The sequence below is a fragment of the Microcoleus sp. N3A4 genome, from assembly GCF_036701805.1.
Classification (GTDB): Bacteria; Cyanobacteriota; Cyanobacteriia; order Cyanobacteriales; family Microcoleaceae; genus Microcoleus.
On record NZ_JAUBRJ010000026.1, the window covers coordinates 1 to 57,671 of the forward strand.

At 45.7% G+C, this 57,671-nt stretch carries 22 protein-coding genes and 4 pseudogenes (1 of these 26 running past the window's edge); 10 read left to right on the top strand and 16 right to left on the bottom strand.

Annotation, left to right across the window (positions count from 1 at the left end):
* Nucleotides 1-49 precede the first annotated feature (49 nt).
* Complete coding sequence (locus tag QUA56_RS16505) at nt 50-1,132, top strand: IS1634 family transposase (RefSeq protein WP_333359414.1); 1,083 nt, start codon at nt 50-52, stop codon at nt 1,130-1,132.
* A gap of 439 nt (nt 1,133-1,571) precedes the next feature.
* On the opposite strand, the pseudogene QUA56_RS16510 reads toward QUA56_RS16505, so the two are convergent.
* Nucleotides 1,572-3,173: pseudogene (locus QUA56_RS16510) on the bottom strand (IS1182 family transposase).
* Between the two features lie 98 nt (nt 3,174-3,271).
* Here QUA56_RS16510 and QUA56_RS16515 point away from each other — a divergent pair.
* Nucleotides 3,272-3,998, top strand: a pseudogene (locus QUA56_RS16515) (transposase); the annotation flags it as partial.
* Nucleotides 3,999-4,049: 51 nt separating this feature from the next.
* A pseudogene (locus QUA56_RS16520) lies at nt 4,050-4,592 on the top strand (IS630 family transposase); the annotation flags it as partial.
* Nucleotides 4,593-4,635: 43 nt separating this feature from the next.
* On the opposite strand, the gene QUA56_RS16525 reads toward QUA56_RS16520, so the two are convergent.
* The 3 genes from QUA56_RS16525 to QUA56_RS16535 form a co-directional block, all read right to left on the bottom strand.
* A complete protein-coding gene (locus QUA56_RS16525; RefSeq protein ID WP_333359416.1) occupies nt 4,636-6,411 on the bottom strand; it encodes a thiamine pyrophosphate-binding protein in 1,776 nt (591 codons plus the stop codon).
* A 176-nt stretch (nt 6,412-6,587) separates the two neighbouring features.
* Entirely contained in the window at nt 6,588-8,318 is a 1,731-nt protein-coding gene (locus QUA56_RS16530) for an NAD(P)/FAD-dependent oxidoreductase (protein WP_333359418.1), read from the bottom strand.
* Nucleotides 8,284-8,670, bottom strand: coding sequence for a sigma factor (locus QUA56_RS16535; protein ID WP_333359420.1), 387 nt, complete (start codon nt 8,668-8,670; stop codon nt 8,284-8,286). The genes QUA56_RS16530 and QUA56_RS16535 overlap by 35 nt, the downstream gene beginning before the upstream one ends.
* A gap of 331 nt (nt 8,671-9,001) precedes the next feature.
* On the opposite strand from QUA56_RS16535, the gene QUA56_RS16540 reads away from it, so the two are divergent.
* The gene (locus tag QUA56_RS16540; RefSeq protein WP_333359422.1) at nt 9,002-10,711 is read left to right on the top strand and encodes an FAD-dependent oxidoreductase; all 1,710 of its coding nucleotides are present in this window, start codon (nt 9,002-9,004) and stop codon (nt 10,709-10,711) included.
* Between the two features lie 97 nt (nt 10,712-10,808).
* Here QUA56_RS16540 and QUA56_RS16545 read toward each other — a convergent pair.
* The 3 genes and pseudogenes from QUA56_RS16545 to QUA56_RS16555 form a co-directional block, all read right to left on the bottom strand.
* Nucleotides 10,809-10,943 (bottom strand): annotated as a pseudogene (locus QUA56_RS16545) (IS701 family transposase); the annotation flags it as partial.
* Between the two features lie 101 nt (nt 10,944-11,044).
* Nucleotides 11,045-14,494, bottom strand: coding sequence for a hypothetical protein (locus QUA56_RS16550; protein ID WP_333359424.1), 3,450 nt, complete (start codon nt 14,492-14,494; stop codon nt 11,045-11,047).
* Nucleotides 14,495-14,561: 67 nt separating this feature from the next.
* The gene (locus QUA56_RS16555; RefSeq protein ID WP_333359426.1) at nt 14,562-16,337 is read right to left on the bottom strand and encodes a hypothetical protein; all 1,776 of its coding nucleotides are present in this window, start codon (nt 16,335-16,337) and stop codon (nt 14,562-14,564) included.
* Between the two features lie 1,709 nt (nt 16,338-18,046).
* Here QUA56_RS16555 and QUA56_RS16560 point away from each other — a divergent pair.
* The 5 genes from QUA56_RS16560 to QUA56_RS16580 all read left to right on the top strand — a co-directional run bounded on the left by QUA56_RS16560 (nt 18,047) and on the right by QUA56_RS16580 (nt 33,199).
* Nucleotides 18,047-25,744: an SDR family NAD(P)-dependent oxidoreductase gene (locus QUA56_RS16560; RefSeq protein ID WP_333359428.1), complete on the top strand. Its 7,698-nt coding sequence runs from the start codon at nt 18,047-18,049 to the stop codon at nt 25,742-25,744.
* Nucleotides 25,745-25,836: 92 nt separating this feature from the next.
* Entirely contained in the window at nt 25,837-30,030 is a 4,194-nt protein-coding gene (locus QUA56_RS16565; protein ID WP_333359430.1) for an amino acid adenylation domain-containing protein, read from the top strand.
* 1 nt (nt 30,031) lies between these two features.
* The gene (locus QUA56_RS16570; protein WP_333359432.1) at nt 30,032-31,339 is read left to right on the top strand and encodes an MFS transporter; all 1,308 of its coding nucleotides are present in this window, start codon (nt 30,032-30,034) and stop codon (nt 31,337-31,339) included.
* Between the two features lie 130 nt (nt 31,340-31,469).
* A complete protein-coding gene (locus QUA56_RS16575) occupies nt 31,470-32,522 on the top strand; it encodes a choloylglycine hydrolase family protein (protein WP_333359434.1) in 1,053 nt (350 codons plus the stop codon).
* A 68-nt stretch (nt 32,523-32,590) separates the two neighbouring features.
* Nucleotides 32,591-33,199 (top strand): hypothetical protein, encoded by a 609-nt coding sequence (locus QUA56_RS16580; RefSeq protein WP_333359436.1) that lies wholly within the window; start codon nt 32,591-32,593, stop codon nt 33,197-33,199.
* Between the two features lie 219 nt (nt 33,200-33,418).
* On the opposite strand, the gene QUA56_RS16585 is transcribed toward QUA56_RS16580, so the two are convergent.
* Nucleotides 33,419-34,183, bottom strand: a complete 765-nt coding sequence (locus tag QUA56_RS16585) for a DUF4058 family protein (protein WP_333359438.1) — start codon at nt 34,181-34,183, stop codon at nt 33,419-33,421.
* Nucleotides 34,184-34,407: 224 nt separating this feature from the next.
* Between QUA56_RS16585 and QUA56_RS16590 the strand changes: the two genes are divergently transcribed.
* Nucleotides 34,408-34,767, top strand: a complete 360-nt coding sequence (locus tag QUA56_RS16590; protein ID WP_333359440.1) for a hypothetical protein — start codon at nt 34,408-34,410, stop codon at nt 34,765-34,767.
* A 248-nt stretch (nt 34,768-35,015) separates the two neighbouring features.
* Here QUA56_RS16590 and QUA56_RS16595 read toward each other — a convergent pair whose 3' ends face one another.
* The 8 genes from QUA56_RS16595 to QUA56_RS16630 form a co-directional block, all read right to left on the bottom strand.
* Nucleotides 35,016-36,737 carry an aconitase/3-isopropylmalate dehydratase large subunit family protein gene (locus QUA56_RS16595; RefSeq protein WP_333359442.1) on the bottom strand — a complete coding sequence of 574 codons (1,722 nt, stop codon included), beginning with the start codon at nt 36,735-36,737 and terminating at the stop codon, nt 35,016-35,018.
* 29 nt (nt 36,738-36,766) lie between these two features.
* Nucleotides 36,767-37,804, bottom strand: a complete 1,038-nt coding sequence (gene leuB, locus QUA56_RS16600; protein ID WP_333359444.1) for a 3-isopropylmalate dehydrogenase — start codon at nt 37,802-37,804, stop codon at nt 36,767-36,769.
* Nucleotides 37,797-38,981, bottom strand: a complete 1,185-nt coding sequence (locus tag QUA56_RS16605) for a 2-isopropylmalate synthase (protein WP_333359446.1) — start codon at nt 38,979-38,981, stop codon at nt 37,797-37,799. Before QUA56_RS16605 ends, leuB begins: the two co-directional genes overlap by 8 nt.
* Nucleotides 38,982-39,039: 58 nt before the next feature.
* On the bottom strand, nt 39,040-40,347 hold the full coding sequence (locus QUA56_RS16610; RefSeq protein ID WP_333359448.1) for an MFS transporter: 1,308 nt from the start codon (nt 40,345-40,347) through the stop codon (nt 39,040-39,042).
* Nucleotides 40,344-48,452 carry an amino acid adenylation domain-containing protein gene (locus QUA56_RS16615; RefSeq protein WP_333359450.1) on the bottom strand — a complete coding sequence of 2,703 codons (8,109 nt, stop codon included), beginning with the start codon at nt 48,450-48,452 and terminating at the stop codon, nt 40,344-40,346. The genes QUA56_RS16610 and QUA56_RS16615 overlap by 4 nt, the downstream gene beginning before the upstream one ends.
* Nucleotides 48,452-55,246, bottom strand: coding sequence for an amino acid adenylation domain-containing protein (locus tag QUA56_RS16620; RefSeq protein WP_445242917.1), 6,795 nt, complete (start codon nt 55,244-55,246; stop codon nt 48,452-48,454). Before QUA56_RS16620 ends, QUA56_RS16615 begins: the two co-directional genes overlap by 1 nt.
* 159 nt (nt 55,247-55,405) lie before the next feature.
* On the bottom strand, nt 55,406-55,654 hold the full coding sequence (locus QUA56_RS16625) for a hypothetical protein (RefSeq protein ID WP_333359454.1): 249 nt from the start codon (nt 55,652-55,654) through the stop codon (nt 55,406-55,408).
* A gap of 89 nt (nt 55,655-55,743) precedes the next feature.
* Nucleotides 55,744-57,671: the 3' portion of a transporter substrate-binding domain-containing protein gene (locus QUA56_RS16630; protein ID WP_333359456.1), read on the bottom strand. The gene runs 289 nt beyond the window's last position; 1,928 of the gene's 2,217 nt are visible here — the last part of the coding sequence; the start codon falls outside the window, past its right edge — the gene reads right to left on this strand; the stop codon is at nt 55,744-55,746.

Sequence of the window (57,671 nt, forward strand, 5' to 3'; positions counted from 1 at the left end):
TTCTAACAATGGTGAATTTATCTTAAAATATACTCATCACTGATGAACAGTGTTCAATAAGATGCGTTCCCCCTGGATGGAGACGTACCATTATTTTTCTTCTTCAGCCGATGGTAATCAAACAGATTCAGCAGTATTCGGACAAATTTTATCCTCATTCAAACAGCAACTGAACCTCGACTCACTCTTTGTCGCAGATAGCGCTTTATATACAGCCAAAAACTTAGAAATTATCAAAAACTTAAAATGGTTGAGCCGAGTACCATTAGGAATAAAACAAGCCAAAAACCTGATAAGTCAGCTAAGTGAAGCAGAATTTGTGGAGAGTAAAATACCAGGATATCGATGGTCGCAACAATACAGCGATTACGCGGGAATTCCACAAAGATGGTTAGTAGTAGAAAGCTCTGTGCGCCGTCAAGCGGATTTGCGTCGAATTGAGAAAGAAATACAAAAATTAGAGCAAGAAGCTCGACAAAAGCTCAGGCAATTATCATTGCAAAAATTTGCGTGTGAACCGGATGCGCTCGAGGCAGCAATACAACTCTCTAGTAAATTTAAGTACCACAAACTAACTCACATTCATGCCACCAGCTTCACCAGTGTGAAAAAAACAGACAAGCCCGGGTATAAACTGCAAGCTAACATCGAAATCGACCACCAGGCAGTAGCGAGAGAAATACAACAATCGGGACGATTTATCTTAGCCACAAATGTACTCGATAGCGACGAATTAGACCCCGACAAAATGCTGAGTACATACAAACAACAACAATCGGCTGAAAGAGGATTTAGTTTTCTGAAAGACCCCTTATTCTTTACAGATAGCGTGTTTCTCAAATCGAGTGAGAGAATAGAATCCCTGGCTTTAATTATGGGTTTATGCCTGTTGGTTTATACCTTAGCACAAAGACATTTACGCTCCCGCCTCGTCCAGTCACAGGCGAAATTGAAAAATCAATTAGGCCAATTAACCGCTCGACCGACCTTGCGGTGGATATTTCAATGCTTTCAAGCAGTTCATTTATTAACGATATCCTCAGTCAAACAAATCTCCAATTTGACTGACGAGCGATTACAGATTCTCAGCTTTTTCCCAAATACCTGTCGCAGTTATTATTTACTAGATTAACAGATATTAACAACGATATTTTGCAGTATTACTTACTTTGAAGAGTATTTTTTTGCTCTCGGCATCGCGATCGCTTCGAGCCTAAGCATACAAATTTGCTCTATTCATCTGTAGGTGAACTCGTCAGCTTGACGGCAGCTCCATTGGTATTTTTGTTCTCAACAGAAATCAAGAAAGTTGCCTGTCGCAATTAGCTGAGGAGCGATGTTTAATACTCCAGCAAAATAAATGAATTATTGTGTCTGGCAGGTCTATTTTTAAGCATTTATACTGTATCGTTCGGCTGGCGCGCTTACCATCGAACCAGAATTTACAGCCCACCCGCACCCCATGTGACAGTTGGGGTGCGGAATGTGGGATTGAACAGCTCGTAGAGTTAGGCGCTGACCTAGGGCGTCGGTTCAGTATTAAGAGTTGACAAGAAAAGAGATGTATGCAATTACCTGGTCAATGAGTTAGACTCTACACCCGGTGTAATTGGCCGAACCTTATCCATTCGAGCAATGACATGAAGATTATGAACAACAGCGACTCGCCGTAGATCGAAAAGATTTTTCCGCAGTCCAATATAGCGAGCACGATTCCCCTGCCAATGGCCAATATGAGCCAGAGAGTGTTCAACTGTAGTACGTTTTCTCAATTCTTGGCGACCAATAGCAGTGGATTGACGTGCTCTCAACTCTTGCATTAAGGCTTCATCAGGATGAATTGATACACTACGTCCTCTTTTACTGTTTGTACAGTCTTTTCTCAGAGGACAAATGGCACATTCACTCAAAGGAAAATGAACAGTTTTTCCGGGTTTAAATGGGATACTTACCTGATTGGGACAGCGAATTAAATGCGTATCCCAGTCAAGAAAAAAAGAATTTTTATCAAACCGTCCAGAATTTTTGACCGGCCACGCCTTACAAAATATCTGTAATTTATCATCCCGTTGTGTCACCCAATGACTGGATAAATAAGCCCGATCGATATGTAACTGGGATAGGTGAATATTTTGAAATTTTAAGTCACGTTCTAGGTCAATTGTAGCAGCAGATTCAGGAGTATTGGCGCGTGTCAACGCCACCGCGCAAACTACACCACTTTCTAAATCTTTAAGAACGTGGCGTTTATATCCATCTATTTTTTTAGACCGGCTTTTACGCCCATGCTGCATATCAGCGTCCTCAATAGAAATGCGACGGTTTTTAGCTACTCCTTTACTTAAACTCGGAACGCCTTGTGAGTCGAAAGTTACATTCTGAGATTCAATCACTCGGGCAACATCCAGAGTCTCTTGGACTACTTCAAATTCATCACAATCAGACTGGCTTTGCATCCATTCTTCCACAGAATCTAAGCTACTTAGGATAATTAAGAGTGCATTTTGACGTTCTCCTGGGTCATCCCAGTTTAAGTCTAAGGCTGTTTTTAAGCTGGAACTATTAAGGATGGGTGCACCTGCTTCCAGGGCAATTTCTGCTGGCTCCCGCCCCTGCACAGCACGGGCGATCGTACTCACCGCCTTACGTAAAGCATGACCCAAGAGATTATATGTATCTTCGACTTTACCAGCTCCCCATAACGGGGAAGAATCTAAAGCTGCTTTGAGTTGAGATGAGCCAAATCCACCATGAGTGTTTGGCAATTTCTACGGTGCGGTCAATTAAGCGTTGGTCTAGTTCTTTTTTAATTAAGCGATTTCTGAATCTCACCAAAGTGGCTTTGCTAAAAGGAGGAGTTTCACAATTGAGACAATCAAGAACTAACTGCCAACGTTGATCCATGAGCATTTCTTCAATTACTTCATCGTCAGAAATGCCTAAGTAGGCTTGCAGAATAATTGCGCTTGGCAATTTGTGCAGGAGGAATTGGGCCCTGACCGACTGTGCTGTCTTTAAAAATTGTAGCAAGTTCTTGTTGAAACTCATCATTAAATATGAATGAACGGTTGAGCCCTTAGAAAGGTGAATAACTTGGCTCGTTTAATGCGTTTGATAATCAACGCTTCTGTTGCTGAGAGTTCAATTGGAGGATGCCATAAGTGAGGGCGCATAAGGTTTCTTACTTCTTTCTGATTCTGAGAATTTAACAGGCTTTTCAATTCACATATCATTTCCAGTTTGTTTTGTCAACTCCTGATACTGAACCGACGCCCTAGGGAGTCTGAATAAAAGGCAATATAAGATGTTGCTAGTCGTGACTGAGGTCTATCGCCAACAACACTGGCTAGCTGAACATAAAAAACAGAGTATTTCAGACAGAATTGTCAGTTTAAGCCAACCACATCTCCGTCCCATTGTGAGAGGAAAAGCAGGAAAACCAGTAGAGTTTGGAGCCAAACTCTCGGCGAGTTACTTTGAGGGATACGTATTTTTAGATCGGCTCAGTTGGGATAACTTTAACGAGTCTGGAGACTTCAAAGCACAAATAGAAGCTTATTATAAATTTACAGGCTCTTATCCTGAATCGGTTCATGTTGACCGCATTTATCGGACAAGAGAGAACCGAGCTTGGTGTAGAGAAAGAGGTATTAGAATCAGCGGACCACCTTTAGGAAGACCCCCTGCAAATGTCAGCAAAGAAAAAAAGAAGCAGGCTCGCTTAAGATGAGAAAATTCGGAGTTCAATTGAGGGAAAGTTTGGAGTCTCGAAACGAAGATTTAGCCTCGCTCGCGTGATGACAAAACTTGCTAATACTTCAGAGACTGCTATTGCTATTACTTTTTTGGTCATGAATCTTTCTACCTGGCTTAGACAGGTTTTTTGTGTCGTTTTTTGCCAAGAATCGAAAACAACACCTGTTTACGGGTTTGTTATTATTAAAAGTTATAAGTTAGCAAATCTCAGACAAGACAAACTTATGTTCGAGCGAGCTTGAATAGATGGTCAATCCCGATCAGACTTTTCCCTTACTTATTCAGCAAGCCCTAGTTTAAGGGTGATAAAGAGGAAGACGTGGGGCAAAAAAGGACATCGCAAAAAAGTGAGAGGAGATAGAAGAAAAGGAAGAGTGAATGTCATGGGAGCAATCAGGTATTCAGACAAAAAGAGATTTGTTGAATTTCTTAGTAAAAGTAACTCTAACAGTTTCTATAAAGTCTTGAAACTATTTTATCAAGATTTAATAAGTGAATGGGTAGAAGCGGGAAACAATCGAGAAGATTTTACAGAAAAAGGGTGTCAAATAGTGATCGTATTAGATAATGCCAGCTTTCACAAGAAACAAGACTATATCCACATAATAATAACAGAAATGCCTAATATTCATCTGGAATACTTACCTAAATATAGCCCAGACTATAACTTGATTGAATTGGTATGGCATTCAGCCAAAGAATATATTGCTAATCGACTTTTTAAATCAATTGAAGAATTAGAAGTTTTGTTGCATAAGCTTTTAAATGAAGGAGGATTGGTTATCAAATGGGGACGAAAACTTAAAAACAAAGGAAATGCTGTTATCACAATTTAAATGCGAAACAGCTTATTTAGGGAGTGTAGGCAAAATCTGATATCTATGCTGCTGGTGTACCGGAGGGTTCGTTCGGGAGTTTGGCATTCAGGCAGCACCGCGCATCCACTACAAAGGGAACGTTGGACGCAAATGCACATTTGAAAGCTTCAGCGAGTTTGTCAGGATACTCGACGACGATACCATCGCCCCCTAAACTGCGAGCAAAATCTACCCAGTTATGAGTGGGCAGCTCGGTTAATTCGAGGGCTTTAGGCCCCTCGTCTTCGACATGGATGTAAACGTTACCCAAACCACTGTTATTGATTACGACCACGATCAGCGGTACCTTATAACGCGCCGCTGTTTGGATTTCTATGCCGTGCATCAGCATACCGCCGTCCCCTACAACAGCTACGCAAGGCTGAAGGGGTCGCGCAAACTTCGCACCGACACCTAGCGCCACGCCGTAGCCCATTGGTCCACTCGTTGTTAAAGTTAAGCATTCATTCGGAGCGTAACTCTTCCAGTAGTGACCCACAAAAAACGTATGCGCTCCCGAATCGGCGACTATAGCAGTATTGCGCGGGGCTGCTTTCCGCAATTCGGCGATGACTTGTGCTGGGTGCATCGGGACTGTATCGCTCGTTTGAGTCTCTAGGTAGTCGTAGTAAGGCGTCTGACGAATGGTCTGGAGCCATTCTTCGCGCTGCGGTTTGCTGGCTTTCAAGTTTGCATCAAACAGATTTTCATGTTTGTGCAGCCAGTGAAATAACTCTTTGACGTCGCCATTAATGAAGGTTTCTTGATAATTCTTGCCGCTGACAATGTTGGGGTTAATATCGACACGAACTAGAGATTGTGAGGGGACGAAGTCCTTGTTCCAAGAGTAAGTATTGTTTTGATTAAGCGTCGCACCCAGCACAAGCAGCACTTCGGCATTAGGTATCTCTATCTTGTTGTTATCAGTTTTCCATCCCATCACCACTTTGTTTGCTTGCAGGCTGCCGCCACTTCCGTAAAATCCAAACGAGAGCGGATGGTCTTCGGAAATAGCGCCTTTGGCCCGCAAGGTTGTCACAATAGGAATGCTGTACTTTTTCGCAAACTTTTGAATCTCCTCGCCAGCACCTGAGCGCACGCAGCCATTACCTGCTAAAATTGTTATCCGCGTGGCCTGCCGGAGAATGTCCGGCAATTGTTTTACGGCTTTTTGATCGAGTATCCTGGCTGGTTCTTGCAACCGTAACGGCTTGTATGCTTTGGCTGGTACTGGCTTTTGCTGTATATCTCTCGGTATCGAGATAAAAGCGGGCCGATTTTCGACGCCTAGCATTGCTCTAATAGCTTTTTGTAAGAAATCTCCTACTTTTTCAGCCAAGGGGACGCGCTCTGCCCAAACAGTAATTGGACGCAAAATTTCGCGCTCGTCTATGCCGGTCGGACTAGCATCCTGAAAAGCACCGTCCCCTTGCCACTCTGACTCAATGACACCGCCTACAACCAGTACGGGCGAGCGATCAAAATAGGCGGCTGAAATAGCAGTTATCATATTGGTTATGCCGGGACCGCCGATGCCCATACAAACGCCAAATCCCCCTCGCGCTCGCGCAAAGCCGTCTGCCATGAACGCAGCACCAGCTTCGTGTGCGGTCACGATCGCCGAAATGCCAGCTTTGGAGAAATTGGGCAAAAAGGGAGCGAGGGTAGTACCAGGCACTAAAAAAATGTGGTCAATTCCTTCTTGCTTCAGTGCTTGAAGAACAAATAGCGTTACATTATTTGGGTCGTTTTGGTTTTGATTTGTATTGTTTTGACCTGAATTTGTGCAGTTGCTCATACAAATTTTGCTTTTTTTCAAAAAAATTAGGGTGGCATTTTTGGCTGGAGTAGCTGCACCTCAAAAGCAGCGAAAGGATTATGAAATAGTTATTTATGGAGAAATATTCCCGCCAATCTATGTTAAATAATCGAATTCATTGACGAGCGGGAATGCTCAACCTCGATTCTTCATTCTCAGCCTTGCGAGAACCAAGAAGGATATCTCATTCGCTTGAGCGGATCGGGAGACCAGGTCTCTGAAACGTCTTTAAGCGGCGGTATTTTCAATTTCTTTGTCAGTACCAATTCTGCTGTTTCCAGCGCTCCTTCTGCCCAACCCTGATCGTTTGAATAAGCTTCACCGCAGATGTACACGTTTTCTTGAGGAACAGGATGCAGCATTCTTGGCATGATATCATTATATTTAAACCCTCCCTTCCACGAATGCCACGCACCGCCAAAGGGATCTTTGCTCCAGTCTTGATAAGCAGCGGCGTAAGGTTTTTCTAGTTCTTTCAGCCCGTGCAATTCTACAATTTGTCGATGCGTCTCATTCACCATTAGTCTGCTTATTCGATGCCCCTCAGGACCGGGCAAAAATTTTGATTCAAACTCGTTATTGGCATCTCCGTTATTGGCATCTCTCTTTGCAATTAGCGCTCGCTTCAAGCCTTTATCTTCTAAGCCTTTCCAAAAAGGTAAGCTTTCGAGGTCACTATAAGAAGCCATGAGCAACGATCTTTTGTTCGATATATTGTCAGACTCACTAAAGTAGAAAGTTTGCCGAATCGGCAGGTCTGTAATCGAACGTCCAGCACCAAAACCCAATCCAGTCCACCAAGCGTATTCATAAGCTAAAAATATTTTTATCGCTCCCTGAATCAAGACCGAATCAAGATTTTGACGCAAGAATTCGTTCTTCTTCCAGCAGTCCCATTCAATCAGTTCGAGTGAACGGCGCGGCATTGCTAAAATTATGTGATCGGTCAGACAAAAATATCTTTCATCTGGCTCGATGTCTTTTGTTTCCCTGTTTGCCGTTGTATGAGTGCGGACAAATTCCAGGTGATAGACTCCATTCTCTTGACGATGTATTCTGGCTAGACGATGGTTTAAAAATGCTGACCGATCTGTTTCTCGCTGAAATTCTTCAACCAGCTTTTTAGGAAGAGCGTCCATACCATCAACCAGCGTCATGTAGTCAACTGTCGAGATGTACTCTCCACCAGTGGGCAACAGCGTGACTGCATTCCCGTTAGAAACATTGGTATCGTAGCCACTTCCGTATTTTAAAAAAGCATAGGTATCCGAATCTAGAACTCGGAATAACAAATTCCAAAAACCGTATTCCCATAGGGGCTTTCCAAATACTTCAACGTTAAACCAATCGTCGAGAGACAGTTCCTTCCAGTTAGGAACCAGTAACTTCATAACCTGGGTTTGAATTTGATCCGGGTTCATGTTCCGGAAGCACCAATTGACGTTAAATGGAATTTTTTTCGAGTCGTTCATTTCCCCTATGCGTAAGTATTTTCCTCGCAAGTAAGCGTAATTTTTCAATCCCGAACGATCCTCTTCTGTTCCCATGGAAAATTTGCGTGTGGCGAGTCCGAGTTTTCCGATTAGGGAAGTTATAAGTGGCTGTATGTTAGGGATAAAACGCATACCTCCTAATTCGGCATTAACATTGGGTATTTCTGGCAGATGGGTGGTTAAAAGTCTTCCACCAATGCGATCGCTGTATTCAAATAGAGCGACATTATCTTTTGGGTTATTCTTTTTAAGACGCCACGCGCAATAAGTGCCAGCTACTCCAGCACCGATAACCGCATACTTGAAATGGGTCAGATTGTCAGACATATTCAGAATGGTTCCTCTAAAAAAAACTGATTTATCTATTATTAGATAGACGATTTCCAAAGTCAATTTGTGAATTATTTAATTGCTCGATAGTCAGAAATGCGTAAACTTCTATATCCTCAACTCTCTGAGCGCCCCGACTGTGTTCTCGATGAATATCCACGCAAAGATTACGAGTCAGCGTCGTCAGCCAAGCCTTCAAATTTGCAATTTCCCCCGCAAACTTTTGCGCCTTTTCCCAAGCTTTCAGAATCGCCCGACTGAGCGCATCTTCCGCATAGGTTGGGTTTCCACCCATCCACTTGACGCAACAACGATAAAGATAATCTTGATACTGTTGCCATTGCTGCCAAAATGTTTGGCTCCTATCTGACGAGCGATCGCAGCCTTCTGAAAAAATAGATGCGTGAGAATTCAATTTTTTATCCTCAACCTGGTAATGATGCAATACCTGCTGACAGAGGCCATACTTTTTCTCAATTAGTTGGGAACCAGCTAACTGTCTTCTATGTTTCGATAGACCAACTCTATTTCTTTAGATAGAGCTTGTCAAGGGGGTTTTACCCCTTTTTTGGGTTATTTATATTAAGAAAATCTACAGACTGTAAACATTTAACCCCTATTCGCAAACAATGCCGTCTGAAGCGAATGAGCGATCGCAAAACTTTTCGGTCTATTGACGATCGCTGTATAGGTATGATATTTTTATTTTGGCATCAAATACTCCTCAATTTTACAGGTTAATCAAAATGGATTGTCAAATGGATTGTCAGGCTTTTAAAACAAAACTTCACAAAAATGCCCCAGATGTTGATGTGATCTGTTATTACGACAAGGCTTATGGTAAAGAGAGCCAGATTAGAAATGCAAGGTTTAGCTATAAACCTTACTGTATTGTTAAGTGTGGAAAAAGCTCCGATGTCGTTCAAGTTGTAAACTTTTGTCGAATTAAAGAAATGTCCGTTCGTATACGTTCGGGTGGGCATCACCACGAAGGGATGTGTTCGGCTGACGACGTTGTGATTATCGATCTTTCTAACATGAAGGAAATCTTGCCCCCTGAGGTCTCAACCTCTGATGGTGCTACAACAATATGCATAGAGCCAGGGGCTAAGTTAGAAGATATAAACCGAGAGCTGGGATCAGACGGCTATATCCTACCTGGTGGAGGCTGCGGCACGGTTAATGTGGGTGGACTCGTTCAAGGTGGAGGTTGGGGTATGCTTGCTAGAAAAGGTGGTCTAACTTGTGATGCTTTGCAAGAAGTTGAACTCGTACTTGCAAACGGGAACATTATTTGTGCCAGTAACGATAACGATAATGAATATCGCGATTTATTCTGGGCTATAAAAGGTGGTGGTGGTGGTAACTTTGGGATTATCACAAAGTATAAATTTAACTTAATGAAGTCCCAAAGTGTATGGCTGGTAGTGCTCCGATATTCCTCAAACGATGAAAGCTTACTGACAGAGTTGCTTGCTTTCTACTTAAACAAGTTAGAAACATTTGACCATAACATTACTTCATTCGCTCGTGTTAGTCACTACGATGATGATAAGAAGGTTGAGCGCCCCACATTCAAAATAACATTTCAATGCCTTGGTAACGATAACAATGCCTATAAGGCTGTAGATGACTTTATACAAGAATTAAAGGATATCGAAAGAAATGGTATCATATTCTTTAAATCAGTTGATTATTCTCCTCAATTAAGCGTACATCAGGCGTTTTCAGTCCTTAACGGCGTTCTTCCTGCGCCCTCTGAGGCTCAACAAAACAATGGAGAAGCTGAATGGAACTCTCGTGACTTAGGAGCGTTCACCTTGCAGCCATTGAACAAAACTATCACACCAGGAAGTTCTAATGCTTTAAACGCTGCTTCATTTTCAACAACCTGTGGAGGTGAATCTTTCCTACATAAAGTTTCTTCTGCCTTTCCCAAAGGAGGTACTGATATTAACAATCTTTCCCAAAAAATTATTGAGTTTATTATTGACAATGATGATTTTCCAAAAGCAGCAGCTTATCTAAGTATTCATAGCTTGGGTGGAGAGATTAAAACAAAGAACCCGTCTTCGTCTTCGTTTTTTTATCGAGACAAAGAATTCATCCTACAGTTTCAAGTATGGTGGCCTGAAGAATCCTCTTCTCAAAAAGATGAATCCATTCAATACATTCAATGGATAGAAAACTTTAGAAGCAATCTTGACCATGCTGGCTTAATTGAGGGAGCATTTATCAACTTTGCTGATCGAGATATTCCTGTACCTCCAACTTCGGAATTAGATAATCGCCAAACTTCGGAATTAGACGATCGCCTTAGCCTATTAAAATACTACTATGGGGAAAATCTAAACCAATTAAGGGAAACCAAGACTAAATACGATCCTCACAATTTTTTCTCGTTCGCTATGAGCATACCGACGCTTCCTGGCGGCTCAAATGCCAAAAGGGAATAGTTTCAGGGGGCGACAACGAGCCTAAAGCGGTTGCTGGATAAGCTTTATAGCTCTCAATTCCCTCTGATAAAATGATTTCTTATTGCGAACCAAATGTATCATATAGCAGTCCTAGATGTAACGGTTTGAAGGCTTCATAATTTCTGACATCCGAAAACAGATGTTGATAGTTTTGGCAATAGTCATCTATGAACTTTACTGTCGGTGTAGCCGGACGAGGTGCTGTAACCATTGGTTTCAAAGGCTTTGGGAGTTTAATCTTTTATTTTACTCTCCCTGTAGTGACAAAAGAGGGATGAATCTGAATTCAACCACCGGACTGGCGCAGCGATCTCAAATTACCGAAACCGCGATCTGCAGTCCACCGCACACCACATCAGCAACAGCCATCACTACAATTGCTGCCACCTTGACCTCTGCCTCGGAATTGACCGCCACAGTATATCCTAACCGGGCGAGGTCGGACATGACGTTGCTGATTTCGTCCACGATGGCGATGCTCCGAGAACGATCAGCAGGTTTCTGAGACAACTCGGAGAAGTGCCAGCAAGAGCAAAATAAGGCTGGTATAACGAGCACACCATCCACGATCGCACCAACGCCTCGCCCATCGACCACACTGAGACGGCTAAGCTTCGGGCTTCCTTTGAACTTGGATTGTGCGGGACCGGAAAAAATGATTTTGGCAAGCACCCGAACCATGACTGTACCGCGGTTGATCCACTGAACAGCGGGCTGCTGGATTGGATCGAAGGGTACGAGTAAGTTGGCTAAACCTTGGCCAGCGGCACCAACAATGGCCACGACCCCCGATGGAAATGCAAATGTATTATCTCCAGTTTCTGCAGCCGCTTCTGCGGAATCCAGAACAGCAGACAGGAGCCCACACATTCCCGATACAGCATGTCCCACCACGAAAACGGCTTGGGAAACACTTGGCGACAGCGCAATTGGTCCGGCTGCTGACGATGATGGTACGCCTAACCTATCAGGCGCACCAGCCACGGATGTCGCTGCCATCGCGAGGGGAGTCGAGCCAGAGAATGCACTCACGACAGACTGGAAATTGGTCACATTGATCAGAAATGACGTTTCATCGTTGTCGGGAAATGGATCTGTGTTGTGCGCGATTTTGTAGCCGAGGGTCACAGGCACCGCTGCGACCCAGCAGGCGACATCGAGAAAAGAAAACTCTGAGATGCCAATTTCGCTCAGGATGTCCGAGATCACCGGAATGTGTATCGGAGTGTCAAACAGTTGGAGAGCGGCCTTAGCGATGTCATAAAGAATGTCAAACAAAGCATCAATAACATTTTTGGCACTTTCCAGCACTACGTCGGCGAGAATCCCGATAAGTGCCTTGAACAGATCGACAACGCTCATGGTGGGGGCTTTCTCAGCAAGAGCCTGCAAAGTAGTTAGGGCGTTGCCGAGTGTATCCCCTTCCTTCTCCAGTGCTTGCATGAGAACATCAATTGGATTTGAAGGTGGTTCTAGAGGCGACGGAGGTTTAAGTTGCGTGGCGTTCTGGGCATTATTTTGAAAGTGGTAGGAGAGCAGCGAAACGGGCGAACTTTGACCTGCCGACGGAGTTGATTTGCTGTTGACCGTTGCAGTCCCGTCAGACCCAAGCCCCGGCAGGTCATCGATGCCCGCCCATCTGTTGATTGCCTGTTGAGCCGAGGCGATCATTGTGTCGAAGTCGCGCTTGATTCCCTCAATCTCATCAACCTGGTGGTCGAGGAATAGCTTCGTCAGGTTCTTCAGCACATTTTTAGTGCGCTTGATATCGTCCCACTCGAACAGAAATTCTAGAAATTTAACTAGATATCCAATGGCAGTTTTAATAGCATTAAACGCCCATTCCACCGCCCCCATAACTGTTTCTACAGTATCTATAACAGCCCGATATACCTTCCCTGCAATGGTCACAATAAAGTGCCAGACACCTGTTGCTGGATCTTCTATAAATTGAATGACGCTTTCGACACCTGATTTCAACCAGTTAAATAAGTCTCCAAAGGCTACCACGATAGCATCCCCAAAGTCGTTAGATACTGAGGCTAATGTAACCTCTGGCACTATCATGGCTGCCACTGAATTTGAAGTTGATGAGGAAACAAGTTTTGAATAAGCATTAAACAAGTTTTTATTGATGTCTGCAACTGCCTGTAAATCACTCTCCTTGATGCTGCCACCAACCAATGGTTTTGTGCTACCGTCAGAGTTAGTAATCTTAGCACTCTTTAAACTATCCACTGTATTTAGTTGTGCTACTTTTTTAAATGGTGTATCCATTGGATTTATGTGAATGGACTCACGGTTGCTTCCCGTTACAATTAATTGTGTACATTGCAGGCTATCAACCCATTCCACAATGGTGATACTTCCAAGTTTATCGGTTTTTATCGGGATGGGAGTAGTATCGAGAATATAGTATGAATGGTTGATATAGAAGCCAGTTCGCGTTTGAGCACTTAAAGAAATAGTTGCATTAGCAATAGGCTGGTTGTCTGCATCTGAAACCTGTATTTGGGTAGTGTATGAACTAAATTTTAGTGCTTTCGTCGTATTCAAAGCTGGAAGAGTAATGTCCTGAAACTTCCAGATAGTTGTTTCTGGAGATTGAACAGCTTTCTTCAATTTATTATCTGCGATACTCGCAAAAAAGGTATTGCCATCATTGATACAGTTTACATAAGGTGTAACTTGTTCAACACCATTTAACAAAGCAAGAGGATAACTCCAAGCGGATAGATTTTGAATATCCGTTTTGTTGCAAGTTGTATAAAAGATTTCCTGCGCCCTGTTCAAGCCCCAAACAATAACTTTTGAAGTGGTTGTATGAACAAATAGCTTTTGGACATCAAGGAAAATATCATTTTCAAAAACCTTGATCCCATTTTTCCCATCTTGTTGTTGATCGTAGGGAAAATAGTAGAGTGCTTTATCCCCAGCAACAAACAGATCGGTAAAGTTTCCATCGGCTGCCCCTCCAACCGCAATAGCAGAAGCAGATGGCGGTGTAACCAACCTGACGGGATTGGCGGGAACACGAGGGTTGAAGGAATTATAGAGAGGTGTATAAATCAGTTCGAGTTTGTTATCTATATTGCCCAAAGTATAGATACCTTCGACTCGTTCCTTCGACCGTTTTCCCAAACAACTTTTGATTTGGTCTGGTTCTAGGTTGGCAGGTAAATCGTGTGCGTTCCAAATCTGCCCTGTGATTTTTTTAGTTGGGTCGATGTAATATCTAAAAACAAATTTTTGACTATCATCTGGATTTTTGATAATGTCAACAACAATATATTCCCCGTTATGGGATTGAGCAATATAAATGTCAACAATGTCAATTTTTGGAAAAGAATGATCTTTATCGTCAAATGGCATAATTAACCAGTTGGCACTTTGACTCCATGAAATATCGGAGTTGGAATTGTTTTGTGCCAGATATAAATAATCTTGTCCTGCTACAGTGATTGCCAAAGCAATGTCAACGTTGTCATTATTGATGCTTTGTGAAACAGCAAATGTTTTGGCAACGACGGGTAAACCGTTATGATATTGAGACAAGCTACTACTTAAATCTGTTTTTTCCCATCCTGTAGGGTGATCTACGCATTCCCTTGTTAAATAAAAGACATTATCTGTTCCGATCGAAAAAAGCAGGGAATGTCCTTCATTGGTTTGCAACGCCTCAAACTGTGCATCTGGTGCAACTACCTCAGCCTGCTTATAATTTGGCATTAACTCTGACGAAAAGGTGATTTTTTCTGACATGATTTTTTCCTCTTTACGGTTTCTTTACGGTTACAATATTTTTTGAATTTGTTGCCCAAAAACTTTGCTACCTAAACAGGAGGGATTGTTCTGGATCTAGATAGGTGACATGGGCAACTAGATCCTGATGATCTGAGAAATAAACATCTTTGAAGGCAAAAGTTTTCCCACCCGGAAATACCCATACAGCCGATCCTCTTAACATTGCTAAGATTGTTGAATCGTGACCTTCAAGATATGTTTTAAACCAACCCTGGAGACTAGATTTTATGGAATTGACTATATCATTAATATCGCCAAGCGAGACAAATTTAGACCATCCACTGGGATCTGGAGTTTCTGAATTGTCAGTAAATTTTGGCGAACCTTTTTGCAAAGAAACGTTCAGCATTCCATAAGCATCAACGCTAATTTGATAGCAATTTTCCGTCTTGTATACAACATAATCTCCTTCTGTAACACCTCCCTGTATATTTATATGAAGACGTAATTTAGCCGTTGTTACACTCCTGATTATATTGCCTTCAAAATAGATATCAGAAGTCATATCATACTTTAAGGAAAGGTTCCCCCAAAGTGGCACAAAGGTATCGCTATCGCTTGCTTCTTTGTGGTAAGAAAATGTTAATACACGTGAGGTGTCATCATTTACAATCTGATAAGTGTAAGAGTTTGGATCGGGATTTAAGCCCCAAGAATATTCGATCTCGACCGGATTAGGTACTTTAACTTTAACGTGGGGAATTTGGCAAATATTTTCTATGGATGGCGACATCAAATTATTAAGAAAAAAGACAAAAATTCCCTTCTTAATTGTTATCGTTCCAGCGTAGTCCCTTTCTTCTGATTTCTCGACCCAATTCCATCCAAACTCAGCATAAGCAGGCATATGGTGATTGTCAGACATCACCAAATAATTCAAGGTGTACAGATCATAATTTTTTGTTGGTACTCCATTCTCATCACGGAACGGAGATACCATGAATGTTAGATCTGTAGGGATGATCGATGAGGTTCTTGTTGATGGTTTTGTGGGCTTAATCGAATATCCTAAGAGAATATTTCCATCGGGGTTAGCAGGATCTTGACTTTGCTGCTTTTGCAACTGTTTAAAATAGGAATTGATAAATACTTTTGTTAGATATATATAGGCATTGCTAGTGGGTTCCAAACCCACTACTGTAGGAGCAGATTCTAGTCCCGCCGTATTCAGATCAAGATATAACTGTTGAACACTAAACGCTGAATCTGGATTTAAGTTTTTAACTTTTCGTTTTACACTCTCTGGTAAATGGTTAAAAGCACTATCACTAGAACTCAAGTCTAATTTCACATTAAACTGAAATACCCAAGGTACAGCTGCGTCTGTCTGGGATAGATTAGTCCAAGAATAGCCACGTCGTTGAGGTTGGGCATTTAAAATCTTGAAGTCTTTGAAAAACAAATTATAAGTGACTAGAACCGAACCTTTATCTAAAACGATTACGTTTGGGATTGATTCAAGAGAAAAATTAGGTAGTCCCATTGTGGCTTTAAAAGCAAACGAAAAATAATTCTCGTAAGCTTTATCAGCAGCAGCTTTCTGAGCAGCCGTTTGATTAGTGGTGGTGGGAATAGAGAATAGATCCATACCCGCTATTTTGGATAATTGATCGTAATCTCCGGGAACATCTGTATTAGTCCCATCACTTTGCTCTTGGGATACATAGCAACTGATAAAGTCTTTGCCCTCAAATTTATCCAAAAATTGTTTCATCGTTGCATTAATGGACTCTTGTGTTGTCGAAACAACCACATCGTATCCATATTGAGACAGAGATAAGTTTGATTGATGTCCGGACATTGTACTTTTCTCCACAAAAATATTAAATACTCAAGTAACAAAACGAAAATGAAGCAGAAAGCAGTGGTACAGCTAAAGATAATGGAGCCGTCATAAACCGACGCTCACGGTCAACAGCATAAGCAATGCACGGTTGGGTTGCCCATTCACTTTATGCAGCAACGATAAAGATAATCGAGGGTAAGTAGGTAAGCGCGATTAAACCGAGCTATGTAACAATATGTAAACAGGGCTAACTTAGCCACGCTTAGCATTTGGATACTTTACAATCCTTAACATAATTGTGTTTTACAGCGCCTACCTACTTACTGCTGCCAGTGGCTAAAATATTTAACCCATATCTGACCGGCGATGCCCCCTGGCGGCGGCTCCGTGATCGCAGCCTTCTGAAAGGATAGATGTGTCAGAATTCAATTTTTTATCCTCAACCTGGTGATGATGCAATACCTGCTGACAGAGGCCATACTTTTTCTCAATTAGTTGGGAACCAGCTAACTGTCTTCTATCTTTCGATAGACCAACTATATTTCTGTTCCGATAGACAAACTCTATTTCTTTAGATAGATGCCTGTCAAGGGGGTCTAACCCTTTTTTTGGTTATTTATATTAAGAAAATCTACAGACTGTAAAAATTTAACGCCTATTCGCAAACACTGCCGTCTGAAGCGAATGAGCGATCGCAATCTAACTCTATAACTGTCACTTTCTTGGAAATTTAACGAGTTTGCGACATTTCAAGCAACGAAAAGTCGAGGTTCGCTCCTTGGAAGACAGCTATAGGGTAATCTGTCATCTCCTTAAAAACCCCCCGTAAGAATGCCCCTCTAGCAATCTTTTCGCTTAGGCGGCTTTACGTTTCATCGTTTAGGGGCACTTTCGCGATCGCTTATTTTCTGAAGTAAAAACGCCAGTTCCAGAATTCGGCGTGCATTTTTCAAGCGCCCTCCTGACGGCCCGCACCCCAACTTTGGCCCTAAACGGGTATCCCTAAATCAGGCTCAAGTCAGGAAATGTTGATTTTTTCTATCGTTTTTCTGGTTCTTCATGCAAACTTTATGTTCTTGCCCTTGACAGGCATTTATCTATACAGGTAGATTAAGTATGTCTTTAGGCAGGTGACAAAAATGAAGCTGTTAAAAACTAGCGACCTACATAGGGAACCAAGGGTGCACAGGTTTACTTGCGAAAAAGACAGCGGCGTTGCTGCATATTGGCTTCGAGAACGGGCGATCGCACATTCGCGATCTATCGCACCTACCATTCGACTGTCGAACGCTTGCTCCCGCCTTTCCAATAGTGGCTTGATTCAGAAATTGGTGTCCTATTATTAGGACGAGTTTGCCCTAAAATATTTGACGCTGAAAAGGCGCTGCAAATTCAATCCAATAAAATTCCCTGCGCTCTGCATCTAAAAAAATCAAAAGACAGGAATTTTGTAGGAATTTCTCTAATGTTCAAGAAAGCGCAAGCGTCCCATTTTTGTAAATACCTTTCGTAGTAAAAGAGCATTCGCATTACAAATCATTGGGTTTGACCAATAGATAATTAGCCAGGACTGAACACTTTTGCCAAGGCGATAGCTTGCCGTGCCTGGATTATAGAGCCTTGACTTTTTTTTATAATTTTTCGGCATCTGCTGCCCCAGAAGCTGATCGCATAACCGCCATTTCTTGTCCTCGATTAACTAACAACATCTTAGGAACACTTTAATGACTCAAAATACATCAGAAAACATGAATACCGTGCAAAAAGAACCGATCGCTATTATCGGTATGGGTTGCCGCTTCCCTGGCGGTGCCAACAGCCCCGAAGCCTTCTGGAAATTACTGCGAGATGGCGTGGACGCTATTACCGAGGTGCCAGAAGATCGCTGGAACTTGGATAATTTTTATGATCCAGAGGGAACAAAACCGGGAAAAATCCGAACCCGGTGGGGCGGCTTCGTAGATAAAATAGACGAATTTGATGCGGAATTTTTCGGGATTTCTCCGCGAGAGGCATCAAGCATGGACCCGCAGCAACGGCTGCTGCTGGAGGTAGCCTGGGAAGCGCTGGAAGATGGGGGGCAGGTGCCGGAAAATCTGGCTGGGTCAAAAACAGGAGTATTTATTGGCATATCGAGCAGCGATTACCACGACATTCAGTTAAGTGTGAGCGATCGCGACTCGATTAACGCTTACACAAATTTAGGCGGCGTTCACTGTGTCACAGCCAATCGCATCTCCTATATTTTGAACTTCAAAGGGCCGAGTATGGCCGTTGACACCGCCTGCTCCTCTGCGCTGGTTGCAGTCCATCTGGCTTGTCAAAGTATCTGGAATGGAGAGTCGGCGCTGGCAATAGCAGGCGGCGTAAATGCCATGCTCAAACCCGAAATAACCATAGGATTCTCGAAGGCATCTATGCTCTCTCCTGATGGGCGTTGCAAAACCTTCGACGAGCGAGCCAACGGTTATGTCCGCGCCGAGGGAGCCGGTGTCGTTCTCTTGAAGCCTTTATCTCAAGCGCTTGCAGACAAAGATCCGATTTATGCGGTTATCAGAGGCAGTGCCGTCAACCAGGACGGTCAAACCAATGGCATCACAGTTCCCAGCGGACAAGCTCAAGAAGCCGCTATCCGGGAAGCCTGCAAGCTGGCAGGCATTTCACCAGAGCAAATACAGTATATCGAGGCTCACGGCACCGGCACGCCTGTGGGCGATCCGATTGAAGCAAACGCGCTGGGAAATGCGATCGGGAAAAATCGGCCTGCTGGAGACTACTGCACTATCGGTTCGGTAAAGAGCAACATCGGACATTTGGAATCAGCGTCAGGTGTTGCTGGATTAATCAAACTAGCCCTAGCTCTAAAGCATCGGCAGATTCCGCCCTCTCTGCATTTTGAGACACCCAATCCAAAAATTCCATTTGAGGAATTGCGGTTGCGCGTACCGACAGCCCTGGAACCTTGGCCTAACGGTAAAGGGCCGCGCCTTGCCGGCATCAATTCCTTTGGATTTGGCGGCACTAATGCCCACATAGTGGTCGCACAAGCCCCTGAAAATACTACAGGCGGAATTAATCCCAAGTCCCAAATTCCAAATTTAAAATCATTCTTATTGCCGCTGTCAGCTCGCTCTCTTGAAGCACTTAAGGCATTAGCAGCAGCTTATAAAGACTTTTTAACAACAGAAGATTTCTCACTCTCCGACATCTGCTACACAGCCAGCCTGCGCCGAGGCCATCACAGCCACCGACTGGCAGTGGCGGGGAATTCCAAAGAAGAACTAACAGAAAACCTGTCAGCGTTTTTAGCAGGAGAAACTCGCACCGGAATGTCGGACGGTCGCTCATTTCCAGACTCCGAGCCCAAACTGGCTTTCGTGTTTTCTGGCATGGGACAGCAATGGTGGGCGATGGGGCGGACGTTGCTGTCAGAAGAACCCGTATTCCGAGAAACTATTCAACGGTGCGACGAATTGCTGCGGCAATATGCTGATTGGTCGCTATTGGAAGAACTGACAGCATCCGAGGAAAACTCTCGCATCAACTCTACCCAAATTGCTCAGTGTGCGATTTTTTCTGTGCAAGTCGCACTCGCTGCTTTATGGCGCAGTTGGGGCATTATCCCTGAAGCGATTGTCGGTCACAGTGTCGGCGAAGTAGCAGCAGCCCACCTTGCCGGGGTTCTGAGTCTAGAAGATGCCGTCCGGGTGATTTTCCACCGCAGCCGGTTGCAGGCCAAAACGGCAGGAACAGGGAAAATGCTAGCGGTGGGGCTGTCGTTAGAGTCAGCTACTCTGGTTCTCGCCGGATATGAAGATCGGGTTTCTGTAGGAGCCGTCAACAGCCCGAGTTCCGTCACCCTATCCGGAGATGGCAGTGCTTTGGAAGAAATTGCCAAATCTTTAGAACTGAAAGAAATTTTCTGCCGGTTCCTGCAGGTGGAAGTGCCTTATCACAGTCCCTTAATGGAGCCTCTAAAGACGGAATTAGCAGAGTGCTTGCAAGGAATTAATCCCCAAGCAGCTACTATTCCTCTATTCTCTACCGTCACTGGCCAGCAGGTTGAAGGACCAGAAATTGATGGGGTCTACTGGGGGCAAAACATGAGGAATCCGGTGCTGTTTGTCACAGCAGTAGAGGAACTATTGCAAGCCGGGTATGACCTATTCCTAGAAATTAGCGCTCATCCAGTCCTGACCAGTTACATCTCTGAGTGCGCTGCCAAACAAGGCAAAACAGCAACGGCACTGCCTTCGCTGCGGCGCAAAGAACCGGAACAGATTGTGATGTTGGGATCGTTTGGCAAGCTCTACACGCTGGGATATCCGGTAGACTGGCACCGATTCTATCCACAAGGTCAGTTCGTTCGCCTGCCTTCCTATCCGTGGCAGCAAGAACGCTACTGGAACGAGTCCGAAGAATCACTGCAATCTCGACTGGGACTTTCTTACCAGAGAACGGTGCTGGGAGTGCCGGTACACCCGCTGCTGGGAAGCCGTCTGGAATCGCCTCAGCCGCAGTGGAATGCAACGATAGACTTGCACCCCCTCACTTATCTGGATGACCATCGCATCCAAGGAGCCGTGGTGTATCCAGGGGCAGCTTATATAGAAATGGCGCTGGCTGCTGCCAAGGAAATTCTCGGTGAAGGGTCTTATGTTTTAGAAGACCTTGAATTTCACAAGGCGCTGTTTTTAGCAGATGAACCGTCAACACTTCAGTTGAGTGTCGATCGCCAGGGTCAAACCTCTTTCGACATCCACAGTCAAGTCAAAGGTGAAGAATCGTTGTGGGTGAGACACGCAACTGGCAACTTGCAAAGGCTACAGAATGGCCACGCCCCCAAGTCGGTTGTATTGGATGAGATTCGCAGCCGATGTACTGGCGAAATTTCCAAGAGCGATCTCTATCAGCAGTTCCAGGAAATGGGACTGGAATATGGCCCGAATTTCCAGGGAATCGAGCAACTCTGGTGTGCTGACTCTGAAGCGATCGCACTCCTCCAACTTCCTGAAGGGCTAGAGAAAGAAGTCAAAGAGTACCAGTTGCATCCGGCTCTTTTGGATGCTTGCTTTCAGGTTCTTATTGGCACCGTATCATCCAAGGGAACCTACCTGCCGATTCAGATAAAACGACTTCGCGTTTACAGTCCTCCCGGAGCTCAAGTGTGGAGTTACGCCCGTCTGGTGGAGCAAAACGAGCGGCAGATTAAGGGAGACATTCAACTGCTGGATGAAACTGGCAACGTGCTGGTAGAAATTCAGGGATTCTGCTGCAAGTCCCTAGGAAACGCGCAGGAGGTTACAGAAAAAGAGGATTATCTCTACAAATACCAATGGGAATTGAAAACACACCCCGGAACCGGGCGAGCTCGCCAGCCTGCTGATTATCTGCCCTCTCCCCGGCTTCTCGCCGACAGTCTGCAAAACGGAGCGGCTCGCTTAAGCCTGCAATTAGGACGAAAGCATTACTACTCGACGGTAGAGCCGCAAATAAATGTTTTGTCTGCCGCTTACATTGTCAAAGCCCTCGGACAGCTCGGCTGGCAGCCACAATTGCTTACTCGCATAAGCGTAGAAACTCTTGCCCAGCAACTGGGCGTAGTATCCCAACATCACCGTTTGCTAGGGCGAATGCTGGAAATTCTGCAAGAAGATGGCGTGCTGCGTCGAGTAGAGAACGAGTGGGAGGTTTGCCAAGTTCCAGAATTCAAAGAACCGCAGGAGATTTGGAAAGCCCTTTTGACTCGATTTCCTGCCTATCAAGCCGAGTTGATGCTGCTCTTGCGGTGCGGCGATAAATTGGCAGAAGTGTTGCGGGGTGAAGTCGATCCGCTGCAACTGATTTTCCCGGAAGGTTCTCTGGCAACATCTGAGCATCTGTACCAAGACTCGCCCACTTTTCGTATCTATAATCTGCTAGTTCAGAAGGCGATACGGGCGGCACTGGAGCGCTTACCGTCAGGACGAAAAGTGCGAATCTTAGAAATTGGTGCGGGGACGGGCTCAATGACATCCTACGTGCTGCCTGTGCTACCAGCAAAACAGAGCGAATATGTCTTTACGGACATTACCCAAGTATTCGCCACCACAGCCCAGCAGAAATTTACCGATTATCCGTTCATTGAGTACCGGGTTTTGGATATTGAAACCGACCCAATTTCTCAGGGATTTGACGCCCATTCCTTCGATTTGATTCTGGCATCAGACGCACTGCACGCTACTCGTGACTTGCATCAGACTCTAGAAAACGTCAAGCAGCTTCTAACATCTGAGGGATTGCTGGTGCTTCTGGAATTGACAAATGCCCCGCGCTGGGTCGATCTGGTTTTCGGAATGCTCAAGGGCTGGTGGCTGTTTTCCGATCTCGACTTGCGCTCAGCACACCCGCTGCTTCCAGAGCCAAAGTGGCAAGATTTGCTCTCCAAGGTCGGGTTTGAGGAAGTGGCTAGCATTTCAGATACAGATGGGACAATTGATTCCGTGCATACAGTGTTTTTGGCTACTGGCCCTCAAGTTCAGCCAGAAACTCAACCTGAGCGAACTGTAACCGCGAAACCCGAACAGCAGGGAAGCTGGCTGATTTTTGCCGATCGCTCTGGGGTTGGGCAGCAGTTGGCAGTCGCACTCAAAGAATGCTCAGAAACTCCCATTCTCATCGAGCCTGGAGATGGCTTCAAGCGCCTTGATGCCAGCTTTTTCCAAATCCGCCCAGAAAATCCAGAGGATATGCAGCAACTCCTAGAGGCTGTTAGTGTCTCTGAGCCTGCCTGTCGTGGAATAGTTCACCTGTGGAGTCTGGACATAACGCCGATGGAGGAAACCACAGTTGCTTCTCTAGAAGATTCGCTCCCACTGGGCTGTCTCAGTGTTTTGCACCTGGTTCAGGCGTTGGAGCGAGTAGGGAGTTCCCCTCGTCTTGTACTGGTAACCAAAGGAGCGCAGGCGGTAGGAGAATCAGTCAAATCCGTTTCGGTGGCTCAGTCTCCCTTGTGGGGTTTAGGTCGGGTGATAAATAATGAATTTCCCAATCTCCAGTGTACGAAGGTGGATATTAGCCCCGTCTGCTCCCCCACAGAGATTCAGTCGCTTTTTGCTCAATTGTGGTCAGATGAAGGGGAAGATGAAATCGCCCTGCGGGGGGAAGCACGGTATGTCCATCGCCTGATCTCGGTGTCGCCTGCCGATATTACCCCAGAAAAGAAAAAGGTTGTAACTGTAGAGTCTCAACCGTTCCGTTTAGAAATCTCCAAACCTGGAATTTTAGACAACCTGACGCTGCGAGCGATTGAACGTCCCAAACCCGGGCAGGGAGAGGTTGAGATTCAGGTTTGTGCAGCGGGTCTCAACTTCAAAGATGTCATGGCAGCAATGGGGATGCTATCAGACGAAGCTTTAGAAGGGGGATACTCAGGGCGATCGCTTGGCTTAGAGTGTGCCGGCATTATTACTGCTATTGGTTCTGGCGTTGAAGGGTTTGAGATCGGCTCCGAAGTGATCGCCTGCGCCCCTCACAGTTTGAGCAGTCATGCGCTCACAGATGCTCGCTTGGTGGTACGCAAGCCCGCACATATCAGTTTTGAAGAAGCGGCTACGATTCCCGCCGTTTTCCTCACAGCTTACTACGCCCTGCACGAATTGGGGCGAATCCGTAAGGGTGAGCGGGTTCTCATTCACGCTGCCGCAGGGGGTGTGGGTCTTGCCGCCATCCAACTGGCCCAAAAAGCTGGCGCAGAGATTTTTGCCACAGCAGGCAGTCCCGAAAAACGGGAATTTCTGCGATCGCTCGGCGTCCATCATGTCATGGATTCCCGCTCCACCGCGTTTGCTGATGAAGTAATGGAACTCACCAGGGGCAAAGGAGTTGATATTGTCCTCAATTCTTTGGCGGGAGAGGCCATTCCTTTAAGCATCTCTGTACTCGCAGCCTACGGACGTTTTATCGAAATCGGCAAGCAGGATATCTACGGAAACAGCAAGCTGGGGCTGCGACCTTTTCGGAATAATCTGTCGTTTTTCGCTGTGGACGTAGACCGTATGTTCCGCGATCGCCCTGATTTTGCCAGGGAGCTATTCCGGGAATTAATGAAATACTTTGAGGAGCAAACTCTCCACCCGCTTCCTCACCGAGTCTTTTCTATCTTTAAAGTGCGAGACGCCTTCCGCTACATGGCGAGGGCATTGCACATTGGCAAAATTGTGCTGTCTTTGCAAGACCCAGATGTAGTGGTAGCTCCCGCAACAGACGCAACACAGGAGAAAGTGACATTTCGCGCTGATGGAACTTATTTGATTACCGGCGGACTCGGTGGGTTTAGTTTAGCCGTGGCTCAGTGGCTGGTGAAAAACGGTGCTAAACACCTAGTATTGATGGGACGCAGCGGTGCCGCCTCACCAGCCGCCCAGTCAGCCGTAAAAACCTTGGAGTCAGCAGGCGCGAACGTGGTAGTTGCCAAAGCAGATGTGAGCCAAGCTCTTCAGGTGACTGATGTTCTGAGTGACATTGAGCAGTCCATGCCGCCGTTACGAGGCATTATCCACGCGGCTTTGGTTTTGGACGATGGTGTCCTGCTGCAACAGAACCAGGAACGATTCCAGAAAGTAATGGCTCCCAAGGCGATCGGGGCCTGGAACTTGCACGCGCAGACATTGAATGCACCTTTGGATTTCTTTATCAATTTCTCCTCGTTTGCTTCAGTAGTGGGAAACCCAGGACAGGGAAATTATGTGGCTGCCAGTGCTTTTCTGGATGCACTGGCGCACCACCGCCGCGCTATGGATCTGCCAGCTCTGACCGTCAACTGGGGAATGATTGCCGATGTTGGTTACGTTGCTCAGAACGCGGAAGTAGGCGAGCATCTAGGCCGGATCGGAGCTAAACCACTGCTGTCGCAGCAAGCGCTCTCCGTTCTAGGAGAATTGCTTCTTCTTGAGGCCGTTCAGACAGGGGTGATATCTATGGACTGGCAGCAGTGGTGTCAGTTTCATTCAGCGGGGGCATTACCGCGATTCTCTCATTTGCTAAGAGAAGAAGCCATTTCTGAAGAACCAGGTTCTTCCAGCAATCAAGGAGATTCGCTCCGCAACGCCCTCATGGCAGCGGAACCGGCAGAGCGCCAGCAGTTATTGGAGTCTCGCCTCTGCGAACAAGTTGCTCGGGTATTGGGAACTTCTGCCGCCAAGCTGGATAGCTCCAAACCGCTGACCAATTTGGGACTTGACTCTTTGATGGCAGTCGAGCTGAGTAACCGCATCAAGAGCGATCTGAGTGTGGACGTGCCCACAATGAAACTCATGCGGGGTCCGAGCATTTCTCAACTCGCAGAGCTATTGCTAGAGCAATTAGCATTGACGCAGATAATCATGTCAGTGCCCCCATCTTCTGAACTCAATGAGGACGAGGAAGAGGAAATGGAGCTGTGAAATTGTCTCCGGTTAATTAAGACTTTGAACAGCTCCCCCCATCCTTGGCAGGAGCTGTTCCGTACAAATTGTTAACAAACCACACGCACTCTATGAAATTTAATCACTTTGTGGATGAACTCTCCCAACGAGGTGTAAAATTGTGGTTTGATGCAGGCCAGTTGCGCGTTCGCGCTCCCAAAGGAGTCCTGACCCCGGAGCTGCGCGATCTAATGGCTGAGTACAAGGCAGAGCTGCTTGCGTTGGTGCAACATAGCAACGCGATCGCAATTGAGACCGAACTCCTCTTTGTACCTGTCTCGCGAGAGGGGGACTTGCCTCTGTCTTTTGGCCAAGAGCGACTCTGGTTCAAGAACCAGATCGATCCAACTAACCCCTCTTACAATGAATTCGCAGCCTTGCGCCTAAAGGGTTCCCTGAATGCCGAAGCGTTAGAGCGGAGTATAAACGAGATTATTCGCCGTCACGAATTATGGCGTACCACGTTCAGGGAAGTTGACGGACAACCGATTCAGATTATTGCCTCAACCCTGAAGCTTGCAATTTCCCTTATAGACTTGCGGCAGCTTCCGAATGACGAACGAGAGATTGAAATCCAACGATTAACCACAGACCTAGTTCACTGTCCCTTCGACTTAGCTGCGGGTCCCTTATTGCGCGTCCTGCTGTTGCAGCTAGAGCGAGATGAACATATATTAATACTCAACGCACACCACATTATTTGTGATGGTTGGTCATCTGGCATATTTTTCCGAGAGTTAGCAGCACTCTACGAAGCCTTTTGTAGTGACAAGCCTTCACCGCTACCGGAACTGACCCTACAGTACGCGGACTTCGCTCACTGGCAGCGGCAGTGGTTGCAGGGACTGACACGATCGTCCTACTTAGCTTACTGGAAAGAAAAACTCCAAGGCGCTCCCTCTATGTTGGAACTGCCGACGGATCGACCGAGACCTCCTGTTCAAACTTTCCGGGGCGCGCATCAATCCATGCCGCTCTCAAAAGAGCTGAGTGAGGCACTTGCTAACTTGAGCAAACGGGAAAACGTCAGCCTGTTTATGACGCTCCTGGCAGCATTCCAAATATTGCTATACCGCTATACAGGGCAGGCAGACATCTGCACAGGCACGCCGATTGCTAACCGCAATCGCCTTGAAATTGAAGGATTGATTGGATTTTTTGTCAACACGCTCGTATTGCGTACCGACCTCAGCGGGAACCCCAGCTTCCTAAAATTACTGTTGCAAGTGCGGGAAGTGGCGCTGGGTGCTTACGCTCATCAGGATTTGCCCTTTGAACAGTTGGTGGAGGAATTGCAGCCGACGCGATCCTTAAGTCACACACCTCTGTTTTCGGTGATGTTCGTATTCCACAATGTTCCATTAATTCCTTCAGAACTTCCCGGTTTAACTGTCAGTCCATTTGAGGTGGAAAACTTCACGGCGAAATTAGACTTGACTTTATCTTTTGAAAACACTCGGGAAGGACTGATAGGGTTATGGAAATACAACACTGACTTGTTTGATGCAGTCACAATTGCTCGCATGGCGGGGCATTTTCAAACTCTGCTAGAGGGGATTGTTGCAAATCCCGATCGCAGGCTGTCAGAGTTACCCCTGCTCACTGCTGCCGAAAGACATCAATTGTTGGTGGAATGGAACGACACAAAAGCCGAGTATCCGCAACAAAGGTGCGTCCACCAGCTATTTGAAGCCCAGGTTGAACGCACCCCGGATGCCGTAGCGGTGGTGTTTGAAGACAATCAACTCACCTACCGCGAGTTGAACGCAAAAGCCAATCAATTGGCGCACTATCTGCAAAAATTGGGTGTCAAACCGGAGGTGCGGGTTGGCATCTGTGTAGACCGCTCCTTAGAAATGATGGTGGGGCTGCTGGGTATTCTCAAAGCCGGCGGCGCTTACGTCCCCCTAGACTCCGGCTTCCCCAAACAGCGACTGGCTGCTATGATCGAGGACTCTCAGGTGCCACTGCTTGTAACGAGTTCCCACTTAGTTGACGGACTTCTCACTCGCCAGATGGATGTAGTTTGCTTGGACACAGACTGGGAGACGATCGCTCGTGAAAGTGAACAGAACCCAGTCAGTGCGGTCAGGGTTGAAAATCTGGTTTATGTAATTTATACATCTGGCTCCACCGGCAGCCCCAAAGGAGTCGCGATCGAACACCGGCAGCTTCTCAATTACCTCCACAGCATCCAGCAAATACTCAACGTGCCAAATGCGAGTTTTGCCACTGTTTCTACCTTTGCCGCCGACTTGGGCAACACGGTAATTTTCCCCGCATTATGTGGAGGTGGATGCCTGCATATCATCTCCCAAGAACGGGCAACCGATCCTAAAGCCCTAGCGGCATATTTTCGCCAGCACGCGATCGACTGCCTTAAAATCGTTCCCTCTCACCTAAAAGCACTCCTCGCTCAGACGGCATCAATTTTGCCTCGCAAGCGGTTAATTTTGGGTGGCGAAGCACTGAGTTGGGAGTTAGTGGAGAAAGTGTGGAAATACGCGCCAGACTGCCTTATTTTCAATCACTACGGGCCAACAGAAACGACGGTAGGGGTACTAACTTATCAGGTGAAGCGCGGGCAAGTGAGGCGCGATTCTCAGACGGTTCCTCTCGGTCGCCCCATATCAAACACCGAGATTTATATCCTCGATTCCCACTTCCAGCCGGTGCCTGTTGGTACTGCCGGTGAACTGTATATCGGCGGTGCCGGTTTGGGGAGAGGCTACCTCAACCGCCCAGATTTAACTCAAGAAAAATTCATTCCCTATCCTTTTAGCAACAACCCTGATTCCCGCCTTTACAAAACCGGCGATCGGGCTCGTTATCTACCCGACGGAAACATCGAATTTCTTGGTCGCACCGACAATCAAGTCAAAATTCGCGGCTTCCGCATCGAACTCGGAGAAATCGAATCCCTGCTGGCGCAACACCCCGATGTACGTGCAGCCATCGTTATAGCAAGGGAAGACACACCAGGGGACAAGCGCTTAGTTGCCTACGTTGTCCCCAAACAGGAGCCAGCACCCACATGGAGCGACCTGCGCCGCTTCCTCCAAGAGCAAGTGCCCGAGTACATGGTGCCTGCTGCTTTTGTGATTCTAGAGGCTCTGCCACTGACAGCCAATGGCAAGGTAGACCGACGCTCCCTTCCGGCAATGAATACATCCCATCTCAGTCTAGAAACCACCAGCGTCCCACCTCGCAGCCACCTGGAAATGCAACTGGTACAAATCTGGGAAGATGTTCTGAATGTCTATCCCCTTGGAGTCCGGGACTGTTTCTTTGAACGCGGCGGTCATTCTCTTTTAGCTGTCCGCCTGATGGCTCTTATTCAGCAGCAGTTCGGAAAATATCTGCCCCTGGCAAGCCTTTTCCAGAATTCCACAATCGAACACCAGGCAAGTCTTGTGCTCCAGCAAACGGATTGTGTGCCATTTTCTCCCTTGGTAGCGATTCAGGCGGCTGGGACTCAGCCACCTTTCTTCTGCGTCCACCCCGTTGGTGGCAACGTCCTCTGCTATTTCGAGCTCGCCCGTCATCTGGGGAAGGAGCAACCCTTTTACGGCTTGCAATCCGCCGGTTTAAATGGCGAACAGGAACCCAAAACCAGTATTGAGGACATGGCAGCTCACTATATTGAAGCTCTACAGGCCATTCAGCCCTCTGGGCCTTACTATCTGGGAGGCTGGTCTTTGGGCGGCATTGTCGCTTTTGAGATGGCACAGCAGTTGCGCGATCGCGGAGAAGAAGTAGCCCTCCTAGCGTTGATAGACAGCTATGCACCTGCTGTTATTAACTGGTATGAGGACATGGATGAGGCTTCGCTGTTAGTTCATCTTGCCAGAGATATGGGGGGTCTGTTCGGCAAAGAGCTGCCTATATCCGCTGATGAATTGCAACAATTCCCACCAGAGGAGCAATTGAACTACATCCTAGAGCGCTCTAAAAATCTCAATATTTTGCCGCCAGAAGTCAGCTTAGAACAAATGCGCCACTTGATGCGGGTTTTCCAAGCTAACAGGGAAGCCATGTTGAGCTACATCCCCCAGCCCTATCCGGGTAAAATGGCCCTCTTGTCTGCTAGCTCCAAACCGCTGCAAGTAAAGCTTGACCCAACCCAAGGCTGGGGTGAATTAGCAACTCACGGCTTATTAGATATCCAGCCAATTCCAGGCGATCACTATGCCATTCTCCGAGCCCCCCACGTTCAGCTTTTAGCTCAACAGCTAGCAACTTACCTCAAGTCAGGGAATCAATAAGATGGTAAAACGTCCTGTAGCTCAAGGAATGCGGGTTTTCTTTCTCATCTGGTTCGGACAGCTTGTCTCCCTGATGGGGTCGGGTCTGACTAAGTTTGCCCTTGGTGTGTGGGTCTATGAAAGCACCGGCTCAGTCACTCAGTTTGCTCTCATTTCTGTGTTTGCTAGGCTACCGGCGATCCTACTCTTTCCCGTCGCTGGTGCCCTAATAGACCGATGGAACCGCCGCTGGGCAATGATTCTGAGTGATTCCGGTGCCAGTTTGAGTACAGTAGCCGTCGCCCTTCTGCTGGTTACAGGTCGCCTGGAAATCTGGCACATCTATCTAGCAGTCGCCGTCAGTTCTGCCTTTAGCGCTTTTCAATGGCCAGCCTATAGCGCCGCCACCACCTTACTGGTTCCCAAACAGCAGATGGGTCGCGCTTCCGGGATGATTCAGCTAGGAGAATCCGCCGCCCAGTTCCTCGCGCCGATGCTGGCGGCTGGACTTCTGAGCGTCATAAAGCTTCAGGGCATCATCCTCGCCGACTTTGCCACCTTCCTCTTTTCCCTAGCAACCCTGCTGAGCATCCGCTTCCCTGATGCCAAGACTAATACTGTTAGAGAAGCCGGGGTTCAAAGCCTGCTGGGAGAAATAGCTTACGGCTGGACTTACATCACCGCCCGTCCGGGACTGCTAGGGCTGCTGATTTTCATCGCTGTCAGCAATTTGGCGCTCGGCATCGCTCAGGTGCTTTTCGCACCGCTAATCCTATCTTTCGCATCTGTCACAGTGCTGGGTACTGTGCAGTCAATTGCTTGCAGCGGTATGGTAGTCGGGAGCATTCTGATGAGCGTTTGGGGAGGCCCGAAACGCCGCATGTACGGGGTATTAGGTTTTGAGCTGTTGCTCGGTCTGGGCATTTTCCTCCTCGGACTGCGGGCTTCCATTCCCCTGATTATTGTTGCGGGGTTTGGTGCCTATTTCAGCGTCGCCATTTTCCTAGCTTCCACTCAAGCAATTTGGCAGACCAAAGTCGCACCAGAGGTGCAAGGAAGGGTATTTGCAGTTCGACGCGCGATCGGTTGGTCTTCCTATCCGCTGGCTGCTCTCGTTGCTGGCCCTCTAGCTGATCGCATCTTTGAACCCTTAATGGCTGCCAACGGTTTGTTAGCAGGAAGCATCGGACAAATCATCGGCGCTGGTACAGGTCGCGGCATTGGTCTGCTGTTTGTTATCACAGGAGCGATGGTCATGCTAGTAACTGTTGTAGGCTACCAGTATCCTCGCTTGCGGCTACTCGAAAATGAGCTGCCGGATGTGATTTAGTGCTTGGGGAAAAAGGTGCGATCGGCACCACAAAAAGAGGGAAGTAAGTCTCTAAGGTGAAGCGAAACGCCTTATCCTTAGCTGACTGCCGATTTCTGTATATCCAAAATAAGTAAGGAGTATTGATTTAATGTGTACCGGCATTCGTATAAAGGCAACAGATGACTCTGTTATTAGTGCTCGAACGGTGGATTTTGGAGTTGAACTCGAATCGGATGTTATTATTGTCCCCCGGAACTACAAATTAACGGGGAGAACCCCAGATAAGAATTCTCAGGGATTGAGCTGGGAAACAAAATACGCATTCGTTGGCGGAAATGCAAAAAAAGAGCTGCTAACGATAGATGGCTTAAATGAACAAGGGCTGGCGGTTGGAATGTTTTATTTCCGCAGATATGCCAAGTATCAAGAAGTGTCGGAAAAAGACTATCCCCAGACCATCGCTCCCGATCAATTTGGAATTTGGGCACTCAGTCAGTTCGCCACAGTTGCAGAGGTCAAAAAGGCATTGTCTACTTTGAAGGTTGGTAATGTTATTTTTGAAAAATTTGGTTTTGTCGTACCGCTTCATTATGTCATTTATGACAGCGCGGGTAATTGCATCGTGGTTGAATATGTGAAAGGCCAGCTAATGGTGCATGAAAATCCGCTGGGCACGATAACGAATGCTCCCCCTTTCGATTGGCACACGATCAACTTGGGCAACTACACTCATCTTTCACGGTTAGACGTAGCATCAATAAAGCTTGATAACTTTCAACTGGAAGAATTTGAGCCGACCAATGATTTATTAGGCTTGCCCGGAGATTTTACACCTCCTTCTCGCTTTATCCGAGCGGTTGTATTCAATCAAAATCTCCAAAGACTGCACCCTGCTGAAACTGGAGAAAAAGCTGTGCTTCAGGCTTTCCACATTCTTAACAATTTCGATATTCCTAGAGGTTCAGTGCTTCACGCCTCAGACCCAGAAACTCCGAAGCTTAATGACTATACCTATACGCCCTGGACTTCAGCTTGCGATTTGAAAAGCAAGCGGTTCTACTTCCACACCTACGACAGCCGTCGCATTCGCATGGTGGATCTGATGAACTGCGATCTGGATGCTAAAGATATTGCGAAAATTCAGATGTCAGAATCAGAACACATTTACGACGTAACCAAAGACGCCAAATTAGGGGTATAAATTTAGAGATTTGAGATCGTAGATTATATATCTGGACAATAAAAATTATTGTCCCGTTAGATAGACTTATGGAAATCTTCGACTCTTCGGTAACAGAAAGTGAGGAGCGGTTCGCAGCGATCGGCTCGGCGAGTCAATATTTCCATCGGGACGAACACCCCCCTACAGTTGTCGCCTCAGACGCGGCTTTAAAGGCGCTACAAGAAGATGTGGTGAGGTTGGAGCAGACAATAGTACAGCTAAAACAGCACAAGCAGGAAGCTCAAAAGCAGCAGGTGAAAGAGAGAATGCAACACTTGCAAGAGCAGGCAGAGCGCATAAACGCCCTGGCGGAGCAGTTAGCGACAGAGATGGTGAAATTTCAGGAAATGGCTCAACAGGTTAACCGAGACTGCCACGTTATTCACTCCCCAGAAAATCAAGGAATTTCCCTTTCTGTGGCTCAACAAAATTCAACTCGATCGGCTCCTGTTTGGGAAGTTCAAGATATCGCTGTCCCTACAGTAATCAAACGCAATCTTCAGTTTGTCTTGACGCCCATAAAGGTGGAAAAGCCACGTAGCGAGGAAGCGGATGCCGCACAGCGGGCTGCAAAAGCACAACAGCGTCGAGAAGCGTTAGAGGGCTGGTTAGAAGCGCGGCGGCAACGGATTATTGACAATTTTTCAGGTTTGTGATTATAGAATTTTGGTAGATTTTGCCCTAGCAGTCGATCGCCCTATTTCTTTGCTTGGCGCGAGCTGGATTTGCTCCCACGGCCCCTTAGCAAAGCGCCGAATTGCCTCAAATAACTTTTGATTTGTTGCGATTCGATGCTAGAAGTCAATTTGCTTTCATACCCCACGACTTAAACACAGTTTTGTTACTCCAGAAATCCCACAATTTCAACAACTGGTTTAGCTTTCCGATGATTCTGCCAAAGACTGCACAAACAGAAAGTCACTTTCACTCAGCGGTGGGACGGGCTGTACGGAATAATCGATTGCCAAATCTAGAGCCGCCTCCTGATAAACCTGTTCCAAAATCTCAGCTAAATTCACAACAGGTTCTTCATCTGGTGGCTGCAAAGGAAACAAGAATTGGGGAATCGATTCGGTTACATTAAACGGGTAAAGTTCAGCTTCAGGACGGAGATTAGCCCGACTGACTAAAATGCGGTAGTCCGATCGAATCCCTTGAACCATCGGCATAAAGTTTCCGGTTCTGAGCAAATCGATTTCAACTAAATGAGTAGCACTGTCCAGAATTTTTTGTCGCTTGGTGAGGTACTTATCTCGACCTTCACCGACTCGTTTATTCTTGGGTGAGAGAACTTCTACAACCGTTATCACCTTCCCAGTCTTGACCTCCCGAATCTCTAGATAGCGTTCTGTGATTTCTTCAGTCAGGGGCAATGTTACTCGAATTGGTTTAGTTAAAACCCCAGTTGTTACACGATTCGGGGATCTCGATGTTTCAGGGTTTTGTTGAAAAACCGAGGCATCTGGAATACCGACCAGTAGAGAATCCATGTAAACCCGTTTCTCTACAGCAGCTCGGTACTTGGGTATGAGTGAGGGATTAAGCGATCGGGCCAACTCGATAATCAGCCAGGAGTGAACTTCTGACCACAAAGTAGGATTTTCAAGATAAGGATTCATTCCTGGAAAATGCAGTTTCATAGGAATATCTCTGTTTTGTACAAAACTCATTATGACATAATTGTTGATTGGCTGCACTAATAACTCTTACATACCTAGAGTTTTGTCGATAAAAAAATCCCACAGTTCTCAAAGTTACAGAACTGTAAAAAAACAATTATAATTACAAATCCTGTTGCTGAGTAAATCTTATAAGTTCTCAAAATTCTACAACAATAACAGTTCGCTAGCTCGTCGATAGCAATATGAAGACCGATGTTCGCTTTAAATTAAACGGTGTTGAAGTAGGAATAGATACAACGGCCACTAATATCAATTATGAATATCAATATCAATCAAACATTCCGATCGCTAATGCTGGAATTTCTACCGTAGAAGTTGAGGATATTTCACCGCATCCTATTACGGTGCGATCGACTGCTTCTGTTCAATTTCAGGTTAAGTTACTTGTCCCAAAAATCACTTTATCTCAAGCCAACACTTCACTCCAGCCCTCTGTGACTGTTGTTACTGCAACTATTACCAATCGACCACCAAATTCTGCCGTTCAGTTCTCAATGGATGGAAACATTCTTAAGCTTGATAGCGTAAGTCCTTATAAATGAGGCGATGGGGACTCAGCCGTTTCAACCGGCACGACTGAGGCATCATTAATCTTCGCCGATCGCATAATTGGCGATCGCAACCATCACCGGCAGGAAAGTGAAAACCTCAACAGTTTTTCAGAGGCGATCGCCCCCTGGGAAATAGCATCGAAACTGCACTGCTTTTCCCAGGCGCGAAAGCGCTGTACAAAAAGGACAGAAGCTTTTATGCCTTACCTGCTAAATATAGCATCAAACCCTAAAGAGCCTCATTCGCTTGCATCGCTAAGGCGAGCGCTAATTTTTCCCTCAACTGCCGAAATAGCTACCACGCGGGGAGAAGCTAAATAGTTCTTCGCCGTTGGATCGCCGCTTCGCCCTTTGAAATTGCGGTTGGTCGCATAAACCCCTGTCTCTTCTTGAGTAAGTATCCCAAGTCCGGCATTAATACAAGCGCCACAGCCTGATTTGAGAATTGTGGCTCCCGCCGCTTCAAATATTTGCATATACCCTAGATTCTCAGCCTTTTGGCGCACCTCAAAAGAAGCGGGCACGATAAAAAGACTCACACCAGGAGCTATACGGCGACCTTCAAGCACCTCAGCAGCTTGAGCGAGGTCGAAAAGTTTTCCCCCGGTGCAAGAACCAATAAAAGCTTTGGTAATAGGAATTTCTCCTAACTTGCTAATACCAATTACTTGGTCTGGTTTGGGGGGACGAGCGACCTGCGGTTCTAAATCGCTCAAATCAAACTGATAGATTTGTTCATAAGATGCCTCGGAGTCGCTACCAACGTCCTCAAATAAATCTTGACCGCAGTTTTGCAGATATTGGCGAGTTGTTTCATCAGGAGCAATTACCCCGCACATTGCACCGCACTCAATCGCCATGTTCGAGAGTGTCATGCGTTCTTCCATTGGCATCTGGTCGATAATACTGCCTCGGAATTCCATGACTTTCCCCGCAGCGCCGTCACAGCCAATTTTGCTGAGAATAAATAGGATGATGTCTTTTGCAGCAATATATTTGGGCAAAGTTCCTTCAAGTCTAAAAAGTAAGGTAGGGGGAACCCGCACCCACATATCCCCCATCGCAAAAATATTCGCCATATCCGTTGTTCCCACTCCAGTGGAAAAACATCCAAAGGCTCCGTAAGTGCAAGTGTGGGAGTCTGTACCCGCTACAATTGTACCTGGATGAATGAAGCCCTTTTCTGGCAGCAGAACGTGACAAATACCAGCAGCTTCTCCTGGGGAAACCATATCGAACAAATGGCAGCCTTGCGAGCGGGCAAACTGCACCATTTCTGAGTATAAAGAAGTGGCTTTAGGGTCTACTCGCACGTCGTTGACTTGAATAAAGTGATCTGCTACTAAAACAACGCGACTGGCATCCCAAAGTTTTGCTTCTTCTCCAAAATTCTGGTAAAAGACATCAGCAACAGGTGCGGCTACAGCATCGTGAGACATGGCTAAATCGACTTTAGCAAAAACCATCTCTCCCGGCTGAACGTAAGCATTGCCAGACGCCCGTGCCAAAAGTTTTTCTGTCAGAGTCATCGCCCTAGCATAAGTTGAACTCGGAGGAACAGAAATTTCACCTTTCTGCCGCTTTTGGTTAAAGGGAATTAAGCCGCCTGCCCTCACAATAGCTTCGACCACGGGATTATTATTAGGCTGGGAGTAAACTTCTAAAGTCAAACCAATATTGATACTATTTCGGTAAAATATTTCGGCAAAAGAGAGGGCGCGTATTTTTTTTATGCCAGCAGCTTTTATGGCAATAGGTGCATTTTCTCGGCTAGAACCGCAGCCGAAATTGCGTCCGGCTTCGATTTCTTCATAGCCTACAAGATTCCCTTCACCAATCAGATGTTCAAAAGCATACTGCTTTAAATACTCTGGGTCGGCAGTAGTACACCGTTTTGCCGGAATAATATCGTCTGTATTGATATCATCTCCAAAAATCAACACTTTTGGTTCGGTTGTCATAAGTTCTTCCTACTGCTTGTTTATCAAAGTTAACTACCGAGCTGTTGGACTATCAACTCGGTTAAAGTTTCCGCGTTGACTAAGATTTCTTGACCCTGGGGAGCTAAGTCTGCCGTGCGGTAGCCCAGGGCTAAAACTTTTTCGATGGCTTGAATTAGCTTGATAGCCGCATGGGTTTCCCCCCACTGCTGAAGCATTAAAACAACTGCCCCCATCGTTCCTAGAGGATTGGCAATACCCTTCCCGGCAATATCTGGTGCTGTGCCGTGTATGGCTTCATAAAGACCGAACCCGCGTTCGTTCAGACTGGCAGAGGGTAATAACCCGATGGAACCTACTAATGCTCCTCCGATATCGCTGAGGATATCCCCAAATAGATTTCCTGCTAGAATCACATCAAATCGCTTAGGCTCCCGCACGAGTTGCATAGCTAAGTTATCCACTAGCATTGGCTCTACTATAACATCAGGGAAATGTTCGGCTTCCTCCTGCACTAAACGGCTCCAAGGGATTTGTGGCAGAGCATTTTCTTTATGGGCAACGGTAAGCAAACCTCGGCGCTCTTTTGCTTTGCCTAAAGCTACTTTAGCAATGCGGCGGATTTGCCAGTCGTAGTATTTCATTGTATGAAAGCCATAATAGCCATTGTCGTCTTCTGTTCGTCCTGATGGTCCAAAATAAATTCCGCTTACTAACTCTCGAACAAATAATATATCGGCTCCTTGAATTTTGTGCGGCTGAAGGCTGGATTTATCCAATAAAGTTTCAAAGGGACGCACGGGACGAAAATTGATAAAAAAGTCGAAGTGTTGGCGAAGTTCGAGAATCCCGCCTCTCGTAACGGCTCCGAATAAAATTCCATCAGCACCTTCGCATAGTTGGGCGGTTTGGTCGGGGAAGAATTTTCCAAATTCATTGAAGGCAGCTTGTCCAATTAAGCCATAGTCTATAACTACAGAAAACCCTTCTAGTTGTGCTAAATGCAGGAGAACTTTTAAGGAAGCGTCTACCACTTCTGGCCCGATTCCTTCGCCAGGGAGAGCTACCACGCGATACGGCTCAGTCATTGAAAAATCCTCCCTCGAATAACTCGACGACTTCTTCTGGGGAAAAGCACCGCTGCTCTTGAATGGAAAGGGATTTGATTTTGTCTCGCATTCGGTTGTAATCTTCAGGAGTAAGCGGTTTGTTGAGTTGCTTCTCAAACAGGTATTGAAAATTGCTAGAACCGCTGCATTTGCCAAACCAAATTTCTGGCGCGGCGTGAGGAAAAATATGGTAGCTATGTGGGTCGCGTAAGAAGCCGTTAACGTGAATGCCGCTTTCGTGACGAAGGGCCGCTTGGGAGTAAGGGGAAGCAGGACGAACTCCTAGTGAATCGAGGTAGTCTGTGACTTGGGAGAGGGCTTCATAATTAATGCCCTCTACTTCTATCCCAAAGCGCAATCTAAGTCCATTTAAGACTTGCTCTAGTGGGATATTACCCGCCCGTTCGCCAATGCCTCGGAATGTGCCTGAAATCATTGAAGCTCCCGCGATGACAGCTTGGAGGGTATTTTCGAGAGCCATGCCTAAGTCATTGTGAAAATGCACTCCTAAAGCTGCATTGTTGACCAATTCTAGAATGTCGCGAACCCATATATAAGTTTTCTCTGGAGTGAGGATGCCCATTGTGTCGCAGAGGACAAAGTGTTCGATGTAGGGTTGAAATTCGCGAATGCACTGAACTAAAAAGTTAAAATCAGCCCGGCTGGCATCTTCGGCAGCAAACTCTACTTTTAAACCGACTTCTGCACTCGTAGCATAGCGCAGATTTTCCAAAACTTTATTAATCATGTTCTGACGGACGCGGCAGACAAGTGCATTAGGGAGATTGTCATCCTCTATTTTCTCTGGGTGCGCTGTTAAATTGCGGACTTCTGCATCTCTTAAAAGTAAAAGGCGATCTGAAACGGCATAGAAGAGGATAATTCGTTCTATTCCGCAAGCTTTAGCTCGATCTATAAATTGTTTACCAAGCATTGTGGAAGCCGTCATGGTGCTGCCTAAGCCTTCTGCTACCAAGGTTTTTAGTAAATGTTCTTCGGTTTCGTGAACGGCTGGCATTATTGCTATTTGGTGGATTCCAGCTTGGCTGATGAATTTGGCTAAAGTTTTTTTTATTTCATAAGGAAAGAAAAGCCCAGCTTGTTGTTCGCCATCGCGGAGGGTTTCGTCAGACATGATTAAGGGAAGTGTTGGCATAGGATATCTCCCAAAAAATAGAGTTTCTACTGTTATCAATTAAGATTTTAAAGCCGCGCTAAATTGCATCGGGCAGTTCAGATTCCACAAACCGCAAGCGCGGATATCGGTAAACGGCAACTGTCACCCCTATAGCTAGAATTTCCATCGTAATAAATAGCAAGCCAATACCGCGGCCCGGCCCCACGCCAATGATTTGACCGATGCTTCCAGCTAATAAACCATCAGTCGCCATTAGAGGTTCAAAGATTCGTTCGGCTAGAGGGCCAGCCACAACATAGGCGAGGGGGATGCACGAGAAACAAATCATATTAATTGTGGCAAAGACTCGGCCTTGAATATCGGGAGCCACTTTTCGGAGTAAGATGGCATCGCACCAGCCATTGATGAAAGGTAAGCTGAAGAAAAACAAGAAGAAAGCCAGAGCAAAAAGGGCGGCATCGGCGCGTAATCCCAATGCTAAAATGCACAGTTGACTGAGAAACGCAAAACCAAATACGCCACGAATTAAAATTCTGGGACCTCCCCAAATACTCATAACTACACTACCCAGCAGCATCCCCGCACCGCCGATGGATTGAATAGTTCCGAGAACGGTGACAGAAGTAAAGGAAAGTACCAATGGCGTGAATAAAACCTCAATCATTCCTAGAACAAAGTTATTGAGGGCGAATATAATTAGTAGCGCTAAAAGTCCGGGGCGAACAAAAATATAAGTACAACCTTCAACTGCTTCGCGCCAGAGAGACGCTTTTCCATCAACTGGAACGGCAGCAGTTTTAGCGTCAGGAAAGCGAACGAACAATAGGGTGGTGAGGGCAAACAGGAAGGTGGCAAAATCCATTAAAATAACACCTTCAAGTTGAATAATTCCTAGCAAGATTCCTGCCAGCAAGGGCGAGATTAGTTGGGCGCACGCTTGTCCTGACTGAACCATGCCGCTGGCGCGAGGAAGCTGTTCTTTTGGAACAAGCAAAGCGGTGGATGCAGTGTAAGCAGGTAACTGAAACGCTTTGCAGACGGAACTGAGGCTGACGGCGAGGTAGATGTCCCAAATTTCAAGGTTTCCGGTGGTGAGTAATAGAGCCATCGCCACTGTAGTTATCCCCGCGCCGGAGTCAGATAGAATCATGCACCACCGCCGGTTCCATCGGTCAACGAAGGCACCCGCTACCGGAGAAATCAGGATACTGGGCAGCATAGCCGATAGCAAAATCAGAGAGAATTGGGTCACTGAACCTGTACGCTGGTACACCCACACTCCCAGTGCAAAGCTCGTCAGACCCGACCCGATGAGGGATACCAGTTGCCCAAACCAGACAAGAAGAAAAACGCGCATTTGACGGAATGCAAGGGATTTTGTCATTCGACACCTTCTCGATTTTTTTCTTGAAAAACCTCAAATTCCGCAATCTTCATTTGTGGTGACTCAGCCAGCTTTTGCAGGACTTTCTGATAGCAGTTAAACATCCGCTCGATAGTTTCGCTGCCAAACAAATCTGTGCTGTAAAGAACATAAATTTCCATGCTTTTAGATTTCTCCGAAGATGAAGAAATATAAAGTTCTAGGGGAATTTCCTCATCCCACAGTTGGTCTTTGTCTGAACCTAATGCAATTTCAGATACAAACCTCCCGTCAGGACTCTCTACAGGAGGAACTATTGTAACGCTCGCTGAGAGGGCAAGTTTTCTTTGGCTTTTGACAGCTTCAATGACTTGTTGTAAAGGAATCTCCTTGTTGGCTATCGCTTCATTGAGAGTTTGTTTAACCTGCTCTAAAAGAGCGGCTCCTGTTTGTTCGTCGTCAAGCTGCGATCGTAATATCACATCATTGATAAAGCAACCGAGCATCTTTTCAATTTCTGGAGTGCTGCGATTGCCAATGGTCGCCACTATCATAATTTCGCTTTGCTCGTGATATTTGAACAAGAGGAGCTTCAGCGCTGCAATGATGATGGTGGAGATAGTAACGCTGTGGGAGCGGCTTAAGTCTTCGAGAGATGCGACAATATTTTCTCTCAAGACTAGAGAGTAGGAAGAGGCGCGACCGCTGTTAGAATTGGGCTTTGGTTCTCGATCCGGCAGGTATTCTTGCGTTTGTAAAGGAGCAGCCAGTTTTTGCAACCAATAATTAAGCTGCCGAGCCAAGGCTTCTTCATTAAACCGCTGCCGCTGCCAGAGAGTAAAGTCAGCGTACTGCAACGGCATTTCAGAAAGAGGTGAAGGTAAACCTTTTGAGAAAGCGGTATAAAGTGTTTCTAACTCTTCCACAAAGAGACCGATTGACCAGCCATCCGTAATGATATGGTGCATCGGCATTAGTAGCCAATGCTCTTGTGAAGACAACCGCACCAAGGTGGTCTTAATCAACGGGCCATTAGCTAGGTCAAAGTGGTAGTTCATCTCTTGTTGAGAAAAATGAAGAGCTTCAGTTTCTCGCTTGGCCAAAGGTATGTTTTGTAAGTCCACTATTTTTAAGGGTAGAGTCAATTCAGGGGCGATCGCCTGGACAGGTTGACCCTCCACGACAGGAAATGTAGTCCGCATAATTTCGTGACGGCGGATAATTTTATTGATACTTTTCTCTAACATCTCTGGAGAAAGCTCGCCATTAAAACGTAAAGCCAAAGACGCATTGTAAGCGCAACTATGGGGGCGAGACTGCTGTGATAACCACATATACTCTTGTGCAAAGGACATCGGTATGTATGGCTCATGCTCAATAGCTACAAGAGGTTGTAAAGTCTCCGATTGTGACTGCGAAGGTGCAAAACGTACAGTATGTATCACCTGTGCCAGAAAAGCGATAGTAGGTGCTTCAAATAGATGACGCAGAGAAAGTTGTATTTCAAAAGCTTCTTGAGTGCGCGAGATAACTTGAGTTGCCAGTAAAGAATTTCCTCCCAAATCAAAAAAGTTATCATTCACTCCTATTGGATGAATGCCAAAAACCGCCGACCAAATTTGTGATAACTGTAATTCCATAGCATCTCTAGGTGCTACGAATGCACTTTTTAGCTGAGAACGTTTCTGTTCAGGTGTCACTGCCGGGCGATTTACCCTACTATTGGACCGTAATGGCAAAATATTGAGGAATTCTTGAAGCGATAACTCATTCAATGCCACCATACTTTCTAGCACAGTTTGCATATCCCTTTGCATCTGAGTGATTCTGGCTTCATCAAAGCAATGACGATCGTATGCAAAAATTAGAGACAATTCCTGAGAAGGCACTACCATTACCGTTAGCGGGTAATTGGTTTTCAAAGACCCACCAACATTACCAATCTTTATACCAGTAATATCCTGGTGTTCCAAAACATCCGTCCGATAGTTCTGAAATACCACTAAACTCTCAAACAAACGCTGATATCCCGGTATCTCACTCCACTGCTGAATCTGTACTAGAGGTGTATGCTCGTACTGACGCAACTGGACTAACTTATCTTGGAATTCCTGTAACCAGGATAAAAGCAATCTCTCCCCATTCACCATCACTTTCACTGGTAGGTTATTAATAAACATCCCCACCATTGATTCAACTCCTGACAAGTTAGCAGGACGACCCGATACAGCAGTTCCAAAGATTACATCTTCATCACCGCTATACCGACTTACCACTAACGCCCAAGCTCCTTGTACGATCGTACCCAATGTTAATTGCTGCTTGCGCGCTAACGTCTCAAGTTCTTGCGTAACTTCTGGTGATAGCTGAATTTCCAGTTGTGCGTAGTCTGACTCTTGGTTAACAGAATCACCTACTATTAAAGAATTTGGTTTGGTTATCCCAGCCAGCATTTGCCGCCAAAATATTTCTGCTGCTACTTGGTCTTGTTCTTGTAACCAAGCTATATAATCTCGATACGGACGACTGCTCTTTAAATGGAATTCTTGATCGGCATCTAACGCTTTATACAAAAGTAACACTTCTTTCCAAAGTAAAGGCCAAGACCACCCATCTAATATTAAATGCTGGAAGCACCAGATTAATTCGTAAACATCTTCATCTAGCCGAATTAGAGTCACACGCATTAGTGGCGCTGATGATAAATCAAATCCTTGCTGTCGCTGTGCTTGAATAAGATTATCTAGTTGCACCTGCTGAGAGTCCGAAGAAAGTCCCCGCCAATCTAGTTGCTCCCAAGGTAAATTGACTCGGTTTAGTACAATTTGTAGTGCTTTTTCAAGCTCTTCTGAGACAAAAGCGGTACGTAAGATGGGGTTGCGGGCGATCGCTTGCTGCCAAGCTTGTTGGAAAGCCGATATATTAAGATTACCGTGAAGAGTACAGTACCCCTGCTCGAAACCTACCTCTGACTCAAACACGCCCAGAGCGTAGAATAGGTTCTGCATGGGTGAGAGAGGATAGATATCCTCTAGAGCTGGATACTGTAGCAATAAGTTATCTAGTTGTTGTTGGTCTAATTTTGCTAAGGGGAAGTCAGAAGGTGTGTATCCTCCAACATCAGGAGATTGACAATGTACAATCAGGGTTTTTAGTGCTTCTATATATTGTTGGGCTAACCTTTCAATTGTGGCACTTTTGTGAAAGTTTTCACTGTAACTCCAATCTACGTTTAACTGACCTTCTACTACGATACCGTTAATATCTATTAGATGAATGCGATGTCCCAGTTGGCTGTGTTCTGGGCCTATTGATTCAGAAGCTAATTTAAATAGACGCTCAGATGATATCCCCCAGTCGAATTGCCCTAGATAGTTGAAGCCAACTTCGGAAATTGGTAGTGTTTTTAAGGAAGAAATAATTTCTCTATCGTCGCTCAGATAGCGCAACAAACCATAGCCAATACCTCGATTAGGTATGGCACGAATTTGTTCTTTGATAGATCTGATAGCATCTCCTAAATTGTTAGTGACTTCTAATTTTAGCAGTACGGGGAAGATAGTAGTAAACCAACCAACTGTACGGGATAAGTCTACATCTGGCAAAATTTCTTCTCGTCCGTGACCTTCAAGGTTAATAAGAACTGAGTTAGATTGAGTCCAATTAGTTAATACTTCCACTAATGCGGTGAGCAATATGTCGTTGATTTGAGTGCGGTAAGCTTTGGGAACCTCTTGGAGTAAGGCGCGAGTTTCTTCCTTGTTCAGGGATACAGATACATTACGGGCTGATGCTTTTGTGTTGGTTCCTCTTATATAGTCTACTGGTAAAGGGGTAATCTTTGAGGCGGAAAGGTTTGACCAATAAGTTACTTCTTTTCTGGCAGTTGGCGAATTGGCATATTCGGTTAGTTTTTCAGACAATTCTTTAAAAGAGGTGGTTTTGGCAGGAATTTGAATTGGTTTTCCGGTTTCGAGTTGTTGATAAGCTGTCTGTAAATCGTCAAGTAAAATTCGCCAGGAAACTCCATCTACTGCTAAGTGATGGATAACTAGCAATAAGCGGGAAGGTTTACTATTTCCTAGATGGAAAAGTGCCACTCGCACTATTGGCCCAGTGGCGAGGTTCAAGCTGGCTTGGAGTTGGGCTGAGATAGTTTCAATTGTTTCTGTTTGGGTAGTTTCTGGCAGTACAGACAAATCTATGAGGGAGAAGGGTACAATTTCATCCGGTAGGGCGTTAAATTGTTGCCAACCTTGTTCAGATTCAGTAAAGCGCAAGCGCAAAGCATCGTGATGGAGTAATAATTGTTGTACGGCTTGCTGTAATAGATTGGGCTTGAAGGTTGCTGGGACTTCTAGCAGAAAAGTTTGGTTCCAGTGGTGAGATTCTGGAAGATTTTGAGCAAAGAACCAATGTTGGATAGGTGTGAGTGGTAATGACCCGGTTATTAGACCTTGTTCTGCTTTATTGGTTTCTGTTGGAGTTGCTACAGCGGCTAATTCAGCAATAGTTTGATGTTGGAATATTTGTTTGGGAGTGAGTTGGAGTCCAGCAATATTGGCTCGTGAAATAATTTGAATGCTGAGAATAGAGTCTCCGCCAACTTCAAAGAAGTTGTCGTGGATACTGACTTGTTGAAGGTGGAGGACTTCGCACCAAATTTGGGCTAGTGTTTGTTCGGCTTCAGTGCGGGGTGCGACGAAGTTGGTGGCTAGTTGTTGATGTGCTGAATAGGGTTTGGGTAAAGCTTTTGTATCTATTTTGCCGTTGGGTGTCAGCGGCAGCGCTTTCATCAGCACAAACGCGCTCGGTATCATGTAATCAGGTAGCTTTTGTTTCAGGTAGTGGCGCAGGTTGCGAGTTACAGTGCGCTGCAAAGTTTTCCACAAGTCTTGAGTGTCCAACTGATAATCTACGCTTTGGTCAATTTGAGCCTGTTCGCTGGGTGTAAGATGAAAGCGAATCCCCGCCTGTGGTGGACGCGACCAAACTACTGTCCCAGAAAGCCAGCGCGGTTCGCTCTCTCCAGGTAGTTGCATATGCACGCGGACGCTCTTACCTCGCTCGATAGCTAGCACCCCTACCAAACCAACGCCACCAGTGGAGATATCCTGTGTGTGGATTGTGATGGCGTTACCGTTTAGTTCTAGTTGGCATTCACTGTGATAAGGGATGCGGTCGGGAATAAGGCTAGAGACTAGATAAGCTACGAGGCGCTTGTCTCCAGGTGCATCTTCTCGGTCAATGACTGTCACTGAGCGCACGTTCGGATGGTTTGCCAGTACAGCCTCAATTTCACCGAGTTCGATGCGGAAACCTCGGATTTTTACTTGGTTGTCAATGCGGCTAAGATATTCGATGTTGCCGTCTGGTAGATAACGGGCTAGGTCGCCTGTTTTGTAGAGGCGAGAAGAGGGTTGATTGCTGAAGGGATTGAAGATGAATTTTTCAGCCGTCAAATCAGGTCGATTGAGATATCCTCTTGCTAACCCAACGCTGGCAATATGCACTTCTCCAGCAACACCAATAGGAACTGGTTGGAGATAACGATCGAGAATATAAACTTGAGTGTTATCAATCGGACGACCAATATGAGGCAACGTATTATCTGTGCTATCGCAGACAACTAAGCCAGAAGTCGTGACCACAGTGTTCTCGGTTGGTCCGTAGTTATTGACTACCTTGAAGGGAATTGAAGCTGATGGATACTGATGAAGCTTATCCCCACCCGTGAGCATGATCCGCAAAGCTACATCTTTCGACCATTGCACAGACAACAGCTTTTCTGCTATCGGGGTGGGGACAAAAGTAATTGTTATCTGTTTGTCCACCACCCAGTCGCGGAGCTTTTCTGGAGAGAGAAGAATCTCTGGCTTGATTAAATAGATACTCGCTCCCAATGCTAAATAAGGCCACACTTCCCACACGGAAGCATCAAATGCGGTTCCGGCTAGCTGGGTAGCTCGGTCTGATGATGTTACTTCAAAGGCGTGTTGATGCCAAAAAACTAGATTTAGCAAACCAGAGTGGGGAATTAGAACCCCTTTAGGCTTTCCTGTTGAACCAGAGGTGTAAATGACATAAGCCAAGTTATCGGGCGTTACACCAGTGATGAGAGAAAGTTCGGGCATCGCAGAGATTTCTTGCCAATCAGAATCCAAGCAGACTACCCGTGCTTGATGTTCTGGGAACGAGGCGACCAGTTTTTGTTGAGTTAACAGAACTGGTAGCTGCGAATCATCTAGCATATAGGCAATGCGTTCGGAGGGATAGGCTGGGTCTATGGGCACGTAAGCACCACCCGCTTTGAGAATGCCCAACAGTCCTACTATCATCTCTAGGGAACGCTCCATGCAGATGCCCACCAAAACTTCTGGCCCTACACCCAGCGTTTGTAAATGGCGTGCTAATCGGTTAGCCCTGGCGTTCAGTTCTCGGTAGGTTAGTTGCTCCTCTTTAAAGATTACTGCTACTGCATTTGGTGTTTGTTCTACCTGCTCTTCAAATACTTGATGAATACATAGATTCTGAGAGTAATCTTGTTCAGTCTGATTCCACTCCACTAATAACTTGTGTTGCTCAATCGCCGTCAAAAGGGGTAAATCTGATAGCCTTTGTTCGGGATTCGCTACAATACCTGCTAACAGCGTTTGCCAATGCTCTATCATGCGGGCAATGGTCGTGGCATTAAAGAGGTCTGTACTATATTCAAATGCCCCTGTTAAACCCTGTTCAGTTTTATACAACGATAAGCTTAAATCCAATTTAGCCGTATGATTTTCTCCAGGTTCAGATAGATTAATTGTTAAATCTTTAAGAATAACAGCAGATGTGGGTTCATGTTCCAGAACCAAAGCTACTTGAAACAATGGGGTACAGCTTAAGTTACGTTCTGGGTGTAATGCTTCTACTAACTTCTCAAAAGGTAAGTGTTGATGATCGTAGGCTTCTAGCACTACTCCTCTAACTTGTTTTAATAATTGCAGAAAGGTAGGATTGCCTGATAAATTAGTGCGTAGCACTAAATTATTCACAAAAAATCCAATCAGTCCTTGGATTTGAGAGTGCTGGCGGTTCGCCACTGGAGTGCCAACAACAATATCGGACTGGTTGGTGTAGCGATAGAGCAATACTTTAAACGCTGTGAGGAGCAACATAAAGAGCGTGACCCCCTGCTGCTGACTCAAACTTACGAGTGCTTCACTGATATCTTGCTCAATCTTAAAAACTTGAGTTTCTCCGCGAAAGGATTGTACAGTAGGTCGGGGACGGTCGGCTGGTAATTCTAACAACGCTGGCATTCCTGCTAGTTTTTGCTGCCAGTAAGCGAGTTGAGACTGTAAAACTTCTTCCTGTAACCACTGCCGTTGCCACACAGCAAAGTCTACATACTGAAGGTAGATTTCAGGCAGAGTTGGTGCATGATGCTCAACTAAAGCTGAGTAAATTGTGGTTAACTCTTGAACAAAGATATTAACAGACCAACCATCAAAGATAATGTGGTGAACTGTTAACAGTAGAACATTTTCTGTTGGGGTAAGCTGAACTAACTGTGCTCGGAGTAGAGGCTCTTGGGCGAGATTAAACACGTACATTACTGACTGAGAAGCTAATTTCTCATATTCAATCTCTCGTTCACTTGCTGGCAGAGGACGAAAATCCACGACTGGTAGCGTAAAGTCTCTAGTGGCAGCGATCGCCTGGACGGGTTCTCCGTCTACAGCAATAAAGTTAGTGCGTAAGATTTCATGGCGATTGATGAGTAATTGCAAGCTTGACTCTAAAGCCGCAATATTGAGTTGACCGCTAAAATGCAAGCCAAGAGGAATATTATAGAACGCGCTGTTCGGCTGTAACTGGTTTAGGAACCAAAGACGCTGTTGGGCAAAAGAAAGAGGAAAGGTGGTGTTTTCTGTTCTGGATATAGGAGCGATCGCACTGGCATTTTTCTGATTATTGGCTTGGTGCAAAAAGGAGATAATTTCAGATTTACGCTCATTAATTTCTGACTTGAGAGCAGGGGTGAGTGTCCCTTCAGGAGCGTTGCAACGCAGGCGTTCGCCTTCCATAAATAAGTTGATATCCAGCTTGCGTAGATCATTAATAAACTCAATTGTATTCATCAAAATTCCACCTCTTCTCGGTTATTAATAGTTGTGTTGCTCGTTTCGATATTTTGAGTTGCCCAAGAAACTGCTTCAATGTAGCTAGAAAAACTGGCTGCGGTTGGAGCTTCAAATAACTTCGATAAAGGCAGATTCAGCCCAAAGGTATGACTCACTTTTGAGAGCAGTTGAGTCGCCAGTAAAGAATGCCCACCTGATTCAAAAAAGTTGTCATTTATACTCACTTTCTCTACTCCCAAAACCATAGCCCAGATGGACGCTAGTAATTCTTCTGTAGGAGTCCGAGGAGCTACAAAATCTCCTTTGTGAATTAAACTATTGAGGTCTGGTGCTGGTAATAATTTGCGGTCTACTTTGCCATTCGGTGTTAGTGGTAGTGCCTCCAGCACAACAAAAGCACCCGGCACCATGTAATTGGGCAGTTTTTGTTTGAGGAAGTCGCGCAGGTCAGTAATTGTGGGTGATCCTTCCTGTTGTGCAACAACATAAGCCACTAATTGCTTATCACCTGCAACGAAATCTTTGGCAATAACCGTAGTCTCTCTTACACCGGGATGCTGGTTCAATATTGCTTCAATTTCGCCTAATTCTATGCGGAAGCCTCGAATTTTTACTTGGTTGTCGATACGACCGAGGTACTCGATGTTGCCGTCTGGAAGGTAGCGAGCCAAATCCCCTGTTTTGTAAAGCCGCGAACCCAGTTCATGGCTGAAAGGGTTGGGAATAAATTTCTCTTGGGTCAACTCAGGACGGTTGAGGTAGCCTCGTGCTAACCCTAAACCAGCAATGTGAAGTTCTCCGGAAACCCCGATGGGAACGGGTTGTTTATGGCGATCGAGAATATAGATTTGGATATTGGCGAGCGGTCGTCCAATAGAGGGCAGTCCTGTACCTTTAAAGCATTGTGAAATAGTAGCACAGACAGTAGATTCAGTTGGGCCGTAGAGATTAAAAAAACGCCGTCCTTTTGCCCATCGCTCAACCAAAAAAGAAGGACACTCCTCTCCTCCTACGACAATATTCTGTAAAGCGGGTAACTCGTCATCCGGCAAAGCCGCAAGCACAGATGGCACAAGGTTAGCATGGGTAATTTTTTGCTCTTGCAATAGCTGAAGCAATGCTGATCCCGGTTGCAATTCTTCCTGGGTTCCAAGATATAAGTGCCCCCCCGTACAAAGAGCCATAATAATTTCCCATATAGAAGCGTCAAAACTAATGGAAGCAAACTGGAGAACCCGGCTATCTGGCTGGACATCAAATAGCTTGATTTGTGTTTGAACTAGATTGCACAATCCTCGATGAGCAACTTTAACCCCTTTGGGCTTTCCGGTTGAGCCAGAGGTGTAAATCACATAAGCCAAGTTCTCCGGTGTCAAGTCAGTGATGGGAGGAAGCCCACTTACAGTAGAGATTTCTTGCCCATCAGAATCTAAGCAAACTACCCGTGCTTGATGTTCTGGTAAAGAGGCGGCCAGTTGTTTCTGAGTCAATAGAACTGGCAGTCGTGAATCATCGAGCATATAAGCGATGCGATCAGTTGGATAGGCGGGGTCTATAGGGACATAAGCACCACCTGCTTTGAGGATGCCTAAAAGTCCTACTATCATGTCGAAGGAACGCTCGACGCAGATGCCCACCAGAACTTCTGGCCCAACTCCCAAGCTTTGCAGGTAGTGAGCTAATTTGTTGGCGCGTCGGTTTAATTCCCCATATGTGAGTTGTTCCCCTTTAAATACCAGTGCTACCGCATCAGGTGTTAGAGCCACCTGCTCTTCAAATAACTGATGGATACACTTATCCTGGGGATAGTCAATCGTTGTATTATTCCACTCAATTAATAGCTGGTAGCGCTCTCGTTGTGTCAGTAGGGGCAATTCTGAAATTGGTTGAATAGGATTGACTGCGATCGCTTCCAGTAAAGTCTGGAAATGTCCGGCTATCCGAGCGATAGTGACCTCATCAAACAGGTCAGCATTGTATTCCCATACTCCTACCAATCCATCAACAGTATTCTCCATTGATAGGGTCAAATCAAACTTGGCTGTGCCGATTTCTAGTGAATATGAGCTTGCCGTTAAATCAGGTAGTTCCACAAAAGGCACTAAAGCGTTGTCTAGAGCAAACATCACCTGAAACAAAGGCGTGTAGCTTAAGTCTCGCGTTGGTTGTAATGCTTCTACCAACTGCTCGAAGGGTAGATCTTGATTAGCGTAAGCTTGCAGCGCGACTTCCCGGACTCGATTGAGTAACTGCTCAAAAGTGGGGTTATCGCTGAGGTCAGTACGCAACACTAAGGTGTTGACAAAAAAGCCGATTAGTCGTTCGATTTCCTGTCGGTTGCGACCAGCTACAGGCGTCCCCACTACGATGTCATCTTGCCCTGAGTATCGGTATAGCAATGTCCCAAAGGCTGCCAAAAGCGTCATAAACATAGTGACTCCCGCTCGCTTACTCAACGTGGTAAGTTCCGCGCTCAATTCCTGGGGAAGAACTGCATGGTAATATCCTCCCCGGAAGGTTTGAACAGCCGGTCGCGGTCGGTCTGTGGGCAATTCTAATAAATTCGGAGCGTTCTTGAGTTGTTCCTTCCAGTAGTCAAGCTGGGTTTCTAGTATTTCTCCAGTTAGCCACTGCCGCTGCCAAAGGGCAAAGTCGGCATATTGTACTGGTAACTCTGGTAAAACTGGAGGCTTTCCTGTACAGAAAGCTTGGTAAAGTTCTGTTAGTTCTCTTATAAATACGCCCAGCGACCAACCATCAGAAATAATGTGGTGCATGGTGAGCAGCAAGAGGTACTCTGTTTCACCTAGCTGTAGCACCGTACCTCGGAGTAAAGGCTCTTGCTCCAGGTTAAAAGGTCGATTCACTTCAACCGTAGCTAATCGTTTCGCTTTAATTTCTCGTTGGCTCTCAGAGAGGTGCAATAAGTTTACAACTTGTAGTTGAAAACTAAGAGTTGAGGCGATAACTTGAACGGGTTGATCTCCTACTATTGCAAAGTTGGTGCGTAACGCTTCATGCCGCTGGATAATTTCATTGATGCTACTCTGTAGCGCCGCTATATTGAGCTGACCGAAAAGACATAACGCCAGCGGGATGTTGTAGAATGCACTGTCTGGCTGTAATCGATCGAGGAACCACAACCTCGTTTGAGCGAAAGATAATGGGATGGACTCTGACCTTGGAATTGGTAGAAGAGGCAGAGCTTCTACAGATTTTCCGTTTTTGAGCGCTATCTCAACCCGCGAAGCGAATTCGGCAATCGTGGGAGCTTCAAACAAACTGCGTAATGGTAATTCGACGGACATCGTATCGCACACCCTCGATATAACTTGAGTCGCTAGTAAGGAATGTCCACCGAGTTCAAAGAAATTATCGTGAACGCCCACTTGCTCAATACCTAGGACACAAGCCCAGATACTAGCTAGTATCTCCTCGATAGGAGTGCGAGGGGAGACAAAAGTGAGTTCCAAGTCTGGTCGTAATTCGGGTGAGGGTAGGGCGCGACGGTCTACTTTACCAGTTGGGGTTAGGGGTAGGTTATCCAGCATAACGAATGCTGCTGGTATCATGTAGTCTGGAAGTTTCTGTTTGAGGAAATGACGCAGGTCGCTAATGTTGGGCGTTACTTCTGTTGAGAGGGAAATATAAGCTACTATTTGTTTGTTGCCTGTGTTATTTTCGGTGGCGATGACTACTGCTTCTTTGACTAACGGATGTTGAGAGATAGCCGTTTCAATTTCGCCTAATTCAATGCGAAAACCGCGAATTTTCACCTGATTGTCAATGCGACCGATAAATTCAATGTTGCCGTCTGGTAAATAACGAGCCAAATCGCCAGTTTTGTAGAGACGTTCACCCGGTTCATTGCTAAAGGGGTTGGGGATGAACCGCTGATCGGTCAAATCGGGACGGTTGAGGTATCCCCGTGCTAAACCAGCGCCGCCGATGTGCAACTCACCCGGAACGCCAATGGGTACAGGCTGTCTGTTCCCATCTAAGATGTAGGTCTGGACATTACCAAGCGGACGACCGATCGGCAACTCTTTCAATGTCGTGTCCGCTACCGATAAATCATATATCGTTGCTCCCACAGTGGTTTCTGTCGGGCCGTAATTATTCACCAGACGAACTTGCTGTTCCCCACACTCAAGCCAAGTTTTCAGTCGATCGACCAGTGCTTTTTCTCCGCCAATGATTATTAAGCGCAATGATGGGGGTAATGCCACCGTTTTTTGACTCAAGAAAGCGGTCAGTTCGTACCAGTAGGCTGTCGGCAAAGCCATGACAGTGATTTCCCAATTCTTGCACTTTTGCAAAAATCCCTCAACGGAGTCCAGCATGGAATCGGTACGCAATATAAGTGTTGCACCAGAAGTTAGGCTGGTATAAATTTCTTCGGCACTGACATCAAAACTAATAGAGGAGAATTGTAAAATGCGATCGCACTTCTGTATTCTATATTCAGCAGTTGCAACCGTTGTGTAATTGACTAGCGATTCATGTTGGATTAAAACGCCTTTGGGTTTTCCTGTAGACCCTGATGTGTAGATAACATAAGCCAGATTTTTTGGCTTCACTGGGATGGAAGGGTTTTCTTTGCTGTGAACAGCAATTTTTTGCCAGTCAGAGTCCAAGCAGACAACACACGCAGAATTTTGGGGAAGTTTCTCCAGTAGTTTCTCTTGAGTAAGCAGCACTGGAACCGACGAATCTTCTAGCATGAAAGCCAAGCGCTCAGACGGATAGTTCGGGTCTAGCGGAACGTAAGCACCGCCAGCTTTGAGGATGCCCAACAAACCGATTATCATTTCCAGAGAACGTTCTACACAAATCCCTACCAGCACTTCTGGCCCCACGCCCAGCGATCGCAGGTAATGTGCCAGTTGGTTTGCCCTCGCGTTCAATTCTCGATAGGTCAATTGCTCCCCTTCAAAGACCACTCCCACGGCGTCAGGCGATCGCTCAACTTGCGCCTCAAACAGCTCGTGGATGCACTTATCCTGGGGATACTCAGCCCAAGTGTTATTCCACTCGACTAATAGCTGGTGGCACTCCTTTTCTGTCAGCAAGGGCAATTCAGAAATCGATTGCTGAATATTGCCTGCGATTGCATCTAAATTAGTGATAAGACTTTCTACAAAAGTTTTAAATTGGTGCAGCATCCTGTCAATGCTGCTTTCATCAAATATCTCCGGGTCATAGCTCCAACAGCATTCTTTTCCATCTTCGGGAACCGCCAGTCTTAAAGCGTTATTTGGCTTTTTTTCACGCTCAGCCAAGTTTTTTACTTGCTCTACGACTACTGGAAAAAGTTGTTGACTCGACCCAGATAGCGCTTTTTTCAGCTCTGGATACCTGACTGCAATATCACGAGGATAAGTCTGGCGTCGTTTCGTTAACTCCACTTGCTCCTGCACAGCAGCGAAAACTGCTTGAAAATTATTGTCTAAGTTGATGTTTATACGGCAGGGGATATAGGAAGCCCAAAAATTCTCTATGCCGTTTAACTGACGTGGCAGGTTTATAGTTCTAAATCCTATATCAAAACAGCCGACTCCTCCAAGACGAGCCAAATATGCGACAATTACAGCCAACACAAAGTTGCCCCGGTTCCATTCTGGGTGATACTCTTCCAAAAAAGTTATAACATTAGGCGATAAAGGAACGTTCACATCTACATAGCACTTTGCTTTCAATTGCAATGTAGTGGACTTGGCGTAAGGAACATTAATGGGCTGCAATGTTGTTAGCCTATGTACCCAAAAAGGTTCGTGTTTGCTGATTGAGCTATCAAACGTCTCAATATTCTTCGCCAGTTCTGGAGCAATGTCTTTAAACTGATACCCTTCATGTAATCCAAATTTGACTACCAATTCATAAATTGATAAGTTGTGACCCTCAACGGTTAGTACCTGATGCAGCGCTATATCATAACTAGCTGTAGAAATTTTTATAAAACCAGGCTCAATGGTAGTTACCGTTCCCGGAGAAAATTCTGAGGGCGAGTCGAGAACTTCAAGCTTAGATACTATAATGAAGTCACTTTCGATGGCAAACTTCGCGGTGCCAAGCGGATTGTGGTAGGAGCCAAAGTCCAAAGCGCGAACGAACGCATCTATATCCAAAGCGCAACGGTTCCAGGAGAATATAAAACCCGCCATTGGTGTCTTGGAACGCGAAAAGTAGGTTCGCTCTTCTAAGTTTTGTTTTCTGGGTTTAACTGTCTCTTTAGATAGCTCGTTTATTAAGTCACTAAATGAATAAATGGCAGCTTCATAGCACTTGGCATCCAGAGTAAAAACCGTATCACTTTCAGCAATCTCGACGTTAAATTGCTTTAAAATATCTCCTTCGTCAAATCGATCGCTCATCACGTGCCACGTGACAGCATAGGTTTTTTCTCGATTCATCAAAGCCCAGGATGTAGCGTTGATACCAGCATATTTTGGCAATGGAGAATCATGGTAGTTAATAGCCAGTTTGCGAGGGAAAGCTAAAATTTCTGGTGGTAATCTCACAGAATTGGCAATGCTAAACAAGTAATCAAAAGAAAATTGACTTAAAAAAGCCCTCCAATCGTTTTGGGGGTCAATATAAGGTATGCTGTTTTTATTAGCCCACTGACATATCGCTCTATCTGGGGAAATGATGCCCAAGATTTGATGTTTATTATTTAAAAGAAGTTCAGCACATTGAGTTAATAAGCTTGTCGATCCCATCAGAAAGCAACTAAATTGCTCCTGAGAGGTAGCGAACTTTTCCCAATTATATGGCTGGAATAATGGCATATTTTTCAGAAGGTGTTCTAGGGGTATGTAAAGGAATAAATCTTTAGTTTTAGATCTTATAACTTCGCACTATTAAGTCGCGTGCTACTTTCAAAATTCTAGTTCCCAAAAAAATTAGTAAAAATTTTGGCTCATTAGGATAGAAATGTTTAGCCTGAATCAAAAGCGCAAGTGCCGGATTATTAATGTAAACTCCACCATCAACAAAGATAGAATTTTACTTTTCAGGAAACCTTGCAGTTGGAAAAAAAGTCGGAGCTGCTGAGGTTTTCCGGGCATCCTGCCAAACGCAATAATCATCAAAAATGGGATTTTCACGAGCTTTTTTGCTCTTGAAATAGTAGGGCGACGGTGTAAAAATTGTGGTTCTTCGGCTCGGTTGGCAATGGGGTGAGTAGTGGCTTGCATAATGATTTCACCTAGTCAATGGATTGAAAGCCAATATTCAAGGTTTATTGTTGTAAGGGTGATTCATGAATCACCCCGACTCAGCAAAATCAAGCAAAAGGAACGGAGAACAAGACACCGCCCTCGGTATAAGGCGCTTGCAAAGGGCTAGCAGGAATACCCGGGAAGTTGCGATCGCTCATTTCGCTATAGTTCCCCACTGCGGAAATCGCATTCAAAGCAAAATTATTCGACAAACCCAGACTTTCACCCACATTTCCTTCCACTCCCAAAAAGCGGCGGACAACTGGATCTGAACTATTGACGGCTTCAGCTACATTTTCTGAAGTTAAACCCAGTTCTAACGCTTCATAAAGAGAATAAGTAACTCCAGAAACCACATCCTTCCACTGGGATTGATTCTCGTCCACCACCATTGCTAAAGGCTCCTCTCCCAAGACTTCTGGAAATGGCTGATGCCGATCTCGCTGGTCTGGGGGTAAGGTGAGAAGACGAGAGATAATCAGACTTCCATCGCCAGTGATCGCATCCAATTCGCCCTTGATATAACTATCAAATATGGTGGGGAAGCTATCTAAGGCTACGATTTCCGCATTGATGCCCGAAGCACTCAACTTTTCTCGCAGAGTTGCCTCAGAAGTGGTATTTGCAGTCACGCCAATTCGGCGACCTGCAAGCTGTTCAAAAGAGGTAATTCCGCTGGCGGTTGGTGTTACCACAAATTGAGCATCGTAATTATTAATGGGGGCAAAATCTACCCCCAGCAAAGCATCCCGCTTGAGGTTGAGGGTGGCATTGCGGCTAGTTACATCAACGATGCCATTGGCGACATCGCTGAAGCGCTGAGCCCCCGTTTTCTGAATCACGAATTCCACTGCGTTGGGGTCGCCAAATAGGGAAGCTGCTAGTCCCCGACCCAAATCCACATCAAATCCGGTTAAATTGCCGTTGGGGTCAGAAAAACCGAGTCCAGGTGCATCATTTCTCACCCCAACGCGCACGAACCCCCGGTCTAAAACTTCCTGTAAAACGTTGCGGTTGTCGTTATTTACCAAGGGTACACTTAATTCGTCAGTCCCCGAAAATGGTGGATAATAAAGCAGTCCCCCAGGCTCGACAAACATTAGTTCATTGAGCTGGCGCGGCAGCACTTCGGGATTGAAATTGCGATTGTAAATCTCTTCGTAATTACCAATTTGTTGGATAACTTTCAACGCAAAATCATTTTTGAGTCCCAAAGATTCTCCTAAATTCCCTTCCACGCCTAAGAAGCGCTTACTGGCGGAATTTCCATCAAGAAATTCATTCACATTCTGGGAGTTAATGCCAAAGAATTCGGCTTGGATGGGAGCGTTGACCGCCCAGCGCACCACATCAGCCCATTCAGACTGATTTTCCGGCACGATGAGTGCTAAAGGCTCTTTAGAAATGGCTTCATCCAAGATGACTTGATTTCCCGGATTGGATAAGGTGGGAATGCGATTGCTCAGCACCCCGCGATTAATCGAAACTGCCCCCAATTGCCCCGCTTCGTAAGCGCCAAACAGAGCATCTTGCGAGGGGAAAGTTTGGATGTTGAGGGCGATTCCGGCACGTTGGGCGGCATCTATTAAATTTTGCCCAGAGCGCGTTCCTGCTAATACGCCGATGGTTGTTCCTGATAACTGCTCAACAGAACTAATTCCACTATTACCACGCACCAATACCGCTTGAGTGTCGAAGAAAACGGTAGGCGAATAATCTACTCCTAAACTGGCATCGCGGAGCACAGATTGAGTGGGCAAAGTGGCGGCGATATCCACTGCGCCACTGGCTACGCTGTTAAAGTCTTCACCGGCTTTGACGACTACGAATTCTACTGCATTCGGGTTCCCAAACAAAGCAGTGGCAATGGCGCGACTAAAATCAATGCCAATCCCACTAAATGAACCGTCGGCTTCTCGGTTGCTAAATCCGAGTGCATCTTCGTTAACTGCAACCCGCACAAACCCGCGTTTTAAGATTTCTTGAAGTTGAG

Excerpts from the sequence above, each read along its gene's own strand:
- QUA56_RS16525 (WP_333359416.1), bottom strand. The coding sequence starts at position 6,411 with ATGAGCAACTGCACAAATTCAGGTCAAAACAATACAAATCAAAACCAA.
- QUA56_RS16540 (WP_333359422.1), top strand. The coding sequence starts at position 9,002 with ATGGATTGTCAAATGGATTGTCAGGCTTTTAAAACAAAACTTCACAAA.
- QUA56_RS16550 (WP_333359424.1), bottom strand. The coding sequence starts at position 14,494 with ATGTCAGAAAAAATCACCTTTTCGTCAGAGTTAATGCCAAATTATAAG.
- QUA56_RS16555 (WP_333359426.1), bottom strand. The coding sequence starts at position 16,337 with ATGTCCGGACATCAATCAAACTTATCTCTGTCTCAATATGGATACGAT.
- QUA56_RS16560 (WP_333359428.1), top strand. The coding sequence starts at position 18,047 with ATGACTCAAAATACATCAGAAAACATGAATACCGTGCAAAAAGAACCG.
- QUA56_RS16565 (WP_333359430.1), top strand. The coding sequence starts at position 25,837 with ATGAAATTTAATCACTTTGTGGATGAACTCTCCCAACGAGGTGTAAAA.
- QUA56_RS16570 (WP_333359432.1), top strand. The coding sequence starts at position 30,032 with ATGGTAAAACGTCCTGTAGCTCAAGGAATGCGGGTTTTCTTTCTCATC.
- QUA56_RS16575 (WP_333359434.1), top strand. The coding sequence starts at position 31,470 with ATGTGTACCGGCATTCGTATAAAGGCAACAGATGACTCTGTTATTAGT.
- QUA56_RS16580 (WP_333359436.1), top strand. The coding sequence starts at position 32,591 with ATGGAAATCTTCGACTCTTCGGTAACAGAAAGTGAGGAGCGGTTCGCA.
- QUA56_RS16585 (WP_333359438.1), bottom strand. The coding sequence starts at position 34,183 with ATGAAACTGCATTTTCCAGGAATGAATCCTTATCTTGAAAATCCTACT.
- QUA56_RS16590 (WP_333359440.1), top strand. The coding sequence starts at position 34,408 with ATGAAGACCGATGTTCGCTTTAAATTAAACGGTGTTGAAGTAGGAATA.
- QUA56_RS16595 (WP_333359442.1), bottom strand. The coding sequence starts at position 36,737 with ATGACAACCGAACCAAAAGTGTTGATTTTTGGAGATGATATCAATACA.
- leuB (WP_333359444.1), bottom strand. The coding sequence starts at position 37,804 with ATGACTGAGCCGTATCGCGTGGTAGCTCTCCCTGGCGAAGGAATCGGG.
- QUA56_RS16605 (WP_333359446.1), bottom strand. The coding sequence starts at position 38,981 with ATGCCAACACTTCCCTTAATCATGTCTGACGAAACCCTCCGCGATGGC.
- QUA56_RS16610 (WP_333359448.1), bottom strand. The coding sequence starts at position 40,347 with ATGACAAAATCCCTTGCATTCCGTCAAATGCGCGTTTTTCTTCTTGTC.
- QUA56_RS16615 (WP_333359450.1), bottom strand. The coding sequence starts at position 48,452 with ATGAATACAATTGAGTTTATTAATGATCTACGCAAGCTGGATATCAAC.
- QUA56_RS16620 (WP_445242917.1), bottom strand. The coding sequence starts at position 55,246 with ATGCCATTATTCCAGCCATATAATTGGGAAAAGTTCGCTACCTCTCAG.
- QUA56_RS16625 (WP_333359454.1), bottom strand. The coding sequence starts at position 55,654 with ATGCAAGCCACTACTCACCCCATTGCCAACCGAGCCGAAGAACCACAA.